Below are 56,438 nucleotides of genomic sequence, written 5' to 3' on the forward strand. Positions count from 1 at the left end.
AGCAGATCATCCGCGATCTGGTCGAGATCGCCATCGGGCTGGTGCGCGAGAAGATGCGTGAGGACGTCGAGGCGCGTGCCCACATCAACGCCGAGGAAAGGGTGCTTGAAGCGCTCGTCGGCAAGACGGCGAGTCCGGCCACCCGTGACAGTTTCCGCAAGAAGCTGCGCGACGGCGAGCTTGACGACAAGGAGATCGAGATCGAAGTGGCCGATACCGGCAATGGCGGCATGCCCGGCTTCGAGATCCCCGGCATGCCGGGCGCCAATATCGGCGTGCTCAACATCAACGACATGCTGTCGAAAGCGATGGGCGGCAAGAAAACCAAGATGCGCAAGACGACCGTTAAAGAGTCCTACGGGCTGTTGATCAGCGACGAGTCCGACAAGTTGCTCGACCAGGACGAGGTGGTGCGCAGGGCACTCGAATCGACCGAGAATGACGGCATTGTCTTCCTCGACGAGATCGACAAGATCGCCTCGCGCGAAGGCGGCATCGGTGCCGGTGTTTCGCGCGAGGGCGTGCAGCGCGACCTGCTGCCGCTGGTCGAAGGCACCACGGTTGCGACCAAATACGGACCGGTGAAGACCGACCACATCCTGTTCATCGCTTCAGGTGCGTTCCACGTCGCCAAGCCATCCGACTTGCTGCCGGAATTGCAGGGCCGCCTGCCGATCCGTGTCGAGCTGCGGGCGCTGGAGAAGGACGATTTCGTCCGCATCCTCACCGAGACCGAAGCCAGCCTGATCAAGCAGTATATCGCACTGATGAAGACCGAGGGAGTCGACCTGGTCTTCACCGATGACGCGATCGACTCGTTGGCCGGCATCGCTGTTGACCTCAACGCCAGCGTCGAGAACATCGGCGCCAGGCGGCTGCAGACGGTGATGGAACGGGTGCTGGACGAGATCTCCTATGACGCACCGGACCGCAACGGCACCTCCGTGACCGTCGATGCCGCCTATGTGGAGAAGCATGTCGGCGACCTCTCCAGAAACACGGATTTGTCGCGTTTCATCCTGTAGGAGACGCTTCATCCTCAAAGAGGCCGGGGAATTGCTCCCGGTCTCCGCCAAATTCAGCCCGGCATTTCCGATGTGTGGCCAAATGGAAGCATCCGGCGAGCTTTCGTCCCGTCGGGTGCAGGCGTCTCTCGACTCCCGTTGGAGCATTACCTAGTTTGCCCGGCGACTATTTGGGCGGCGGCGCATGAAAAAACTGATCCTCGTCCTTCTCGGGCTGACGCTGGCGGCAGCCATGTTCGCCGCGCAAGCGGCAACCATGGTGCCGCCCGGCAACCGCAACACCGAGCAGCCCGACATACCGGGCGCATCCAGCCGGCGCACCCAGGCGACCAACACCACCTTCCAGGCGAAATACCGCAAAGTGTTTGCGCTGCTCCAGAACGATGCCGAGCTGCGTGGCAAGATCATGCAGGCAGCCGCGGCCTATGGCATCGACCCGATGCATATCGTCGGCGCCATCGTCGGCGAGCACACCTACAATGTCGATGCCTACGACCGGCTGCAGACCTACTACGTCAAGGCGATCTCGTATCTGTCGAGCAAACTCTCCTTCGCCTATGAAGGCGAAGACATCACCGATTTCGTGCAACGGCCGCAATTTGCCAAGTGCGCGGGCAAATCGGACAGTTACGAACTCTGGGAATGCCGCGAGCAGGTGTGGAACCGGTCGTTCCGCGGCAAGACCGTCAACGGCGAGAGCTTTCCCAACGACCGCTTCGGCGCGACTTTCTTCCAGCCCTATTATGCCGGCCAGACTTTTGGTCTTGGCCAGCTCAATCCGCTGACGGCACTGCAGATGAGCGATCTCGTGCACAAGGTTTCCGGCCTGCCGGAGCTCGACGTCGGCGACCCGAACGCGGTCTACAAGACCATCATGGATCCTGACCTGACCCTGCCTTATGTCGCGGCAACGATCCGGAAGTCGATCGACGCCTATAAAAGCATTGCCGGCTTCGACATCTCAGGCAATCCCGGCATCACGTCGACGCTCTACAATGTCGGCAATCCGGAACAGCGTGCCTATGCGCTGAAGGCCGAGAACGACAAGCGCCGCGCTGCGGGCGAGCCGGAAAAGCTGCCTGAGGAAAATTACTATGGCTGGCTAGTCAACGACAAGCTGCCGGAGCTGAAGGCGCTGTTTTAGCGGTGAAGGTCTGCGGTGGAGCCTGCGCCAGGAAATCGCCTATCTGCTTGAACTCTGTGGCTTCGAACCCGTCGATCCTTTCAAGGGATCGCCCCCGGCTGGGGAACAGCTTTGTCGCGCGCGCGATCTGATGGGCAGCAAGGGGTGGATATTGTTGAAAAAAGTCCGGCGCATCCCTAAGCGAACGCCGCCAGCAGAATCCCATTTCCATTGTCAGATCTCTTGCGGAATCTGGATCCGTAATAGGTCTCCGTTCGGTTGCCTACTAAGAGAGGTAACGGGATGCATAAGCGTATGCGAAGTTGGGGCAAAGGAGTGCAGATGAGTGATCCGCTTAGGTCCATTGATCGGCCCGGTTTAGGGCGTGCAACGATGGGCTACCAGCCGGCCGAGAATGATTTGTTGAGCGAGGTGCTGCGCGATCTACGCCTTGCCCATGCGAGATATGGCCGCAGCGAGTTGACGGCGCCCTGGGGCATCGCCGTGCCGTTCAGGGAGGGTGTACGTTTTCATGCGATGCTCGAGGGTCATTGCTGGATACAAGCCAAGGGCTTGCCGCCGCTGCTGCTCGAAAACGGCGATGTGCTTCTTCTTCCCCACGGAACAGAGCACACTATGTCCGATCGGCCAAAACGGCGAACCTTGCCGCTCGCCGATGTCAAACCAGCGTTGATCGGGAACGGAACTTACGAGTTGAAGTCTGGCGGCGGCGGCGCGCGATCGTTGATCGCATGCTGTACGATCGGCTTTGAGGGCCCGACAGCAAATCCGCTGCTGGAACTGCTACCTTCTGTGATGCACATCCGGCATGCCGAGCATGGCGATACTGACCTACCAAGCCTCATTGCGATGATGGCGCGCGAGGCTGAAGGGCAAAGAATCGGCTCGGCAACGATAATGGCGCGCCTTGCCGATATTGTCATGACGCAAGTAATCAGAACCTGGGTCGAGACATGTTCCGACGATCTGACTGGTTGGCTGGCGGCCGTGCAGGATCCACAAATCGGGTCGGCGCTTGCAAGAATCCATCGCTCCCCTGGGGAAGACTGGCCAGTCGATCGCCTGGCTGCATTGTCCGGGCTGTCGCGATCGAGGTTCTCGCAGCGGTTCAAGAGCCTGTTGTCGGTATCCCCCGCCCGCTATCTCCTGCAATGGAGGCTTCGGCTGGCGGCATCCTGGTTGCGTAACGGATATATGTCGCAGTCACAGATCGCATCGGAGTTGGGATATGAGTCCGATGCGTCCTTCAGCAGGGCGTTCAAACGCTTCATGGGTGTCTCACCCGGCGCTATCCGAGATTCAGGGCTGCGTGTGAGCGGAACAGAATCCTGATCGGGTTCATGCGAGGCTGTTTCGACCAGCCGCAGATACGCTCCTGTTGCGACCGCGTGTAATACGGAAAATACGCGCGACAAACGGTCAAATATTCAGTCGTTTCTGCCATAGCAACGCCATACCAGCATCTGCCAATTTCAATGGCCGCAACCACTTCGGTCGGCCGTTCCGGCAGGAGTACCACATGGCGCTGACGTTGCCTGATCTTCCTCGACCAACCGCTGGCGAAGACACGCCCTATTGCGTTATCGCTAAGCATCGCGCCACCCCCGGCCAAGGCTCCGCGCTTGTCGCCCGTATGCTCAAAGATCTCCAAGCGACGAGATCGGAAGCCAGCTGTCTTCAATTCCACATCCATCGAGATCGGACCGACCCCGATCTCATCGTTATCTACGAGGTCTGGCGCAGTATCGATGCACTCAAGAGCCACTTCGGCGAAGCCTATGTCCAGAGCTTCGTCGTAGATGCTGGTGAGCTCGAACCGGGCGACATGGAGACGCAGTGGCTGGAGATGCTGAGTCCGTATGCCAGCGGCAGAGATCCAGGATGAACGGTGACGAGCAGTCTCTTTCGAATCAGCGTGTCGTGATCGTCGGCGGGACAAGCGGCATGGGCATGGGTGCGGCCCGCGCAGCCTGTCAAGCAGGCGCCGACGTCATTGCGCTCGGGCGGCGCCCTTCAGCGAGAATGGTTGCAGAGCAAAGGGTCCACGGTTCGATCACGTTCCAGTCGCTGGACATGACCGATGATACAGCGGTCGAGCAAATGTTCGAAACACTAGGGACGCTCGACCACCTTCTCATCACCGCGACCCCGCCGAGTCCGGGAGGTCCCTTCCTCTCCCAGACGATGGCCAACGCGCAGGCCGTTCTGCACGGCAAGCTCTTGGGCAGTTGGTCTTGCGCGCGGCACGCAGCGCCTAGGATGCCGAAAGGTGGTTCGATCACATTCACGACCGGTGGCTTGGTGACCAAGCCTCGCATGGGCGCATCGATGATGATGGTCGCCTTTGCTGGTCTGGAGGCGCTGACGCGAGCCCTTGCGCTCGAACTCGGTCCGATCCGCGTCAACACAATCCGACCAGGCGTCATAGACAGCGAAATGTGGGCCGGCATGCCGCAGGCGAAGCGCGCGGCGTTTTTCGCGCTGGTGCGTCAGCGCTTCCCGGCAGGACGCGTCGGAAAAATCGACGATATCGGCAAGGCCGCACTTTTCCTGATGGCCAATGACTTCGTGACCGGCGCCGTTATCGAAGTTTCCGGTGGTGAAACGCTGGTCAGCATCGAATGACGGAGAGGTATGAGATGAGTATCCACGAGTTCACCCGACAAAATTCGCAACGATTGCCCCAACTGAGCGCGTCATAGCAATTCCCGGGCGAGCGATGAGCTGGAGATAAAGTATGATCAAGACACTACACGTTGCCCTATTCGTCGTTGCGTTCGTCCTCCCCATTCCTTTCGGCGCATTGGCTCAAGGCAGCTCGGCTGCAGCCGAGCCCCCGACCCAGTCGGAGTTGCCGAATTGGCTTCGCCGTGGATTGCCGGGCCCGGGGCATGAGGTCCTGGCGCCAATGATCGGCACCTGGCGCGTCCAGATGAGCTTCTACGGCACACTCGGCCGTAGCCCCGATCAGCCGCCGCTCGTGACGGACGATCTCATTAGCCATCGTCAGTGGTTGGCGGGCGGCCGTTACATCGAAGACATAATGGAGGGAACGCTGGATGGAGCGCCGGTCTGGCGCAAAGGATGGCTCGGCTACAGCATCATGGACGGACGTTACGAGTGGGTCACGATCGATCCTGTCAACACAACCATGATGTATTTTAAAGGCGTCCCTAATTCGGGGGATCAAAGGCCGATCAGCATGTCCGGCACCTTTACCGACCAGGGCGTGGCGGGCGAAGAAACAGTCGGCAAGCAGGTCGGCATGCGCACTGTAATCAAAATCGAGAACAACGATCGCCACATCATTGAGCTCTATTTCACGCGTCCCGGACAGCAAGAAACACTGGCAACGCGCGCCGTCTATACGCGACTGAAGGCGTGAGCGATCGCTCAAGGGTGGCTCGGACGTTGTAAGTAGCTTGCGCGGGTTCCATCGCTCGGCCGGGATATGCCGGGAAGGTCGAGTTCAGTTCCGACGATCTCAAAGCGTCCAGTTCGGCGCCTGGAACTGCTTTGAAAGACGACCGGACGCTGAGCGCCCGGCAAGTCAGAGATCGGACTCTGAACGAAGCGCGTTCTCGGAGCTGAGATGAGGATCAGTCCAGCGAACATTGCCCCGAGCAGGCACACCTCTCCGACTTCTGCGCCGATCGCGGTGGAGAGACCGGCCATCGCTAGCTCCTCTATCAACTCGCTCAGCCGGACGACAGGGTCGGCAGTCGAAGCAGGCTGGTTCTATCGACGGCGGCCGCCTTGCCACGGCCTGCCAATGCGGGATCGATTCCGGCATCGCGTAGCTGGCGGTCGCTAAGTTGAGCCAGCTCACGCCGTTGCGCTGCGGCCCTAAGGGATCGGGCGATGACCAGGTGCATAACACGGAGAACACACTGGACTGGAGGCGTCATGATAGCCTCTTTTCACAGAGCCCCGGCCGTCTACGGGCAGGGCGGCGGGCTGTGGTCAGCCCGTCTACTGAGGAGAGAGGGTCGCGCTGCGATTTCAGAAGGAGGAAATTCGGTTACATCTGAAACTCGGTTGGCTGGAAGGGGTCGTCTCGGCCGTGACGGCAAGCGCTTAGCTGACATCTGGGATCGAGATCGGATCATTCGCCTCATGGCAACCTTTCGGCGCAAAGTCGCGCGAACGACCCCGTTCCAACCCTCATGAGACGTTTCCATCGCGGGCAGGAACGACCGCTCAGGGTCGTCTCCCGCCATCAGGTGCAGGATTGTCACCACCAGAACGGCAAGCGCTCCGCAAGTTCTTTCAAATGGCTCTGGAACCCGCGCTGGCTCATGTCGCCAGCAGCGACTTCAGCTTGATCGTTTGCGAGCCTAGCGCTTCCGGCGCCGGCTTTGCCCTTTTCGCGATCAGCATCTCGGCCAGCCTTATGTCGCGGGCGACCGCGTTGCCGGGGCCGATGCCACTTGCCGCAACCAGCCTGCCGTCCTCGGCGAGATGGAACAGGATGAAGGCGCCGTCGCCGAGCTCGCGACGCACAATGCTGCGGCCTTCGTCCGACAGGCCGGCGATCTGCAAGGTCAGGCCGTACTGATCCGACCAGAACCATGGCACCGCCGCGTGGGCCTCGCCGGCGCCAAGCATGTTCCTGGCCGCAAGCGCGCCCTGCTCCTGCGCATTGCGCCAGGCTTCCAGCCGCACTCGCCGGCCGCCATAGATGGCGAGCGGAAACGAGCAGCAATCGCCGGCGGCAAAGATGTCGGGGTCGCTGGTGCGAAGCTCGGCGTCGACGGCGATACCATTGTCAATCGTCAGCCCTGCCTCCGCGGCAAGTCCGGTCACCGGCACGGCGCCGATGCCGATCACGGCAAGATCGGCGACAATGTCGTGTCCACCGGCAAGCACGATGCGCACTTCGGCGCCGTCATCGGCAATGGCGTCGATGCCCTCGCCGCACAGGATTTTTACGCCTTCGGCTTCATGCGCCTGATGGATAACCTGCGCGATCTCGGCCGGCACGCCGCGCATCAGAATGCGCGGCTGCGCCTCGATAACGGCAACAGTGGCGCCGAGCCTGCGTGCCGCCGTGGCGAGCTCGAGACCGATGAAGCCGCCGCCGATGATGGCGACGCGATTTCCGGCGCTGAGATGAGCGCGAATGGCCAGTGCGTCGTTGAAGGTCCGCAGATAGACGCAGCGCCCGCCAAGGCCCGGAATCGGCAGCTTGCGCGGCAGCGACCCTGTCGCCAGCAGGAGCTTGTCGTAGGCCAGGACCGAGCCGTCCGACAGGCGCACGACATGCGCCACGCGGTCGATCGCCATCGCCTGAACCGAATGGATATGCCTGATCGATCTTTCGGCCAGGACCGCCTCACTGGCGATCGCCTTGATCAGGGGCGCGTCGGCGACCATCGCGTCTTTCGACAGCGGTGGCCGCTCATAGGGCAGATGCGGCTCGTCGCCGACCAACGTCACCGGGCCATCATAGCCGAGCTCGCGCAGCGCAAGGGCGGCGCGCCCGCCGCATTCGCCGGCGCCAATGATGACCATTCCCTTCGTCATCATCAACCGATCCGGACAAGGACTTTGCCGGCGTCGACTTTGACCGGATAGGTCCTGAGATCGACGCAGACCGGCGCGCCCCTGGCAGCCCCAGTCTTGTAATTGAAGCGGCCATTATGCTTCGGGCATTCGATGATATCGTCCATCACCAGCCCGTCGGCCAGATGCACCTTCTCATGCGTGCAAAGCCCGTCGGTGGCGAAATACCCGTCCTCGGGGCTGCGGTAGATGGCGAAGGTGCGACCGCCATGGTCGAACCGCATCACATCCTCCTCGTCGATGTCCTCGGCGTCACAAGCCTCGACCCAGTCGCTCATTTGCGCCTTCCCCGATTCTTGGTGCCCCGGCGTAGGCTTGTCATTCAGCAGCCACCGCAACAGCAGCGTTATCGTTGTGGAAATCCTCGCGATAGGGCCTCGCCGTCGGCGGCAGTTCGCGCTTGATGAAATAATCCTCATTGCGCAGCTGGCGCAGGAAAGCCGGTATCATCTCGCGATAGCCGGCCAGGATGGACGGTGTCGGCGCCGGCAGATCGTGCTTGATCAGCTCATGCAGCCTGGGCAGCGCATGGTAGGGCACCATGGGGAACATGTGATGCTCGACGTGGTAGTTCATGTTCCAGTAGATGAAACGGCTTATCGGGTTCATGTAGACGGTGCGGCTGTTCAGCCGGTGATCGGTGACGTTTTCAGCCAGGCCGCCATGCTGCAGCAGGCCGACCATGACATGATGCCAGGCACCGTAAAGCCTGGGCAGCCCGACCAGCATCAGCGGCAGGAACGAGCCGGTAAGAAGCGCCAGCGCGACCGTCGCGGCATAGATCGCCGTCCAGATGCGAGCAATGCGGATTGCCTTCGGCTGCTCCTGGTCGGGAATGAAGGTTCTTTCGGCCGGACTGATGATGCCGGCCGCATTGCGCAGCATGTCGCTCATCGCATGCCAGGCATCGAGAATGCCGACGAAATTGAGCACGACGCGCAGCAGATCGGGCGGGCGCATGACCGAGATCTCCGGATCGCGGCCGACGATGATGGTATCGGTATGGTGGCGCGTGTGGCTCCAGCGCCAGGTCACCGGGTTGCGCATGATCATGAAGCAGGCGATCTGATAGACCACGTCGTTCATCCACTGCGTCCTGAAGGCGGTGCCGTGGCCGCATTCGTGCCAGCGTGAATCGGTGGAGGAACCGTAGAGGACGCCATAGACGAAGAAGAACGGCACGCACCACCAGCTGCCCCAGAACAAGGCGGCGCCCGCGCCGCTGAGGATCATGGCGCCGAGCCAGATGATGGTATCGCGGATCGCCGGGCCGTCGGAGCGCTGCATCAGCTCCTTCATCTGCTTGCGCGGCACGTCGGTGTGATACCACTCGGCCGCCGCCAGCCCGCTCTCGACGGCAAGCTTCGCGTCGCGGCCGACCAGGCTGTAGTCGCGTTGGGACGCTGCTGCTGAGGTTGTGTTCCCGGTTTGGAGTCCAATATCCACCATGGCGGAGGCCTCGATCATATTCGGTCAGTGTTCAAAATAACGCCGAGCGCTGATAGACTCAATATCACAAAGATAGTTTCTATCATTTTCCATCAGAATGGTTTAAAAGAGTCGGATAGTTGGAGCGAGGCAGCGATGGCGAAACGGCCGACGATCACCGACCTGGCACGCATTTCGGGGGTCAGCGTTGCCACCGTCGACCGGGTGCTGAACAACCGCTTGCCGGTGCGCGAGGAAACCGCGCGCCGCGTCTATGACGCCGCGACCAGCATCGGCTATCACGCGGCCGGATTGATCAAGCAGCGGATGCGCCATGAATTGCCGGAGTATCGCCTCGGATTTCTGCTGTTGCGGCGGGAAGACGTCTTCTACAGCGAATTTGCCCGCGAACTTGAACTGGCAGTATCGCAGTCGCCGCGCTTTCGAGGCGTGGCGACCATCGACTTCGCCGATTCGCTGGCGCCGGATGAGATCGTCGAGCGGATGCGCAAGCTGGCAGCCAAATCCAGGGCCGTCGCCTTGGTCGGGCCTGATCACCCGACGCTGACGGTGGCCGTCGAGGCGCTCAAAGCCAACGGCGTACCGGTGTTCTCCCTGCTTTCCGACTTTGCGTCCGGCATTCGCGAGGGCTATGTCGGCCTCGACAATCGCAAGGTTGGCCGCACCGCTGCCTGGATGATCTCGAAGGCCGCGAAGAGACCTGGCAAGGTCGCCCTCTTCGTCGGCAGCCATCGCTTCCACGGCCACGAGCTTCGCGAGATCGGTTTTCGCTCCTTTTTTCGCGAGCAAGCGCCGGAATTCACTCTCCTTGAGACGTTGGTCAATCTGGAAGCGAACCAGATCACGCATGATGCAATGATCGAGCTTCTGGCCCGCCACCCCGATCTTGCCGGCTGCTATGTCGCCGGTGGCGGCATGGAAGGCGCGATCTCGGCGCTGAGGGAGGCAAAGCCGGCAGAGATGCCAGCGGTCGTCTGCAACGAGATCACGCCTGACTCCCGCGCGGCGCTGGCGGATAATTTCCTGACGATGGTGATCTCGACGCCTCTGGCAGCGCTTTGCCGCGAGCTTGTCGGGCTGATGGCGCATGCCATCGAGACCGGCGCCGCGAATGCGCCGGGTCAGACCTTTCTGCCCTTCGACATTTATCTGCCGGAAAACATCTGACGTCGCGGTCATTGGCGGCAGACATGATGTAATCTATCAGAACGCTTTCAGGCCTGGCTTGCCTGAGCGTTCGTCTAAAAGAGCTCGAAATGCCGAAAATCCATTCCTCATGGCGAAATCTCGCTTGACGCCCACGCGAAATGGAATAAATATTTCACCAACTGAGCATTTTGGTTCTTTCGTTCCGGAAGATCTGTTTCAGGCAAATGCCTTCCGGAACTAAAATGGCAATCGGGAGAGAATTCCCTGCGAGATCGGGGATTCCGGGTAGATCGGTGCAGCCGGACACCAATGTGGAGGAGAAATAAAATGAAAAAACTGCTTTTGGGCGTCGCGTTCGCGGCGCTAATGAGTTCGTCCGCCTTTGCTGCCAAGATCGGCGTGTCGATGGCGTTGTTCGACGACAATTTTCTCACCGTGCTGCGCAACGGCATGATCGAGCAGGCCAAGGGCATGGACGGCGTCGAGCTGCAGGTGGAAGACGCGCAGAACGACGTCGCCAAGCAGCTCGACCAGATCAAGAACTTCGCCGCCTCGGGCGTCGACGCAATCATCGTCAACCCGGTCGACACCTCGGCCACCCAAGCGATGTCGGACGCAGCCGCCGCTGCCAAAATTCCGCTGGTCTATGTCAATCGCGAGCCGGTCAACGTCGACACGCTGCCGGAAAACCAGGCTTTCGTCGCCTCGAACGAAGCCGATTCTGGCACGCTCGAGACCAAGGAGGTCTGCCGCCTGTTCAAGGAAGCCGGCAAGAAAGAGGCCAATGTCTATGTGATCATGGGCGAGCTGTCGAACCAGGCCGCGGTGCAGCGCACCAAGGACATCGATGATGTGATTGCCACGCCGGATTGCAGCTTCATCAAGATCATCGACAAGCAGACGTCGAACTGGAAGCGCGAAGAAGCGCAGAACCTGATGACCAACTGGCTGTCGACCGGCAAGCCGTTCGACGGCGTCATCGCCAACAATGACGAGAGCGCCATCGGCGCTATCCAGGCGATGAAGGCCGCCAATATCGACATGAAGTCGGTTGTCGTCGGCGGCGTCGACGCTACCCAGGACGCGCTAGCGGCGATGCAGGCGGGCGACCTCGATGCGACGGTGTTCCAGGACGCAGCCGGCCAGGGCGCTGGCGCGCTTGATGCTGCGCTCAAGCTAGCGAAGGGCGAGAAGGTCGAGCACAAGGTCTACATCCCGTTCCAGCTGGTCACGCCGGCAAATATCGACAAGTTCCTGAAGAAGAACTGAGGCGGACCTGTCCGATACGGAGCGGCGCGCCAAAGTAAGACAGCGCCGCTCCGCTTTTTCCCCCTCGGCCTGAACAGCGCCGGGTGGAGACCGTGGCTGACGGAGGAAGCACGATTGGCACAGACATCTCACGGCGTCGGCGGGCTCAGCTATGATGCGAAGCGGCGCGCATGGCCGGCCGAATTCAACGTCTTCCTGGCGCTCGTCATCCTGGTCGGCGCTTTCGAGCTGATCGGCCGGGTTTTCCTGGGCGACAGCTTCCTGTTCAATACCCGCGACAATATCGATGCGATCTTCAACGAAGCGCGCCTGCAGATCATCATCCTGCAGGTGTCGATCGTCGGTATCATTGCCATCGGCGTGACGCAGGTGATCATTACCGGCGGCATCGACCTGTCCTCGGGTTCGATCGTCGGCGCCACGGCGATGATAGCCATGAGCTTCGCCCAAGTGGCGACGGTCAACGGCAACCCGAACCCCAAGGCGATGTTCATTGCCCAGGGCTGGACCGACCTGCCGGTGATCGTGCCGGTGCTCGTCGCAATCGGCTGCGGCCTGCTGGCCGGCCTGGTCAACGGTGCCTTGATCGCCTACACGCGCATCCCGCCGTTCATCGCCACGCTTGGCATGATGGTCACCGCGCGCGGCATCGCCAAATGGTGGTCGAAGGGGCAGCCGATCTCGTTTCCGACCGAGAGTTTCGCCGCCATCGGCAAGGGGCTGATGCCGGTCATCATTTTCATTTCGCTGGCGGTGCTGTTCCAGCTGATCCTGAGCTACACCAAATATGGCAAGCACTGTTATGCAATCGGCTCCAATGAGGATGCCGCGCGCATGTCCGGCATCAACATCGCCAACCACAAGATCCTCGTCTACGTCATTGCCGGCATCCTTGCCGCGCTCGCCGCCGTGGTGTTGAGCTCGAAGAATCTCACTGCCCAGGCCGGCATGGGTGTGATGTACGAGCTCGATGCGATCGCCATGGCGGTCATCGGTGGCGTGTCGCTGTCGGGCGGCCGCGGCTCGATTATCGGGACGGTGATCGGCTCGCTGATCTTCGGCGTCATCATCTCCGGCTTCACCTTTTTGCGCCTCGACGCCTATTATCAGGAGATGGTCAAGGGCGTGATCATCGTCGGCGCAGTCGTTCTCGACCAGTGGCGCCAACGCCTGCGGGCAATGAGGGCTTGATCATGTCGGACATCGTCCTGAAAACCGAAAACCTGACCAAGTATTATGGCGGCGTCCATGCGCTGGAGGGTGCCAACTTCGAGCTGCGCAAGGGCGAGCATGTCGCCATCATGGGCGACAACGGTGCCGGCAAATCGACCTTCGTGCGCCAGATCACCGGCGTCGAGCAGCGAACCAGCGGCAGGATGTCGTTCGACGGCAAGGAAGTGAATTTCGCCGGGCCGATCGAAGCCCGCGAGGCGGGCATCGAGACGGTGTTCCAGAACCTGGCGCTCGCCGACGACCTCGACGTGCCGTCGAACCTGTTCCTCGGCCGTGAAAGAGTGCTGTTCAATCTTGGGCCCTTCTCGATCCTCGACCGCAAGTTCATGCGCAAGGCGACCGAAGCAGCCCTGGTCCGCACAGCGGTCAAGATCCCCAACCTTTCCAACACCATCCGCCACATGTCGGGCGGCCAGCGCCAGTGCGTGGCGATTGCCAGAACCGCGACCTTTGCTTCCAAGCTCATCATCATGGATGAGCCGACGGCGGCGCTCGGCGTGCAGGAGACGATGCAGGTCGAAAACATCATCCGCACGCTGAAGGAAAATGGCGAGCCGCTGATCCTGATCTCTCACAACATGCGTCAGGTGTTCGATCTGGTCGACCGCATCGTCGTTTTCCGGCGCGGCCGCATCGTCGCCAATTTGCGCAAGCAAGATACCGATGGCAACGATATCGTCTCCTACATCACCGGCGCCAAGACCGGGCAGGCGGAACTTGCGGCGTAAGGCCAACGTCGTGTTACGGGGGCTGACACGCCTTCTCTTTCCAACCATTCTCAAAGGAAATTCTTCATGCTTCGCTTTGCTCTTCTCGGTGCCGGCCGTATCGGCAAGGTCCACGCCCGTGCGGTGGGCTCCAACCCGCAGGCCAGGCTGGTTGCGGTTGCCGACGCCTTCGAGAAGGCGGCGACCGATTTGGCCTCTGCCTATGGCGCCGAAGTGCGCAGCATCGATGCCATCGAAACTGCCAGCGATATCGATGCGGTCGTCATCTGCACGCCGACCGACACCCATGCCGATCTGATCGAACGCTTCGCCAGGGCGGGCAAGGCGATCTTCTGCGAGAAGCCGATCGATCTCGACGCCGGCAGGGTGGAACAATGCCTGGCCGTCGTCGACAAGGCCGGCGCCACCCTGATGGTCGGCTTCAACCGCCGCTTCGATCCGCATTTTGCCGCCGTGCGCAAGGCGATCGACGACGGTGCGATTGGCACAGTCGAAATGGTGACCATCACCTCGCGCGATCCCGGTCCACCGCCGCTCGACTATATCGGCCGCTCGGGCGGCATCTTCCGCGACATGACCATCCATGATTTCGACATGGCGCGCTTCCTGCTCGGCGAGGAGCCGGTGGCGGTCAGCGCGCACGCTTCGGTGCTGGTCGACAAAAAGATCGGCGAGGCCGGCGACTTCGACAGCGTCAGCGTCATCCTCGAAACTGCCTCCGGCAAGCAATGCGTCATCTCCAACTCGCGCCGAGCCACCTATGGCTACGACCAACGCATCGAGGTGCATGGCTCGAAAGGCATGATTGCGGCCGAGAACCAGCGGCCGGTGTCGATCGAACTCGCCAATGAGAAAGGCTATACGCGGCCGCCGCTGCACGATTTCTTCATGACTCGTTATCTCGACGCTTATGCCAACGAGATCGCTGCCTTCATCGCGGCAGCGACGTCAGGCAAGAAGGCGGCGCCGAGCGGCAAGGACGGGCTGGTGGCGCTCAGGCTGGCAGATGCGGCGCTGAAATCGGCCAAGGAAGGCAAGACCGTCCGCCTCGACAAAACAATCTGACTATCAAGCACAGGAGCAAGGCGATGAACGGTTCAGCCGGTCGCAATTCCGAAACACGCGCCATCGTCACCGGCGGCGCACAAGGCATCGGCTTTGCCGTCGCCGAAGCGCTGGCCGATGAGGGCTGCCGGGCGCTAGCGCTGATCGGCCGCTCGAAGGAGAAGGGCGACAAGGCTGTCGCCATCCTCAAGGGGGCAGGCGTCGATGCCATCTTCATCAGCGCCGATGTCGCCAAAGTCGCCGACTGCAAGCGTGCGGTCGAAACGGCGATTGGCCATTGCGGCACCGTCAACGCGCTGGTCAACGCCGCCGCCACCTCGGCTCGCGGCTCACTGGTCGAGACCTCAGAGGATCTATTCGACCAGATATTCCAGACCAATGTGCGCGGCCCGTTTTTTCTGATGCAGGGCGTGGTGGCGCATCTGCTGGCGCGCCAGGCACCGGGCTCGATCGTCAACGTACTGTCGATGTCGGCGCATTGCGGCCAGTCGTTCCTGGCGCCCTATTCATCGAGCAAGGGAGCGCTGGCGACGCTGACCAAGAATGTCGCCAATGCCCATCGCGGCAATCGCATCCGCTGCAACGCGGTGCTGCCCGGCTGGATGGACACCGAGGGCGAGGCAATCGTGCAGAAGAAATGGCATGACGCGCCGGACGACTGGCTTGAAAAAGCCGAGGCCGCGCAGCCGATGGGCCAATTGGTGAAGCCGGCGCAACTTGCCCGATTGATCAGCTATATGATCAGCCCGCAGTCCGGCGTCATGACCGGGTCGCTGGTCGACTACGACCAGAGCATCGCGGGGGCGTCACCGGAATAGGATCAGCCGTGTAGCCTTGCGTCAGAAGCAGTTTGCCATGAGTGGCCGAGATGCCCCAAAATATCAAAGCCGGCATAATCGGTTCCGATCGACCTCACTCAGGCACACGGGCTCTGAAACCCTCTCCTTCCCTGTTGCCGCCGTATCGCCATTCCCATATAGTCAAGATAGTCAGAATGGTCATGGGAGGTCGAAATGCCGTCTGCGCCCAGAGAGGATACTAACTGGACGGTCGCTGGGGCAAAGGCCCGGCTCTCGGAGGTTATCGAGCGCGCGCAATCTTCGCCGCAGACGATCACCAGAAACGGTAAGCCAAGCGTGGTTGTCGTCTCGGCCGAGGAATGGCAGCGGAAGACCGCGCGCAAGGGTACGCTTGCGGAGTTCCTGCTGGAGTCGCCGCTGCGCGGCGCCGATCTCAACCTTGAGCGCCAGCGCGACGAACCGCGTGATCTGCCGCTGTGAGGCTTCTGCTCGATACGAATGTCCTGTCCGAGGTGACAAGGCCGGCGCCGGATGTGCGCGTTCTGGACTGGCTGGGCGGGCTTGATGAGGACCGCTCATTCATTAGCGTCGTGTCGATCGCGGAGATCCAGCGCGGCGTTGCCCTCATGGACGAGGGCCGGAAACGCGAGGCACTGGCCGAATGGCTCGCACGGGACCTGCCGCAGCGCTTCGAGCAGAGAGTTCTTCCGGTGGACGAACCGGTTGCCTTGGCGTGGGGCGACCTGATGGGCCTTGCGAAGCGCCGCGGTCGCGGTCTGTCGTCGATGGACGGCCTGATTGCAGCCACGGCGATTGCGCAGGAACTCACCTTGGCAACGCGTAACACGAAGGATTTCGAAGACTTCGGAATTGAACTCGTCGATCCCTGGACTGCATGAACCCGCTCGGCGCTGCATGCTGGGCCACTACGTCAGTAGCATCATCAGACACGTGACAATCGCCTCGGCTTCGACTATATGAGCCTCATGATCAACCTGACCGCCACCTATTGGTACTTTAGCAGCTCGCTGGCGGCGGGAGGATTGCGCTCGATCTGAAGATTGCAGCAGCAAGATCCGAACAGCCGCCAGACCTGGCGGCTTTTTTGTTTCAGCCGGCAGGTCTCCCAATCAGGAGCAGAAAGCCGTGTTGACCACCACAGACGATCTTCGGGTCAAGGAAATAAGGGAATTGAGTACGCCGGACGAGGTGATGCGGGAGATACCGCGCACACTGACGGCGACGCGGACCGTTGCCGCGTCACGCAATGCTATCCATGCCGTGCTGACCGGCACCGACGACCGGCTGGTGGTCGTCGTCGGCCCCTGTTCGATCCACGACCCGGCCGCTGCCGTAGACTATGCCAGCCGCTTGGCATCGCTGCGAGAGAGCCTGTCGGACCGGCTGGAGATCGTGATGCGGGTGTATTTCGAGAAGCCGCGCACGACGGTCGGCTGGAAGGGCCTGATCAACGATCCCGACCTGGACGGCAGCTTCAACATCGACAAGGGGCTGCGGATGGCCCGCAACGTGCTCGCCGCCGTCAACAATCTCGGCCTGCCGGCGGCGACCGAATTCCTCGACATGGCCACCCCGCAATATATCGCCGACCTCGTCGCCTGGGGCGCGATCGGCGCGCGCACGACCGAGAGCCAGATCCATCGCGAACTGGCATCGGGCCTGTCCTGCCCGGTCGGCTTCAAGAACGGCACTGACGGCAATCTGCGGATCGCCGCCGAGGCGGTGAAATCGGCCGCCCAACCGCATCATTTCATGGCGGTGACGAAGGGCGGACGCAGCGCCATCGCGACGACTACCGGCAACGAGGACTGCCACGTCATCCTGCGCGGCGGCATTCAGCCCAATTATGACGCAACAAGCGTCGCGGCTGCCTGCGCGGAACTCGGCCGGATCGGCGTGGCGCCGCGGCTGATGATCGATGTCAGCCACGCCAACAGCAGCAAGAAGCCGGAAAACCAGCCAGGGGTGGCGGCTGACGTGGCTGGCCAGGTCGCGGCAGGCGACGAGCGCATCATCGGCGTCATGATCGAGAGCAACCTCGTCGCCGGCCGGCAGGACGTCGTGCCGGGCAAGCCGCTCGTCTATGGCCAGAGCATCACCGATGGCTGCATCGACTGGGCAGCCACCGAGACGGTGCTTCACGGCCTTGCCGACGCCGTCGAGCGGCGCCGGTCGGTGCGCCGAAGCATGATATCAAGCCGTTCAGGCGCCGCCTGAGCACTTCTCCTTCTCCCCTTGTGGGAGAAGGTGGATCGGCACGCAGCGCCGAGCCGGATGAGGGTGCTGGAAGAAACTCGGCGTAAAATATTGAGGGATTTTAAGCGCTTATTTCTTCGCTGTAGCGATCCGTCCAACACCCCTCATCCGACCGAGCTTCGCTCGGCCACCTTCACCCTCAAGGGGAGAAGGGGAAGCCAGCGCCGGGCTTACTACCGCACAGCGATCCAGCGCTGTTCCGCGAACGAGCGCGCCATCGCGTGCACCGTGCGCTCGATCTCCAGGCCTTCGTCGAAGTCGATGATCCGCGCCGGCTTGCCGGCAAGCCGCGTCAACAGTTCCCGGCATTCGATGATCTTGAGGTCATTAAAGCCAAGGCCGTGGCCGGGCGCCGGCAGGAAGGCGTCGTAAGGCCTGTGGTGCGGGGCAACCAGGACTGTCCGATAGCCTTGCTCCGTCGGTCGGTCGGCTGTCAGATAGAGCTGGAACTCGTTCATCCGCTCCTGGTCGTACAGGATCGAGCCCTTCGAACCAAAAATCTGGATGGCGATCCGGCCCTTGCGGCCCCAGGCCGAACGGTTGACCAGCAACGTGCCGGCAATGCCGTTTTCGAGATGCATCAGGATGCTGGCGATGTCATAGGTCTCGACGGCGCGGCGCCCGCCCGAGGCGACGCGGCGTTCGGCATAGGGCCTGGCCATGTCGCACATGACTCGGGCGACGCGGCCGAACAGTACCGCTATGAGCGACAGCGGATGCACGGCGAAATCGTCGAGCGCGCCGTAACCGGACGCCGCCTCGTGCTTCCAGAAGAACAGCGCCTCCGGATCGGCCATGAAGTCCTCGTCCATCTCGATACGCAGATGGTTGACCTCGCCGATGATCTTCTCGTCGAGCAGCGCGCCGATATGGCGGATCGCCGGGTTCTGAATATAGTTATAGCCCAGCGCGGCAACCTTGCCGGATTTCCGCGCGGCCGCAGCCATCGCTTGCGCCTCCGCAAAACTTGGCGCCATCGGTTTTTCACACCACAGATGCTTGCCGGCTTCGAGGATGGCGATGGCCATTTCCGGGTGGAACTGGTTCGGCGTAGTCAACGAGATGACATCGACGTCGGGATCGTCGACGACTGCGCGCCAGTCGCCGGAGGCCTTGGCGAAGCCGAATTCGCTGGCACGGCGTTTGGCAAGGTCCTCGTTGACCTCGCCCAGATGGACCAGCCTTGGCTTGTCGACATCGGGGAAGACGGTGCCGACCGCGTTCCAGGCAATGGCGTGGCACTTGCCCATGAAGCCCGTGCCGATAAGACCTACCCCGACCATCCGCTTGCCTCCCTGTGTGCAAAATTTTGTGTGGATGAATTAGTCCATTTTGTTTGCAAATGGAACGCTTGTCTCATTTTTTATGGTGTTCTTGCACAGGTCCGCTATGATGGGGCACAGAGGGAACCGACGATGAGCCTGGGCGGAGCGACGATGGACGAACGGGTGCCGCGCGATTTCGAAACGCTGCGGGCGACGATCCTGGAGCGGCGTCAGAGCCTGCCGAAACGTATCGCCCAGATCGCCGCCTATGCGCTCGACAACCCCGACGATATCGCCTTCGGCACCGCTGCCAGCATCGCCGCCTCCGCCGGTGTTCAGCCTTCGACCCTGATCCGCTTTGCCCAGCAGCTTGGCTTTGACGGTTTCACCAGCCTGCAGCTGGTGTTTCGCGAGCGCCTGCGCGAGCGCAACTCGTCCTACGATGAAAGGCTGGCGGCATTGCGCGCCAAGGCCGAGGAAGGCGCCGGGCACCGGGCGATTTTCGACGGTTTCGTCGCCGCAGCCAGCACCTCGCTCAACGACATTTCGCGCACGCTGAATGAAGACCATTTCGAAGACGCAATCGCCGTTCTGGCCAAGGCGGAAACCATTTATGTGCTGGCCAAGCGGCGCTCCTACCCGGTCGCCTCCTATATCGCCTATGCGTTGGGCAAGCTCAAGATCCGCAACCAGCTGATCGAATCGGCCGCCGGCCTGAACGCGGAGATGATCGGCTTTGCCTCTCCAAGGGATGCCGTCATCGCCATCAGCTTTTCGCCCTATGCCCCTGCCACCATCGAGGAGGCGCGCGTCATTTCGGAGCAAGGCGTGCCGATCGTGGCGATCACCGACAGCTCTTTTTCGCCGCTCGCCCAATTCGCCAGGGTCTGGTTCGAGGTCGCCGAGGCCGATTTCGCCGGCTTCCGCTCGCTGTCGGCGACGATGGCTTTGGCCATGGCGCTGACCGTTGCCGTCGGCGAGAAGCGGCGCGATAGCGGCCGCAAGCGCAAGGCCTAGATCACCTCTATTGCCGTTTCGCCTTCTGCCAAAAGCCGCGCTGCGTCGCGGGCAGGCGGCGACCCGAACTGGCGGGCATACTCCCGGCTGAACTGGGAAGCACTCTCATAGCCGACAGCGAAGGCGACACGCGCCACGTTGCCCGGCTGAGCAATCAGCAGATGGCGGGCTTCCAGCAAGCGGATTTGCTTTTGATACTGGATTGGGCTCATGGCCGTCGCCGCCTTGAAGTGACGATAAAACGCAGCACTGCTCATATGGGCGATCTCGGCCAGATCGCCGACCCGGACCGGCTGATGGGGGTGCGAACGGATCCAGGCGATCGCCCTGCCGATCCGGGACAGATGGCCATCGGCGCGCGCAAGTTCACGAAGCTTTCCGCCCTGGGGGCCTTGCAGGAGCCGAAACAGCATCTCCCGCTCGAGCATGGTCGCGAGCACGGGAATCTCCGCTGGCCGGTCAAGCAACCGCATCATTCGACGCAACGCGTCGAGCAGATCGTCATCAACGGGAGTGGTGGAGAAGAAACTGTCGCCACCGAGGGCTGGCGCGTGCTCGACGAGGAGCGCGGCGACGGCTTGCAGGTCAAGGGTCAAGCCAATGGCCAGATAAGGACGCGCCGCGCTCGCTTCGACTATCTGGCTGATAGTGGGCGTCTCGACAGTGTAGATGAAATAGCTGGCCGGCTTGTAACGAAGAGCCCGGGAGCCGATCAGGACCGTCTTTGCGCCCTGCAATACGAATAAGATCCCCGACCCCCACACACCCGGCAATGGTGCCGTGGCGACTTCGCTGCAGCCGATCGAAACGCGGGGAACCGCCGTTCTTGTTCGTCGCCCGCGCGCATGGCGGCCGGCGATCTCGATCAACTCCTGCAGCGCCTCGTTCATTGCGCCAGCATCGCGCATTCACGCTGGCCGCGCAACAGCGTGAGAGGATTAGGCAAGAGCCTGAGAATTTCCGGCGCGCGGCGCCCGCTGCCTCGCGCCATTTGTGGGTCTTCCACAAGAAAAATGGAGAGACCGAAATGACGACTTCGAAGACCGCGCTGGTGACCGGCGCCAACAAGGGTATAGGCCGCGAAATCGCCCGGCGACTGGCGACCATGGGCTTCAAGGTCTGGCTCGGCGCCAGGAGCGCCGAACGCGGCATGGCGGCGGCGCAGGCATTGTGCGCGGAAGGCCTCGACGCAGAGTGGCTTGAGCTGGACGTCACGAGGGATGACAGTGTGAAGGCGGCAGCCAAGGCGCTCGGGCAGGCCAGCCCCTGCCTCGACGTGCTGGTGAACAACGCCGGCGTCGCCATCAATTACGACCTGCCGCCGAGCCAGCAGCGGATCGCCGACATCCAGGCCACCTACGACGTCAATGTCTTCGGCCCGATCCGCGTGACACAGGCATTCCTGCCGCTGCTGCTGGCAGCACCTGCTGCCCGTATCGTGATGGTGAGCAGCTCCACCGGGTCCATCGGCCGGGCGCTCGATCCCGCCACCGCGAATCACGCCGTCAATATGATGGGCTACGGCAGCTCCAAGACAGCCTTGAACGCCATCACCGTGGGCTTCGCCAGGGAGCTCGCGCTCCAGGGCATCAAGGTCAACGCCGCGGCGCCCGGCTATACCGCCACCGATCTCAATGGGTATAAAGGTCAGCGCACGGTGCAGCAGGCAGCCGAGATCGTCATTCACCTGGCGACCCTGGACGCCAATGGCCCGACCGCCGGGTACTTCAACGATGACGGCCCGCTTCCTTGGTAAATCAGCTGGTTTCAGCGGCAGACGCTTGACGTTCGTCTGACTTCAAAGTTTCTCACCGCGCCGGCCTTTGCAGAGCACTTTTCGGCCTTGGGAATGCTCGTTCCATATTGACTATGGATTGGAATTATTATTTCATATTACCGGCGCCACGCTGCCGCTCGCGCGTGTTACCCAAGACAACAAAGCCGATGGGAGGTTCGAATGGGCGAAGCCGTGGAAGCGAGACATGCGCCGCTCGACATCATCACGATCGGCCGTGCGTCCGTCGATCTCTACGGCCAGCAGATCGGCTCGCGCCTGGAAGATATCACCTCCTTTGCCAAGTCGGTCGGCGGCTGTCCAGCCAATATCGCGGTCGGCACTGCCAGGCTCGGCCTGCGCTCGGCGTTGCTCACCCGCGTCGGCAATGAGCAGATGGGCCGCTTCATCCGCGAGCAGCTGACCCGCGAGGGCGTTTCGGTCCAAGGCCTCAAGACCGATCCGGAGCGGCTGACCGCCCTGGTGCTGCTGTCGGTCGAGGATGAGGGCGTCTCGCCGATGATCTTCTATCGCAGCGATTGCGCCGACATGGCGCTTTCGGAAGACGATATCGATGAGGCCTTCATTGCTTCAGCACGCGCGGTCGTCGTCACCGGCACGCATTTTTCACGGCCCAACAGCGACGCCGCGCAACGCAAGGCGATCCGTGTCATGAAGGCCAAGGGCGGCAAGGTGGTGTTCGACATCGACTACCGCCCTAACCTGTGGGGCCTCGCCGGCCATGCCGAAGGCTTCGAGCGCTATGTGAAATCCGACCGCGTCTCGGCGCAGTTGAAGACGGTGCTGCCCGACTGCGATCTCATCGTCGGCACCGAAGAGGAGATCATGATCGCCTCCGGCGCAGACGATTGCCTGAGCGCGCTGAAAACCATCCGCTCGCTGTCGACGGCGACCATAGTGCTGAAGCGCGGTGCCATGGGCTGCATCGTCTATGACGGGCCGATCAGCGACGATCTCGAGGACGGTATCGTCGGCAAGGGGTTTCCGATCGAGGTCTACAATGTGCTCGGCGCCGGCGACGCTTTCATGTCGGGCTTCCTGCGCGGCTGGCTCGGCGAGGAAAGCCTGGCGACGGCCGCGACCTGGGCCAATGCCTGCGGCGCCTTTGCCGTATCGCGGCTGCTCTGCGCACCTGAATACCCGACTTTCGAGGAATTGCAGTTCTTCCTGAAAAACGGCAGCAAGCATCTGGCGCTGCGCAAGGACGAGGCGATCAACCACATCCATTGGGCGACCACGCGCCGGCGCGACATCCCCTCTCTGATGGCGTTCGCCTGCGACCACCGCGTCCAGCTGGAGGACGTCGCGGCAAAGGCCGGCGCCGATCCGTCGCGAATCCCGGCTTTCAAGGTGCTGACGGTCAAGGCTGCGGCAAAGGTCGCGGCTGGCCGCGGCGGCTATGGCATGCTGCTCGACGAAAAATACGGGCGCGAGGCGATGTTCGAATTCGCCCACCATTCCTTCGCCTGGCTCGGCCGGCCGGTCGAGTTGCCGGGTTCGCGGCCGCTTCGCTTCGAGTTCTCGCAAGACATAGGCTCGCAACTGACCGAATGGCCGGTCGACCACTGCATCAAATGCCTGTGCTTCTATCATCCCGACGATCCCGCGGCGCTGAAGAGCGAACAGCAGCAGAAACTGCGCGCTTTGTTCGAGGCCGCGCGGAAAGTGGGGAGAGAACTTCTGGTCGAGATCATCGCCGGCAAGCACGGCAAGCTCGACGACATGACCATCCCGCGGGCGCTTGAGGAACTCTACGCACTCGGCATCAAGCCCGACTGGTGGAAGCTCGAACCGCAGGCATCGACCGGCGCATGGGCAAAGATCGAGGCGGTGATCCTGAAGAACGATCCGTGGTGCCGCGGGATTGTACTGCTGGGTTTGGAAGCACCGCAGGACGAATTGGAAGCGGCCTTCGCCGCCACCGCCAAGGCGCCCATCGTCAAGGGTTTCGCTGTCGGCCGTACCATCTTCATCAACGCGGCCGAACAATGGCTTGCCGGCAAGATGTCGGACGATGAGGCGGTTGCCGACATGGCGTCGCGCTTCGAGAGGCTGACCGAGGCATGGCTTGCCGTGCGCGGCCGCAAAGCAGCATAAGAAGGCGCGGCATAAGGACTGCGGAGGAAAACGACATGACCAAGACAATCCGCCTGACGATGGCGCAGGCGCTGACCCGCTTTCTTGCCCAACAGATGGCCGAGATCGACGGCAAGAAAGTGCCGATCTTCGGCGGCGTCTGGGCAATCTTCGGCCACGGCAATGTCGCCGGCGTCGGCGAGGCGCTCTACCAGGTCCGCGACGAATTGCCGACGTTCCGTGCCCATAACGAGCAAGCGATGGCGCATGCGGCGATCGCCTATGCCAAGGCCAATTTCCGCCGCCGCTTCATGGCGGCGACCAGTTCGATCGGCCCTGGCGCGCTGAATATGGTGACGGCGGCAGCACTTGCGCATGTAAACAGGTTGCCTGTCCTGTTTCTGCCCGGCGACGTCTTCGCCCATCGCATTCCCGATCCCGTCCTGCAGCAAGCCGAGGATTTTTCCGACGGTACGGCGACGGTCAATGACTGCCTCCGGCCGGTGTCGCGCTATTTCGACCGCATCACCCGGCCGGAGCAGATCATGCCGGCGCTCAACCGCGCCATGCAGGTGCTGACCGATCCGGCTGAGTGTGGCCCGGTAACGCTGGCGCTGTGCCAGGACGTGCAGGCCGAGGCCTATGATTATCCCGAGAGTTTCTTTGCCGAGCGGCTCTGGACCCAGCGGCGAGCGCGCCCGGACCGCCAAGAGTTAGCAGCTGCAGTGGCGGCGCTGAAGAGCGCGAAGAAGCCATTGGTGATTGCCGGCGGTGGCGTGCTCTATTCGCAAGCGTCGGATGAATTGGCGAAGCTGGCGCAAGACGCTGGCATTCCGGTGTGCGAGACGCAAGGCGGCAAATCCTCGCTGCCCGACGATCATCCGCTGAACATGGCGGCGGTCGGCGTTACCGGCACTTCGGCTGCCAACAGGCTGGCCGAAGAGGCCGACGTCGTGCTTGCCGTCGGCACCAGGCTGCAGGATTTCACCACTGGCTCCTGGGCGTTGTTCAAGAATTCCGGCAAGACCATGATCGGGCTCAACGTCCAGCCTTTCGATGCCGGAAAGCACCAGGCGCTGCCGCTGGTCGCCGATGCGGCTGAAGGGCTCGCCGAACTCGGTGCGGCGCTGAAAGGCTGGAAAGCTCCTTCTGGCTGGACCGACAATGCGATCAGCGGCAAGAAGGACTGGCAGGCGGATGCCGGCAAGGTGACGGCGTCGACCAATGCCGCCTATCCGTCCGACGCGCAGGTGATCGGCGCCGTACAGCGCGCCATGGGCTCCGGCGTGGTACTGCTCCATGCCGCCGGCGGCTTGCCCGGCGAATTGCACAAGCTATGGCAGGCGGGCGCGCCCGGCTCCTATCATGCCGAATACGGCTTCTCGACCATGGGCTACGAAATCGCCGGCGGGCGTGGCGTCCAGGTGGGCCAGCCCGACGAGGTGGTTGTGGTGCTGATAGGCGCCGGCTCCGTCCGGATGGGCAATTCCGAGGTCGCTACGTCGGTGATGCTCGGCCTCAAGCTGACCATCGTGCTGCTCGACAACCGCGGCTATGGCTGCATCAACCGGCTGCAGATGGCGACCGGCGGCGCCAACTTCAACAATTTGCTGAAGGACGCTCGTCACGAGACCTTGCCCGAGATCGACTTCGCCGCGCATGCTGCAAGCATGGGTGCGATTGCCGAAAAAGTGGCGTCGATCGCCGGGCTGGAAACGGCCCTGGCGCAAGCGAAGAAGAATACGCGAACGACCGTGCTGGTCATCGACACCGACCCGCTGGCTTCGACCGAGGCCGGTGGAAGCTGGTGGGATGTCGCAGTGCCGGAAGTCTCGGCACGGCCGCAAGTGAACGCGGCGCGCAAGAAATATGAGGAAGCGCTGAGCGGGCGGCGGTTTTAACGCGCCCGCCAACGCCGCCTCGAATGTCAGAAATTGGAGTGACGACTTGAAAGCCAAACTGGGCATGTCCCCGATTGCATGGTGGAACGACGATCTTGCCGAACTCAGCGATGATGTGTCGCTGGAGGAGTGCCTGCGCCAGTCGCGCTCGGCTGGCTTTACCGGCATGGAAATGGGCCGCCGCTTTCCCAACGATCCGGAGATCATGCTGCCGATCCTGAAAGAGGCCGACGTGACGCTGTGCGGCGGCTGGTTCTCCGGGACGCTGGTCGACGAAGACATGGCGAAGAACAAGGTTCGTATCCAGCCGATGATCGACCTGTTCAAGGCGGTGAATGCGCCCTGCATCGTCTATGGTGAAGTCGGCCGTTCCATCCAGGGCGACCGCTCGAAACCGCTTGCCATCAAGCCGAGGCTGTCGGACGATGAGATGAAAGCCTACGCTAGGCGGCTAACCGAGTTCGGCGAATGGTGTGCCGGGCAAGGCATGCCGCTCTCCTACCATCATCATATGGCGGCGGTGATCGAGACCGAGCCGGAGCTCGACGCTTTCATGCGCTATTCGGGAGAGGGCATTCCGCTGCTGCTCGATGCCGGTCACCTGGCCTTTGCCGGCGGCGATGTGCTGCGCGCGATAGACAACCACCACCGGCGCATCAACCACGTGCATGTCAAGGACGTACGCATGCAGGTGATCCAAAAGCTGGATCGCAACAAGCAATCCTTCCTCGACGCGGTAGCACTTGGTGCCTTCACCGTGCCGGGAGATGGATCGCTGGATTTTGGCGCCATCGTCCAGAGGCTCGCCAACCACGGCTATGAAGGCTGGTTCGTGGTCGAGGCCGAGCAGGATCCGAAGAAGAACCCGCCACTCAAGATGGCACAGGTCGGCTACAAGGAATTGATGCGGGTGATGACGGCGGCCGGCTATACGGTTGAGACACTGGGCTTTCCCAATGCTTGAGAGTTCGCGAGGAAGGGCTGACCCGATGCCGGCGTTTATCCGATGAAAGACTCCGAGCACCCGTTTTTCCGGCCTTTGTGGCGGCGCGTCGCCATTGTCGCGGTCTGCCTGGTCTGGTCGGTGATCGAATTCGCTACCGGCACGCCGTTCTGGGGCGTGATCGCGCTCGGCTTCGCCGGCTATGCGGTCTGGCAGTTTTTCTACCTCTACAAACCGGCCGACGAAGACAAGCCATCGGCAAACGCCAAACCGAAGGAATGACCATGTCGAAGCTGCTCGTCAAAGCCAATAAGGGCCACGGCCGCATAGCCCATGTGACGCCGCAAAACGCCGGCTGGACCTATGTCGGCTTCGATCTGCATCGGCTGAGGCCCGGCGACACCGCTTCCGGGCAAACCGCGGATCGTGAGGTCTGTCTGGTATTCGTCACCGGCAAGGGCAAGGTCAAGGCCGGCGGCAAGGATCTCGGGCTCCTGGGCGAACGCATGTCGCCGTTCGAGGGCAAGCCGTGGTCGGTCTATGTGCCGCAGGGCTCGGAGTGGTCGGTGAGCGCCGATACCGATCTCGAACTCGCCGTGTGCTCGGCGCCGGCGCTTGGCGGCGGTCTGCCGGTCCGCATCATTGCGCCGAAGGATCTCGGCCAGGAGACCCGCGGCAAAGGCACCAACACGCGCTACGTCACCAACGTCCTGCCGGAGGGCGAGCCGGCCGATTCCCTGCTGGTGGTCGAGGTCATCACGCCCGGCGGCCACACATCGAGCTATCCGCCGCACAAGCACGACCAGGACAATCTGCCGGCCGAATCCTATCTCGAAGAGACCTATTACCACCGCCTCAATCCGCCGCAGGGCTTTGCTTTCCAGCGCGTCTACACCGATGCCGACCAGAACGGCTCTCGTTCGCTCGACGAGGCGATGGCGATCGAGGACGGCGACGTCGTGCTGGTACCCAAGGGTTATCACCCCTGCGCCGCCTGCCACGGCTATGATCTCTATTATCTCAACGTCATGGCCGGACCGAAGCGGACGTGGAAATTCCACAACGCGCCCGAGCACGAATGGCTGATGGCCTGACCGTTTCCCCTTCGCTTCTCAACCGCTGGTCCAAGCCGAAAAAATCGTCGGCTAATGACCAGGCTGTGTCGTTTGTTACCGAAAACGCTGCAAAGCTTCGTCATTTCGTCATGCAAATCGCCTATGGCAGCGGGGCTGACGAGGAACTTCGATGCGCTACGCGATCTATTTCACCCCCCTGCAGGACGAACCGCTGGCGCGGATCGCCGCCAATTGGCTCGGCCGTGATCCCTTCGGTGCCGCCACGAGGCCGGTCGAGGCGGTGGGCGAGTTGTCGGCAGCGGAAGTTGCCTTCCATACCGCCTCGGCGCGCCGCTACGGCTTTCATGCGACGCTGAAGGCGCCCTTCCGGCTGGCTTCAAACGAGACGGAGGCCTCGCTTCGCGCCGCACTCGACGATTTTGCCGAGGCGACGCCGGTGGTGACGGTCCCGCGTCTCGTCGTCAGCCAAATCGACAGCTTTTTCGCGCTCGTGCCGGAAGCACCGCTGCCGGGGCTCAACCGTTTCGCCGATGATGTGGTGCGCGGCTTCGACCGCTTTCGCGCGCCGCTGACAGACGCGCAGATTGAACGCCGCAGCCCCGACTCGCTGAAGCCCGATGAGTTCCGCAATCTCTGCCAATGGGGCTACCCCTATGTCTTCGAGACGTTTCGTTTCCATATGACCCTGTCCGGCCGGGTGTCGTCACAGGAAAGCCCTCGTCTTCGCCGAGCAATCGACAGCCTGTTTGCGGACGTGCTGCAACGGCCGGTGCCGGTGGACGCGCTGACGCTGTTTGTCGAAACTGAGCCGGGTGCGCCGTTCATGGTGCTGTCCCATCACGCGCTCGGGCGCCCGGCCAGAAGAACTGCCTGAGATGACTATTTGCTTTAACCGCATTGTGCGACGCCAATCCATTTTCAGTTGGCTGCAAAATGCTCCGAGGACTGCCTGAAATGACCGCCGAGACCGTTCTTGACAACGCCCGCATCGTGCTTGCCGACCAGATCGTCGAAGGGTCGATCGTGCTGCGCGACGGCGTGATCGCCGACATTGCTCCCGGCGCTGGCCGCAGCGGCAAGGACATGGGCGGCGACTTCATCATCCCTGGGCTGGTCGAGCTCCACACCGACCATCTCGAAGGCCATTACGCGCCACGGCCGAAAGTGCGCTGGAACCCGATCGCCGCGGTGCTCGCCCATGACGCGCAGGTGGCAACCGCCGGCATCACCACCGTGCTCGACGCCTTGCGCGTCGGCATGGACGAGGACGCCGACCTGACAGCGGCCGACATACGCAAGCTGGCCGAGGCGATTGAGGACAGCGTCCAGCAGGACCGGCTCAGGGCCGACCATTTCATCCATCTGCGCTGCGAGGTTTCGGCGCCGGACTGCCTCACAGCCTTCGCCAATTTCGACGGCGACGAGCGGGTCAGGCTGGCGTCGCTGATGGACCACGCGCCGGGACAGCGGCAATTCGTCGATCTCGAAACCTATGCGTATTACTACCAGCGCAAGCTGAAGCTGACCGATCGCGATTTCCAGAAATTCTGCGAAAAGCGGATGGCGGAATCGGCGAAGAACTCGAGCCCGAACCGCAGCTTCATCGCCGCTGCCTGCAAAGAGCGCGGTATCGTGCTCGCCAGCCATGACGACGCAACCGTCAGCCATGTCGATGAAGCGATCGAGCAAGGCGTCCGTGTCGCCGAGTTCCCGACCACCGAGGAGGCGGCTCGGGCTTCGAAAGAGGCAGGGCTCGGCGTTTTGATGGGCGCGCCGAACGTCATGCGCGGCGCTTCGCATTCGGGCAATGTCTCGGCCCGCACACTGGCCGGCGACGGCCTGCTCGATATCCTGTCATCGGACTACATTCCGTTCAGCCTGATCCAGTCGGCCTTTTTCCTCGGCGACGTGGTCGAGGGCATCTCGTTGCCTCAGGCAGTGGCGATGGTGTCGAAGAACCCGGCCGAGGCTGTCGGCCTCACCGATCGCGGTGTCATCGAGCCCGGCCGGCGCGCCGATCTGGTTCGCGTGCGCGTCGACGATCACGTCCCGGTTGTCCGCACGGTGTGGCGGCAGGGACGGCGGGTCGCATGATGGTGTCGGCATCGGTCGAGCGTGAATTGTCCGCCGCGGGATTTCCAATCCGCGACGGCGTCTTCGTCGCCGTCGTCGGACCGAGCGGTGCCGGCAAGGACACGGTGATCGGCTATGCGCGCGCCATGTTTGCCGACGAGAGCCGACTGGAGTTCGTTCGCCGGGTGATCACCCGGCCGAGCGATGCGGCCACCGAGGATCACGATACGCTAGCCGACGCTGCCTTCGTCGAGGCCGAAGCGGATGGCGCCTTCGCGATTTCCTGGGAGGCGCATGGCCTGCGCTATGGCATCCCGGCCGAAGTCGACTGGTCAGTCTCCAACGGCCGTGTCGCGATCGCCAACGTCTCGCGCGCGATCATCCCGACGCTGCGGGACCGCTACGCCAATCTGGCTATCGTCGAGATCACGGCTGCACCGGAGATCCTGGCCGAGCGGCTGGCCTTGCGCGGGCGCGAGTCGCGCGGCGAAGTGCTGGCACGGCTGGCGCGCAGCGCCAATGTGGCGCTGTCCGGACCGGGCGTCACCTCCATCGACAATAGCGGCCCTCGTGAAGCCGCCGGCGAGCGCTTCACCGAGGTGCTGCGCAAGGCCATGGCCTTCTCCGACATGTCGGGCCTCATCTAAGGCGCGCCCATCCGATGCATTCGGGATGGGCGCTACTTGTCTAACCCATATCTTTTTGGAAACCGGTATCCACTGTTCGGGATCATGGCCTCATGCGGCGTGCCGATCCCGACCAGCGTGATGAGTATCCGTGCTAGTGGTTGTCGAAGGCTTCGCTGGTGCATCCGCCGGTGTATCCAGAACTGCAACGTGATGCCGATAGACCATCTCCCAGCCCTTCCAGCCGGTGAACAGCAGTATGCAGACCACTATGAACGACAACAGCGCGCCCCACGGTCGGACCGCGGCCTCGGCGCCTTGAGCATAGCGAAGGTAGAAATTGATCAGAGCCACAACGACCGCGGTCAAGTTGCCCAGCATGTGGTACCAGGCGTCGGACAAGGCGCGAATGCGCGGCTCGTTGAGGAAGTCGATAAAACCAGCTGTCGCAGCGAGAAGCGCCATTACGATAGCTGCCCCGATCAGCCACATCGATGCCCGTGCCCAGAAGGCGTCGGCAGTCCCCCAGAAAACCAGGTCGGTGACAAAGGCACCGACAAGAAACGCGACAGGAAAAGGTATCAGCATCGGGTGGAGGGGGTGAGTTCCTATCTTTGCGGTACTTACTGGATTCATGGGCATGGGACGCCTCCGCGTAGCAAAGCTTAAATAAACGCTCAGATACGGGTTTCGTTCCAAATAGAGATTAACCTGAACTGCTGTCGCGAAGCTCAGGCTGACCTTTTCATGCCTGCCAATGGCAGTCGGCGTATTTCATCCAGCTATTTTTGCGTCATTCCGCGGCAGCACCCGCCACGCCCTTGCGGGTGGCTTCCAGCATCCGCCGCCGCGCCCTGAACACGCCCCATTGCTGGTCGACCAGAACGCCGATGAGGATCACCCCGCCCATCACGGCGAAGTTGAGCGAGGACGGGATACCGAGCAGGTTGACGAGGTTCTGCAACTCCTGCAGCAGCACCGTGCCGAGCAGGACGCCGATCAGCGAGCCTTCGCCGCCGCGCAGCGAGAAGCCGCCGAGCACCGCTGCCGCGATGGCGTAGAGCTCGTAGAACTGGCCGTGGCTCGCCGGCGAGATCGAGCGTGTGTACATGGCGAAATAGATAGCCGACAGCGCCGTCAGCACGCCGCAGATGACATAGGCGGCCATGACGATGCGGCCGGTGCGGATGCCGGAATATTTCGCCGCTTCCTCGTTCTTGCCGATGGCGTAGAGATATCGCCCGAACACCGAACGGTGCAGCACCACCCACATGACGACGGCGATGACGATCAGCGCGATGAAACTGTTCGGCACGCCCCAGGACCGCCCCGCCGTCAGGAACTCGAGTTCCGGGAAGTTCTGTCCGAAGGCAAAGCCGGCGGTGCCGTCGGCGGTATAGAAGCGCGCCACGCCGCGATAGATCAGCAGGCCGCACAAGGTCACCACGAAAGGCTGCAATTTGAGCCGGGTGATCAGCCAGCCATGCGCCAGCCCGATGATGCCGCCGAGCACCAGGATCAGCGGCAGGGCGACCGGCCAGGCCATGCCGCGCGTGGCGATGAAATCGATGAACAGCACACCGAGCAGCGCAACCACCGAGCCGACCGACAATTCGATGCCGCCGGTGATGATGACGAAAGCCTGGCCGATCGACAGGATGCCGAACAGCCCGATCAGGTTCGAGGTGTTGGCGAGATTGATCGGCAGCAGGAAGCGCGGGTTGATGATCGCTACCACCGCGCCGACCACCAGGATCAGGATCAGCAGGCCGAGATCTTTCTTGCTCATCGTCGTCTCCCAATGCCGGCGAACTATTTCGGCTGCTTGCCGACCGCCAGCAGCAGCACGTTTTCCTGGCTGAACCGTTCCTTGTCGAGAATGCCGGAGATCTGGCCTTCATGCATGACGGCGATGCGGTCGGAAACACCGATCACCTCCTCCATGTCGCTGGAGATCATCAGCACGGCGACGCCGGCATCGGCCAGCGCCCGCATCAGCCCGTAGATCTCGGCCTTGGCGCCAATGTCGATGCCGCGTGTCGGCTCGTCGAGGATCATCACCTTCGGCTTCATCGCCAGCCATTTGGCCAGCACGACCTTTTGCTGGTTGCCGCCCGACAGCGTGCCGGTACGCGTCTGCACGGAGGGCGCCCTGATGCCCAGATCGGTCTTCTGTTTCTCGGCGGTGGCGGCCTCGGCGCTGGCCGAGACCAGCGAGCGCCGCGAATGCGCCGGCAGATTGGGCAGCGAGATGTTCTGGGCAATCGACAGATCGAGCAGGATGCCGGTCAGCTTGCGGTCTTCCGGGACGAGGAAAATACCGTTGGCCACTGCGTCCGCGGCCGAACCAAGAACCAGATCTTTTCCGTCAAGCTGGAACGAGCCGCCAAAGCTCTTGTCGATGCCGAACAGCACGCGCGCCAGCTCCGTCCGACCGGAGCCGACGAGACCGGCAAGGCCGAGGATCTCGCCATGCCTGACGTCGAGGTCGACGGGCCGGTCGGGATAGGCGGCGGTGCGAATGGCCTTGACCGACAGCGCGACAGAGCCCGGCGGGCGCGCCGATTCTGCGGCCTTCTCCCTCTCCTTGAGCATGCGGCCGATCATCAGCTTGACCATCTGGTCGTGATTGATGGCGCTCTTCGGCAAAGTTCCGGCGAGCATGCCGTCCCTGAGCACGACGACGCGGTCGGCGACGCGCTCGACCTCGTGCAGGCGGTGTGAGATGAAAATGACGCTGATGCCGTCTGCCTTCAGCGCCTTGATGACACCAAGCAGCTTGTCGGTTTCGGCGATCGGCAGGCTCGAGGTCGGCTCGTCGAGGATAACCAGCCTTGCCTTGATCGACAGCGCCTTGGCGATCTCGACCATTTGCTGCTGGGCCAGCGACAGCGCCGATACCGGCGTATCGGCCGAGAAATTGGCGCCCACGCGTTTGAGCAGCGGCGCCGCCAGCGCTCGCAGCCTGGCGCGGTCGACCAGCTTGAGCGGGCCGGCGCGCAGCGGTTCGCGGCCGAAGAAGATATTGGCGGCGACGTCGAGGTTTTCGAACAGGTTGAGTTCCTGGTGGACGAAGGCGATGCCCGAACCGATGCTGGCCTCGACAGTCAGCCCGTCATGGGCGGCGCCATCGACAATGATGGTGCCGGTGTCCGGCCTGGTGACGCCGCCGAGGATCTTCATCAGCGTCGATTTGCCGGCGCCGTTTTCGCCGACCAGGCCGATGACCTCGCCGGGCCTGACCTCGATCGAGAACCCGTCCAGCGCGACAACGCCGGGATAGGTCTTGCGCACACCGTTGAGGCTCAGGAACGGAGCGTCCGTGGATGCAACGATGGATGGGTCGGAATAATTCATCACGCCTGACAGCAGCCGGTGAGCCGTTTTGGACTCAGACTGACGGGCCTCGCGAGGCCCGTCAATAGAACGCCGGCTCAAGGCGAACCTTGAGCCGGCGCAACCTAGTTTGCTCAGTTTCCAGACATCGCCTTGAGGCTGGCGGCGTAGGCGTCGACATCGTCCTTGCCGATGATCTTGGTCGGGATGATGATCAGTCCATCGGCGGGAACGCCCGACTTGTTGCCTTCGAGATAGGCGGCCATCAGCTTCATGCCCTGATAGGCCCATTCGAAGGGCTGCTGTACGACGGTGGCGGCGACGGTGCCTTCCTTGACGCCGCCCAGCGTGATCGGATCGTCGTCGAAGCCAACGACGGTGATCTGGCCGAGCTTGCCGGCATCGCGCAGCGCCTCATAAATACGCGGCGTGTTGTAGGAATAGAAGCCGACCATGCAGGTGACGTCGGGGCTGGCGACCAGCGCGTCCTCGACGTTCTTCTTGGCGCGGGCCTGGTCGATGTCATCGCCACGCACGTCGACCAGTTCGATCTTGGTGCCGGCGAGGCCGTCCTTCATGCCCTGGATGCGTTCCTTGGCATTGTCGGCGCCGAGCAGGCCGACGAAGCCGAGGCATTTGCCGCCATCTGGCATCGCCTTCTTGGCAATCTCTGCCGCCTGCTTGCCGGCATCGACATTGGACGAGCCGATATAGGCGACACGCTTGGTCTGCGGTGCGTCGCTGTCGGTGGTGAACAACGCCGTTTCCGAGGCGATCTTGTTCAGCCCGTCGGTCGACGTCTTGGGGTCGACGGCCGAGACCATGATCGCCTTAACACCGGCCGTCACCAGATCGTCCATCAGGCGCTGCTGGATGGCGACCGAGGACTGCTCCGGATATTTGAGTTCTAGATTGTAATTGGGCAATTCGCCTTGAGCCTTCTTGACCCCGGCTTCGGCAGCCTTCCAGAAATCGGAAGCGCCGTTGACGACGAAGGCCAGTGTCGGCTTGTCGTCGGCACGCGCAATTGCGCTGACGGACAGGCCGAGCAGCAGGGCCGCAGCGGCGACGGACGCATTTCGTATCGCAGATTTCATATTCAACCTCCCATTTGACTCAGTAATTTTCGCTGATGATGAACGTGCCGGCGCGGCTTGGACGCCCTCCTCCTCAGGGTTCCGGCAGCGAAGAACGACGCCATTCCAGCCGCGATCGTCGACTTTAGAGACTCATTCGTCGTTCGTAAATAGTCCGATTTGTCTGACATTTCCTCGAAACGGCAGGCGAGCTTCGGTTGACGGGAACTGTCCGCCACTAGGCTGGCTTACGTTCCGAACATGCGCGGGTCCGATGTTCGTCCGAGCATGATGGATTGACGTTATAGGGCCGCCGGATATTAGTAAAGAGTATTAGTTTAATCGGGATTCTCACAAGAAAGGAGCCTCCCAATGCGCTGTCACGTCGGATTCGCGACTAAATCACTTAAGACGGCACTTATATCTATTAGCATCGCTTTACCTTACAAATGCGAGATTTGAGGGACGAATGACATGAACGAACCACTGCGCGATCCCGTCCTTGAGGGTACAAGGCGGCGCAAGCCGTCCGGGAAAAACCCCAGAGGCCGCGTTACCATGACCGACATCGCCAGGGCCGCCGGTTGTTCGCAGGCGACGGTTTCGTTCGTCCTCAACAACACGCCGGGCATCAGGCTATCGCAGCAAACTCGTGAGCGGGTGATAGAGGCGGCGCGGGCCCTCAGTTATGCGCCGCCGGTGTTTTCCGCCCTGCGAGCCCCGGTTGCCGCTTTTGACGGGCTGGATGGCGTGATCGGCTTCGCCGTCGACCAATTGGCGACCAGCCCGGAGGCGGTCGTCGCCATTGAAGGGGCGCGGCAAGCCTCGTGGAACGCTGGCAATGTACTTTTGGTGGCGCAGACCATGGGCGACGAGGTGATGGAGCCCCGGGCCATCGCGGCGCTGACCAAGCAGGGCATTTCGGCGCTGATCTACATGACCATCTTCACCCGCGAGATCGTCGCGCCGGAGTATCTCTACGGCCTCGACATTCCGGTCATCCTGCTCAACTGCTACACCGCCGACTATGCCTTCCCCGCCGTGGTGCCGAGCGAGATCGCCGGCGGCCAGAGCTCGACCCGGCACCTGATCAGCCATGGCCATCGCCGTATCGCCACCATCACCGGCGAGCCATGGATGCAGGCGGCGCAGGACCGGCTGAAGGGCTACCGCCGGGCGCTGGCGACAGCCGACATCCCGTTCGACCCGGCCTTGGTCGTCGAAGGCGATTGGTCGGCGAGCGCCGGCTATGCCGCGACCATCAAGCTACTGGCGCTGAAAGACCGGCCGACCGCCATCTTCTGCCAGAACGACCGCACCGCGATCGGCTGCTACGAGGCGCTGAAGGAGGCCAGCCTGCACATCCCCCAGGATATTTCGGTGGTCGGCTATGACGACGAGGAGATCGCGCGCCATCTGTTCCCGCCGCTGACGACGTCGATCCTGCCGCATATGGCGATGGGGCAATGGGCGATCGAGCAGCTGGAAGTCCCCGCCCCTCCCGGTCGTGGCCGCCATCCCATCACCAAGCTCGAATGCCCGCTGGTGGAGCGGGAGTCGGTTGGCGCGGTGGCGGGCTGACGCGAGGCGGCGGAATAGTCGGCGATCGACAATTGCATAGGCTTGACATCGCGCCCCGCATAGATCCGATTGAGCCCTATGAGGTTGCAAAGCTGCTATAATTTTCAGGACTTTCGCAGGCTGGCCAGACAGCGCCTGCCAGGACCGATCTTCGACTATATCGATGGCGGCGCGGACGACGAGACGACGCTGCGGCGCAACACGGCTGCGTTCGAGGACTGCGACCTCGTCCCAAACGTGCTTGCCGGTGTCGGGCAGATCGACATGTCGGTCACCGTCATGGGCCAGAAACTGGCGATGCCGGTCTATTGTTCGCCGACGGCTCTCCAGCGGCTGTTTCACCATAGCGGCGAGCGCGCCGTCGCCGCGGCGGCGGAGAAGTTCGGGACGATGTTCGGCGTCTCGTCGCTTGGGACGGTCAGCCTGGAGGAAGTCCGCAAGCACAGGACGCCGCAGGTCTATCAGTTCTATTTCCACAGGGATCGCGGCCTGAACCGCGCCATGATGGAGCGCGCCAAGGCGTCCGGCGTCGAGGTGATGATGCTGACGGTCGACAGCGTCACCGGCGGAAACCGCGAGCGTGACCTGCGGACCGGCTTTTCCATCCCCTTTCGGCTTACGCTCGGCGGCATGATGCAGTTTGCGATCAAGCCGAGATGGGCCATCGACTATTTGACGCACGAAAAGTTCAGCCTGCCGCAGTTGGACGGCCATATCGATCTCGGTGGCGGAGCGCTTTCCATCAGCCGCTATTTCACGGAGATCCTCGACCCGTCGCTGGATTGGAAGGACGTCGAAGACATGGTCCGCTTCTGGAACGGCCAGTTTTGCCTGAAGGGGATCATGAGCGTTGCCGATGCCAGAAAGGCCGTCGACATCGGCTGCACCGGCATCGTTCTGTCAAATCATGGCGGCAGGCAGTTGGACGGCTCGCGCAGTCCCTTCGACCAGCTGTCAGAGATCGTCGACGCGGTGGGCGACAGGATCGACGTGATCATCGACAGCGGCGTCCAGCGCGGCACGCATGTCCTGAAAGCTCTGTCGCTGGGCGCCAAGGCCGTCGGCCTCGGGCGCTACTACCTCTTCCCGCTCGCAGCGGCCGGACAGGCCGGCGTCGAACGGGCGCTCGGCCTGATGCGAACCGAGATCGAACGCGACATGCGGCTGATGGGATGCAGGTCGGTGGCAGAGCTTTCCAGGGGGAATGTGCGGTTTAGGTGAGGCAGCCGGAAGTGGCGCACGGCATAAGCTTTTCGAAGTGCGAACACTATACCGACCGGCCGCCGCTCCTGCCGTCCGTGTCGAAGACGGCCTCGCCGGAAACAGCATCCGTATATCCGCCTTCAAGCTGCTGCAACGTATGCCGGAACCGATCAAGATTGCCGAGCATTGTGGGCCTGGCATCGACCATGTGCTGGAAAGTGTCCCACTCTCCAATCGAGAAGAAGGCGCCATCTCCCGATTTGATGAGAGCCATTTTTCGCAATCCCTCGAAGTTGCGCGGAGCGCTGCTGAACAGTTCGACGAATTCGTCTTCACTGCCCGGCTTGACCTGGAAGCGGACGCTATTGAACGCCGTCATGTACGTTCCCCCGTGAAAGACCTGAAGAAGCTCGAATATGCGAAAGCCCTAAGGCACTCAAACCCTTCGAACACGTGTACAGGAAAATCGGAAGGTTGGCTTCAGTCACCTCCTGCCGAATGCCCCGTTTCTGGCGCTATTTTGCCAGGTAGAGGACGACGCTCGATCTCAATCGGTACGTCCTTCCGACCGGCAATGAAACGCGCTGTTAACGCCGTTCGCGGGTGACAGGATGTTGGCCGCAGTTCGAAGGTATAATCTGCGTCTCGCTGTCAGTTGCGGAGGCGAAAATGAACGTGCTTCGGATTGCGCTCTTGTGCACGGCCATGATCGACCTTGGAATGCCGGCTGTTCGCGCTGAGGATCGGCCTGTGCCGCCGAACAACAAAGCCGCAACAGTGCAGCCGCCCGTTCATTGTGAAGGCCAAAACTGTCTCCCGCCGGCGAAAGATCCCGTGCAGGAATGCACCGGCCAGGATTGCACGCCAGCGCCGCCGACTGAACCGGGTCCGGAGACCAAGCAGGCCGACTGAGTCGGCATCAGCAGACCATCCCCTCTTTTGGCAGGGATGGCGCTCAGCCCTCGCGACCCTCCGACCACCGGCGCCGGTCACGGTCATAGTCGGGCGGCTATGAGCTCACCGCGCCCGAGAGGCCCCATGAGGCGGGCCGTGCATTGGATTGATGGCGCGCCCGAAGAGGATGAAACTGGGAACTCGTATGTTATTGCTGCGCCTATCGATTTCTCAGATCACCGCTCGGAGCCGAAGGTCCGCCTTGCGCGCCATAAACTGTCCCTTGCCACCCCTGAACAGCCAAAATCGGATCCAACCGGTCATTCGTCAAGGGGAAGCGAAGTGACCTCCATGCAGAATTCGAGCGCTCATCGGCGTTGGGCGCAATCCGGCCGCGGCCCTCCTGGGGCTAACGTTCAGGGCAGCGGGATCGGCTTGTCGCTGAGTGTGCGCAAGTAGGCGATCAGGTCGACCCGTTCGGTCTCGTCCGGAACACCAGGCGTCTCCATGTAAACGCCCGGCGTGGTGAACATGGGTCCGAAGAGATATCTGTTCAGATCCTCGTACGTCCACACGCCTTCCCAGCCGAGCAAAGCGTCGGAGTAATGCATTTTTGCCACGGACGCCTTGTCGCGGCCGACGACGCTCCACAAGTTGGGTCCCGCTTTGATCGCTCCCTGTGGCGCGGCATTGTGGCAACCGGCACACACGCTGGTGAAGTAGGTTCGGCCTTTCTCGACATCGGCAGTAGCCAACTTCATCGAGATCGGAGCTGGTGTTGGCAAGACGACGCCGTGCGACATGAGATAGTCAGCGACTTCGCGTTGCCTCTTGAATTTTGCCAGATGGAGCGGCGTCTTGCCGTCCTTTGTCTTCGCATTCACGTCCGCGCCGGCCTCGACGAGTGCCTTCACGCAGTCGAAACAACCGAGATTCACCGCGATGTGGATAGCGTTTTCGCGGCTGCGCTTCGAATTTGGATTTGCGCCCCCATCCAGCAACAGATTGATCAAATCGATCCTGCGTTTTGCCAAAGCCGGCATGAGGGCAGGACCCAAAGCCGGTGTTGGGGCGGCGTTGACGTCGGCACCGCGTTCAATGAGCATTTTTGCCGCCGCAAAATGCCCGCCCCTAACCGCAAGATAGAGTGGTGTCGCGCGCCCCCGTCGCTCTCATCGAAGCCGGCACCAGCGTCGAGCGCTGCCGTGATCCCGGCGACATCGCCCTTCATGGCGGCGTCGTGGATGGAGGCGGCATGCGATACAATCGGAATGTGTAGAAGCACCAACAGAATGAAAGGCAAGAACCCGCGCATTAGCATCTCCCAAGGCAAGCCTGAGAACCCGGCACGATTTCAAGAAGGGCAGAGGTTAGTACGAATGCTCGATAGCGGCAACGCACGTGTGATCGAGTTCGCCGCCGCCGTGGCGGGCGGCGGCAGCGCATGCAGTCGCCTGCATGCAAGGCGGTCCTAAACATCAGCCGACCAGCCGTGGCTCATCCCCCAGGAGAAGTCGTTTCTCAGCGCCGGGAATCCCGCAGATTTGCCGGTAACCGCTAAAGCGCCACCACGATGGCAATGATGAGCGGCTAAGCGGTCCATCGATGCCGGTGGATTGGGATGTACATTACAAATGGCGCGCCCGAAGAGATTCGAACTCCTGACCCCCAGATTCGTAGTCTGGTGCTCTATCCAGCTGAGCTACGGGCGCGCAACAGGCCATGCTTTGCATAGCCCCGCGATCCGATCCTGGCGACCGGCCGCGAATGTGAGCTGTTCCCTAGCGACTGAATTTGCGAAAAGCAAGCCGATCCTGGCCAAAAGTTTTGCCGTCACGTTTTGCCGTCATGCGCCGGCCGGCGAAGGTAAGATCGCGTCACGCGGCGGCCGAGCCGATAGGTCGTCGTCTTGGATCGGTCATTTGCCAATCGGAACGGTCCGTAACGAAACAAGCCGTTGCACGGCGGCCGAGCCGATGACTCTTAGTCCCGGACCAACCATTTGCGAATTGAAACGGTCCGTAACGAAACGGTTCGTTACGCCGGGCGGCGCAGGCCGTTGCGGGCTTGGTCGAGCCGGACCGGCTGGTCGGGAATGGTGACGGCGAATGTGGTGCGGCCGCCGATGCTTTCGACCAGCTCCACCGTGCCGCCATGGGCGCGGATCAATTCATGGGCGATCGCCAGGCCAAGGCCGGTGCCGCCGCTGCGGGCCGAGCCGCGAAACGCCGCGAACAGGTTTTCGCGCGCCTTCGGCGGCAGGCCGGGGCCGGTGTCGGTGACGACGATGCGGCTGACGCTGCCGATGCGCTCGGCCGATATGGTCAGGCGGCGCACTACGGCGCTCTCGGTGTCCGCCGCCATCGCCTGCACGGCGTTGCGGCTAAGATTGGTGAGCACGCGGAACAGCTGATCGGAATCGGCGTCGACCTCGAGCACCGGATCGACGGCGTTGACGAATTCGATGCCGCATTCGATGTCGAGCAGGCCCTGGACGTCCTCGACCAACTGGCGCAGCCGCAGCCTGCGACGCGACGGCGGCGGCTCCTGGGTGCGGCCATAGGACAGCACGCCTTCCGAATAGGACACGGCGCGATCGAGCGCGCGCAGCAGTTTTGGCGCGAAGGCCTGAACAGTCGGGTCCTTTACCTGGCGCAGGCGGTCCGACATCAGCTGCGCCGAGGCAAGGATGTTGCGCATGTCGTGGTTGATCTTCGACACGGCCAGGCCGAGATCGGCCAGGTGCTTCTGCTCGGTCAGCATCTTTTGCAGCCGCTCCTGCATCTGCGACAGCTCGCGTTCGGCGACGCCGATCTCGTCGGCCCGGGCGGCGGGGTGAATGATGCGACCGGGATCGTCGGGCGCCTCGGAAAAGGACAGCATCGAGCGCGTCATCGTCCTGATCGGGCCGATCATGATCAGGTCTATCGCGGCGTAGACCAGCATGGCGGTGAACAGCGAAATCAGCAGCGAGACGAAGGCGACGTTGCGCGAATAGATCAGCATGGCATTGCGCAGGCGGTGGTCGGGCATGATCAGCTCGAACTCCTTGTCGCTGTCGCCGACCGGTCCGAAAACGCGCAGCATCCTCTTGCCGCCGAAAAACAGCGTGTCCAGCGCGCCGGTCATGCCCTTGATCATGCCGACATTGGCGATATCGATATGCTCGTCCACCTGCGGCGGCATTTCGGCCACGACCAGCAGCCGCGAGACGCCGCCGTCGCGCACGGCGATCGCCTTGGCGCCGATCGCCATCAGTACGTCGTTCTGGGCGGCACGCGACAGCGAGGCAGGTTCGCCCTGCACCAGGACGATGGAAACCGCGGCGGCGGTGCTCAGCCTCTCCTTCAGCCAGCTCAGCCTGTAGCTGGCGATCCAGGGCACGAAGATGAGGATTTCGGCCAAGAGCACGAAGACGATGGTGAGCAGCAGCAGCTTCGTCGACAGGCCGCGCGCCAGCGGCACCCTGCGGGTGGCCGCCTTCGCCCGGGCGATGCTTTCGTCGGTTGGTGGGACTTCACTCATGCTCGTCGTCACGGCTGCCTGTCATCACGGCTGCTTGTCTTAAGGACTGCTCGTCTTCACGATCGCTTGATCGGGCAAGATTAGGCGATTGCGGCTTTTTTGCCAAATTCATCCTTGATCGAAGCCGGACAAAGGGCCGCAAGGACTTCCCTGCCAGTCCGACAACGCCGGCCCGACAGGCTGGATTGACTTCCAAAACCCTTCTTTCTATAAGCCCGCTCACGCTCGGGCCATTCGTCCCGGCGCGGTTTCGATCGCGCCAAAACCGGCCCGGCAAAGCTCCTGTTACAAAGTGACAGAATCAAGAAGGGCCGCACCCCGCGGTATTTAAACAAATGAAGCGTACTTACCAGCCGTCCAAACTCGTCCGCAAACGCAGGCACGGTTTCCGCGCCCGCATGGCAACCAAAGGTGGCCGCGGCGTCGTCGCAGCCCGCCGCAACCGCGGCCGCAAGCGTCTCAGCGCCTGAGCACCAAGCGAGAGACAAGATCGTTGCCCGCAACCGGCAAGCCAACGGGTGCCCATCCCAAGCGGCTTCTGAAGCGCGCGGAATTCCTGGCCGTCCGCCGTGGCGAAAAGCGCCGCGGGCGGCTTGTCCTCGTCGAGGTTCTGGATCGCGGCGACGGCGAGGCGCCGCGCGTCGGTTATACGGTCACCAAGAAGGTCGGCAATGCCGTCGTTCGCAACCGCATCCGGCGGCGGCTGAGAGAGGCCGTGCGCACGCATGCCGCGGATGACATGGCGCCCGGCAATGATTATGTCATCGTCGGGCGCGAAGACGTGCTTACCACTCCGTTTGGCCAGTTGAAGGCCGAACTCTCCCGCAGATTGCGTGGAACACGATAGGCCAAGGGCTTCGATGGAAAACAACCGCAACTTCTTTATCACCATCGCACTGTCGGTGCTGATCCTGGCGCTTTGGCAATATTTCTATGTGATGCCGCGCAGCGAGATGCAGCGTGAGGCCGCCCGCATCGAAGAACAGCGCGTGGCGGAGCAGAAGAAGGCCGCCCAAGGCACCAGTCCGGGCGCCAGCGAAACACCGGTGCAGCCGGGCGCCATTCCGAGCGCGCCTGGCGGCGACGCGGTGACGCCGGCCGGCCGCGACCAGGCGATTGCCTCGACCAGCCGCGTCAAGATCGACACGCCGAGCCTCGAAGGTTCGATCAACCTCACCGGTGCGCGCCTCGATGACCTCCGGCTCAAGCATTACAGGGAGACGGTGGACAAGACCTCGCCCGAGATCGCGTTGCTCAACCCGGCGTCCCTGCCGAACGGCTATTTCGCCGAGATCGGCTTTTCTGGCGCGCCGGATGTGGGCACGCTGCCCGGCCCCGACACGGTCTGGCAGACCGACGGCAAGGCGACGCTCACACCGGCGACGCCGGTCACGCTGACCTTTACCAACGACAAGGGCCTGACCTTCAAGCGCACCTTCTCCGTCGACGCCCAATATATGTTCACCGTATCCGACACGGTTCAGAACGGCGGCTCGGCGCCGGCGACGTTGTCGAACTATGGCCGCGTTACGCGTTTCGACAAGCCGGCCATCGCCAGCACCTATGTGCTGCACGAGGGCCTGATCGGCGTTACCGGAAGCGAGGGCCTGCAGGAATACAAATACTCCAGCGTCGAATCGGAAAAGGAATACAAGCCAGGCAAGTCGACCGACGGCTGGCTGGGCATCACCGATAAGTATTGGGCGGTGACCCTGGTGCCGCCTAGCGGCCGCGAATTTCAGCCCAAATTCTCTTATTTCGAGTTCAAAAGCGGGCCCCATCCGCACAGCTACCAGTCCGATTTCCTGTCCGATCCCGTCACGGTCGCTCCCGGGCAATCGACGACCGTGGAGTCGGAGATATTCGCCGGCGCCAAGGAAGTTTCGACGATCAACGCTTATGAAAAGGACCGTCATATTCGCCAGTTCGACCTGCTGATCGACTGGGGCTGGTTCTATTTCATCACCAAGCCGATGTTCTGGCTGATCGACACGCTTTACAAATTCTTCGGCAATTTCGGCCTGGCGATCCTCGCCACCACCGTGATCGTCAAAGCGCTGTTCTTCCCGCTCGCCAACAAGTCCTATGCGTCGATGGCGAACATGAAGAAGGTGCAGCCCAAGATGCTCGAGATCCGCGAGAAATACGCGGACGACAAGATGAAGCAGCAGCAGGCGATGATGGAGCTGTACAAGACCGAGAAGATCAATCCGCTCGCCGGTTGCTGGCCGGTGGCGTTGCAGATCCCGGTGTTCTTCTCGCTCTACAAGGTGCTCTACATCACCATCGAGATGCGGCACGCGCCGTTCTTCGGCTGGATCCAGGATCTGGCGGCGCCGGATCCGACATCGATCTTCAACCTGTTCGGGCTGATCCCGATCACCTTGCCGCACATGCTGATGATCGGCGTCTGGCCTCTGATCATGGGCGTGACGATGTTCCTGCAGATGCGCATGAACCCGACGCCGCCGGACCCGACGCAGGCGGCAATCTTCACCTGGATGCCTGTGATCTTCACCTTCATGATGGCGGGTTTTCCGGCCGGCCTCGTCATCTACTGGGCCTGGAACAACACGTTGTCGATCCTGCAGCAGGGCGTGATCATGAAGCGGCAGGGCGCCAAGATCGAATTGTGGGACAATCTGGTCGCGCTGTTCCGCAAGAAACCGTCGCCGGCGGAATAGCCGGCGCTCCGATAATGCGAAACCAGAAAGCCCCGGTTCGTCCGGGGCTTTTTGCACAAGCTGCCGGCCTGGATTAAGCGATTGGTACTGCGGGACAGATCGCGCTATTTTGACCTGCCTGGCAGGTGCTCGACGGAGCTCGATATGACCGGACCCAATCCATCGATCAAGCATCCGATCCCGTTGCACACGCGCGTCGGCTTTCTGAAACCGCTGGTGACGGCGCCGAATATCGAGATCGGCGACTTCACCTATTATGACGATCCGGACGGACCCGACAAATTCGCCGAAAAATGCGTGCTGCATCATTATCCATTCATCGGCGACAGGCTGGTCATCGGCAAGTTCTGCGCCATCGCCGAGGGCGCACGCTTCATCATGAACGGCGCCAATCACGCCATGTCCGGCTTTTCGACCTATCCGTTCAACATCTTTGGCCACGGCTGGGAGGAAGGCTTCGACCCGGCGACATGGTCGAAGGAGGTGCGTGGCGACACAATCGTCGGCAACGACGTCTGGATCGGCATGGAAGCGGTGATGCTGCCGGGCGTCAAGATCGGCGACGGCGCCATTGTGGCGGCAAAGTCGGTGGTGACGCACGATGTGCCGGCCTATGCGATCGTCGCCGGCAATCCGGCCAAGGTGGTGAAGATGCGCTTCGATGACAGGACCATCCGGCGGCTGCTGGCGCTGGCGTGGTGGCACTGGCCGGTGGAAAAGATCAGCCGCAATCTCGATGCCATTCGTGGCAGCAACATTTTTCTTCTGGAGGCAGCGGTTTGAACACGTTGAACAAGACCATGATCGGCATCGAATTGTTCACGCGAGCCTGGATTTTCATCCGCGGCGTGCCGGCGATGAAATTCCTGCCGCCGGAGGGTCCACCCGAGATCGCCTTTGCCGGTCGCTCCAATGTCGGCAAATCGTCGCTGATCAATGCGCTGGTCAACCAGAAGGGGCTGGCGCGCACCTCCAACACGCCGGGCCGGACGCAAGAGCTCAACTATTTCGTGCCGGGCGGATTTTCGGGAGAAGGCGCCGATCTGCCGCCGATGGCACTGGTCGATATGCCGGGCTATGGCTACGCCACGGCGCCGAAGGAAAAGGTCGACGAGTGGACGAAGCTCGTGTTCGACTACCTGAAGGGCCGGGTGACGCTGAAGCGCGTCTACGTGCTGATCGACGCCCGCCATGGCATCAAGGCCAAGGACGACGAGGTGCTGTCGCTGCTCGACAAGGCGGCGGTGTCGTATCAGATCGTGCTGACCAAGACCGACAAGATCAAGGCGGCGGGGGTACCACGGCTGATCGAGGAAACGCTGCAGAAGATCAAGAAACGCCCGGCGGCCTTTCCCTTCGTGCTCGCCACGTCGTCGGAAAAGAGCGAAGGCCTCGAAGAATTGCGTGCGGCGATCGTGCTCGCCGCCAACGGCGGATAGGCAACGGAATCCGACGGCTGGTCAGGCGGGGCTGGAGGTCCGTTCCTGCTCTGCAAGCTGTTCGGTGCCGTAGGCCTTCAGGAACACATCGACGCCCGACCTGACGATATGTTCGATCTCGGCCGCACTTGGCGCTTTGGTGCGATAGGCGAATATGCACTGGCGGAAAAGACCGGCCAGGCACAGCTCGGTGAACTGATAGGCGGCAAGCTCGACATCGTCGATCTTCAGCAGGCCGCGTTCGATAGCCATGTTGAGGAAAACGACAACCCGGTCATGGCCGCGCTTCGGGCCGCGTTCGTAGAACCGGGCGCCAAGCTCCGGGATCCGTTCCGACGCGCCGATCACCGTCCGCTGCGCCAGGATGACCCTGGCCGAGGTGATCTTCATGGACAGCACGATGCCGAACTTCACCAGCGTCTGGCGAAGGTCGCCAATCTGGTCGAGCACCTCGTACATGTTCTTGAAGATCGTGCCGCGCTCTTCCTCGATCAGCGCTTCGAACAGCTCTTCCTTGTTGGCGAAGTAGACATAGATGGTGCCCTTGGACACGCCGGCCTCGCGGGTGATGTCGTTCATCGACGCGGCTTCGAAGCCCTTGTCGATGAAGACACGGCGCGCACCGTCGATGATCTGGCTGCGCTTGACCGGGTCTTGTCCCGCGGCCGGACGGCCGCGGGGCAGACTGTCCAGCAGATCGCACTCGTCCTTGCCAGTGCTGGGCAATGGGTCTGAATCAGGCAAAGGAGCGGCCTTGGGGGCTTCGGCCATAATGTCACACCTCGTAAAATAATTCGAACCATCCGGTTCGATTGCTCTTGATATGGTCCTCTTTAAGCGCTAAGTCAATGTCGAGATCGAACCGAACGGTTCAGTCTGACAAAATTCAGCGCCAGTTAATTTAGAGAGATATCATGTCCTCGAACGCGCCCACCAGTGCCGAAGTCCGCCCTTTCCCCAGTGCCAAGGTCCAGCCTGCGATCGAAGCGCCGGAAGCCCCTGTCAAACCCGCCGACGTCACCCCGCTGGCTCCCGCCAAAAAGAAGCGCTCGATGCGCTCGATGTTGTTGCCCATCATCGGCCTGGCCCTGCTGGGCGCCGGCGCCTGGTATGGCTATGATTACTGGACCGACGGGCGCTTTATGATCACGACCGACGACGCCTATGTCCAGGCCGACACGGCGTTCATCTCGCCAAAAATCTCGGGCTATGTCGATCAGGTCAAAGTGACCGAGAACCAGCAAGTGAAGGCCGGCGACCCGCTGCTGATCGTCGATGACGGCGACTACAAGATAGCCGTTGCCCAGGCCGAGGCGCAGATCGCCACGTTGAGCAAGACGCTCGACCGCATCGATGCCCAGACTGAGGCGGCGCGCGCCTCGCTCAAGCAGGCGCAGGCGCAGAAGACCGCCGACCAGGCCGCGGCCGATAATGCCAAGCGCGTCCAAGCGCGGGCCGCCCAGCTGCTCAAGACCCGCGTCGGCACCCAGGCCCAGTTGGACGATGCCCAGACGGCGGTCGAGCAAGCCAATGCCGCACTTGCCGGCGCCGACGCGCAGATCGCGGCGGCTCAGGCCAATATCGGCGTGCTCCAGGCGCAGCGTACGGAATCGGCCAGCACGCTGGCCTCGCTGCAGCTTGCCCACGACAAGGCGGTGCGGGACCTGTCCTTCACCGTGCTGCGCGCACCCTATGACGGCGTGGTCGGCAACCGCTCGGTCGAGCAGGGTGACCTGATCAGCCCTGGACAGAAGCTCGCCGTCATCGTGCCAATGGACAAGCTCTACATCGTCGCCAATTTCAAGGAGACGCAGCTTGCCCGGCTGGTGCCTGGTGAAAAGGTCAGAGTGTCGGTCGACGCGATCGACGGCCAGGACATCGAGGGTACCGTGTCGTCGCTGGCGCCGGCTTCAGGAGCAGTGTTCTCGCTGCTGCCGCCGGAGAACGCCACAGGCAATTTCACCAAGGTGGTGCAGCGCGTTCCGGTTCGCATCGACGTGCCAGCGGATGTGCTGAAGACGGGCAAGCTGCGAGCTGGCCTGAGCGTCGTCGTCGCCGTCGACAGCCGCACGGCGCCTTCGGCATCGAAGTAAAGCGGAACCGGGAGCAAAGGTCATGGCGACCGCAACCCTAACTGCAGGATCGGCGCCGGCGCCAGCCATGCCGGTGCCGGTCGACCACATCTCGACACGCCGCGTCATCGCCTTCCTGGCAATGGTGTTCGGCATGTTCATGGCGATCCTGGACATCCAGATCGTCTCGGCCTCGCTGGCTGAGATCCAGGCGGGCCTGAGCGCCAGTTCGGACGAGATTCCGTGGGTGCAGACGGCCTATCTGATTGCCGAGGTGGTGATGATCCCGCTGTCGGGCTTCCTCAGCCGGATGCTGTCGACGCGCGTGCTGTTCACGATCTCGGCGGCAGGGTTCACCGCGGCCAGCGCGCTGGCGGCGACCGCAACCAATATCGACCAGATGATCGTCTACCGCGCCGTGCAGGGCTTCATCGGCGGCGGCATGATCCCGAGCGTCTTTGCAGCCGCCTTCACCATCTTCCCACCGTCGCGTCGCGCCATCGTCTCGCCGATGATCGGCCTGGTGGCGACGCTGGCGCCAACCATCGGCCCGACAGTCGGCGGCTATATCAGCCATGCCATGTCCTGGCACTGGCTGTTCCTGGTCAACGTCGTGCCCGGCATTCTGGTGACGACGGCCGCCTGGTCGCTGATCGACTTCGACAAACCCAATCTCAAGCTGTTCAGCAAGTTCGACTGGTGGGGGCTTGCCGGTATGGCCGCCTTCCTGGGCTGCATGGAATATGTGCTGGAGGAAGGTCCCAATAACGACTGGCTGCAGGATCAGGCGGTGTTCGTCTGCGCCGTCATCATGACCTTCGGCGCGGTGCTGTTCTTCTGGCGCGTGTTCACCGCCGAGGAGCCGATTGTCGATCTGAGGGCTTTCAGCAATATCAATTTCGCCTTCGGCTCGCTGTTCTCCTTCGTCGTCGGCATCGGCCTCTACGGTCTGACCTATCTTTATCCGGTGTTCCTGGGGCGCATCCGCGGCTACGATTCGATGATGATCGGCGAGGCGCTGTTCGTCAGCGGCCTGGCCATGTTCTTCACCGCGCCGATCTCCGGCATCCTGTCGAACAAGATGGACCCGCGCATCATGATGATGATCGGCTTCTTCGGCTTCGCCACGGGGACCTGGTGGATGACGCATCTCACCGCCGACTGGGATTTCTATGAACTGCTGATCCCGCAGATCCTGCGCGGCTGCTCGATGATGCTTTGCATGGTGCCGATCAACAACATTGCGCTCGGAACCTTGCCGCCGGAGCGGCTGAAGAATGCGTCTGGCCTGTTCAACCTGACCCGCAATCTCGGCGGCGCCGTCGGCCTGGCAGTCATCAACACCGTGCTGATCGACCGCAATGCCTTCCATTACGCCAGGCTCTCCGAGCACGTGCAATGGGGAAGTGCCGCTGCGCAGCAGAAGCTGCAGAACATGACGCTCAACTTCGAGCAGACCGCCGGGCTCGACGCCTCCAAGGCGGCCATCTCCAAACTGTCAGGCATGGTCCAGCAGCAGGCGTCGCTGCTGTCGTTCATGGACGTATTCTTCATGCTGACGGTTTTGTTCGCGACGCTTGGGCTCTTCACCCTGGTGATCCGCAAGCCAGCCGCTCAGGGCGGCGGTGGCGGAGGCCATTGAGGCGCGCTGGATCCCCCGCCTGGCGCCCTCGCGCATGACCCCGAAAAGCGATTTCGGGGTCATGCGCAAAATCAACCATTACGAAGTCTTGGAGCGGCGGACACTCCACCGCTCCAACTTTTTGTTTGAGCATCGGATTTTCCCAAAACCGCTTCGCACTTTTGGGTCCGATGCTCTAGCGCTCTCCGACAAAGTCAGGGGCGCAGCCATCCTCAGGCCGTCGCCGGCTTGAAGGTCAAGGCGACACCGTTGATGCAATGCCGCAACCCGGTCGGCGGCGGACCGTCGTCGAAGACGTGGCCGAGATGGCCACCGCAGCGGCGACAATGGACCTCGGTGCGGGTCATGCCCAACGACCTGTCCACGGTCTTGCCGATCGCGTTGGGGATTTCCTGCCAGAAGCTCGGCCAGCCGGTGCCGGAATCGAACTTGGTCTCTGACGAATAGACCGGCAGGTCGCAGCCGGCGCAAGCGAAGATGCCTTTGCGGTGCTCGTTGAGCAGCGGACTGGTGCCCGGGTATTCCGTGCCCTCCTTGCGCAGCACATTGAAGGCCGCGTCGGACAGGATGGCGCGCCACTCGGCCTCGGTCTTGGTAACCTCGAAAGTCTCGGCCGCGCGTGCATCCTGGGCTCCGCCCATGCGCAGCGCGGTGGCGCCTGCGACAACGCCAATGGCTGCCGCACCACTCAAAAGAAGCTCGCGACGGTTCATGCCCATTCCTCCTGTTACTGCTTGTGCCAAATTCGACCGCCAGACGGAAATCAAAAGCCGGTGACGATCGCTGTCCTCAAAGCGGGACTCCGCGCCTATCCACTTGCGTGAACGGCGCGGAGTGTGCGCAGGGAGGCCCTTAGCGATATCTTCGCCGGCAGCGTGCGTTTGTTACATCTTCGGCAGGAGAACCTTGTCGACGACGTGGATGACGCCGTTGGACTGCTCGACATCGGCGATCGTCACATTAGCGACATTGCCGTTCTCGTCGGTCACGGTGACCTTGCCGCCGTCGGTCTTGAGCGACAGTTCGCAACCACCGACCGTCTTGACCTTGTGGGTGCCACCGTCATCCTTGACCATCTTGGCGACGTCGGCGGCCATCGCCTTGGCGCCGATGACATGGCAAGTCAGGATCTTGACGAGCTTGTCCTTGTTTTCAGGCTTGAGCAGCGTCTCCACCGTGCCGGCTGGAAGTGCCGCAAAGGCCTCGTTGGTCGGCGCGAACACGGTGAAGGGGCCAGCGCTTTGCAGCGTATCGACCAGGCCGCCTGCCTTGACGGCAGCGACCAGCGTCGTGTGGTCCTTCGAGTTGACAGCATTTTCGACGATGTTTTTCTGGGCATACATGGCGGCGCCGCCGACCATCGGATTTTGGGCATAGGCAATGGTGGCGATCGCAGAAATCGCAACCTTGCCGGCAAGCAAAAGGGTGGCGAATTTAGGAATGATTTCAATCTCCTTGGGTTATCGTTCCCCTCGTTCGGGAACGCAAGAAGATACGCAACAGAAATGCCGGAGTTTCGTCCTCACGTAAGAAATATTGTGTCGCTTCAATTTTCCATGTGCTAATCGGTCACCACCGCCGACAAGCTTTGCATGATTTTGGTTCGTGAGAGATAGATTTCAGGTCTTCTTCCGAAGCAAGAATCGGTCAGATGCTCTTCAGATCGCCCGCTGCGACCACCGGTCCAGTCGGCTGGCCGGTCGGCGAACCGCCGGCAGGCTCGACGCTGACCGCAAGCACGGCGCCTTGCGCCAATTTCTCCCGGACGGCGGGCGGGATGGCCAGATGCGCGGTCGCACCGGCCGGGATGACGCCCATCGACACCGGCGCGTTCTTGCCTTCGATCATCCACAGCTCGAAGTCCTTGCCGGCGGTCCGCTCGCCGGAGACGTGGGAAAGGCCGACATCGTGACGGACGGCGTCGTAGACGACGAGATATTTGACATCGCTGCCTTCGGCTGCCAACGAGGCGACAAGCCGGGTTTGCGGCTCGACGACCGGTGGATTGACGTAAGGCAAGGCAATATAGATTGCCAGCGCCGCAATGGCGGCGGCGGCAAGACCGCGCCAGAAGCCAAGGCTCGACCAGAGGCCGGCGCGCGGCTCTGCAGCGAACAGCCGGCGGTCCAATGCTTCCTTGACCCTGATCGGAGGCTCTGTCTCCGGATAGGCGGCGGCCATCGGGGAAAGATGCGCCTCCCAGGCATCGACAAGGCGCGCGAAGGCGGCGTCCGCATCGATGCGGCGCGACGCAATCTCGCGTTCATCGGCGGCCAGAACGCCAAGAACGTATTCGGCGGCGAACAGGTCGTCGCCCCCACGTTCCGGTCCATTGTCGTCAGCCAGCGTCATCTTTCCAGGCATTCTCTCAGTTTCAACAGGCTGCGCCGCAGCCAGGTCCGCATCGTGTTCAGCGGCACGCCATAGCGCTCCGCCAGTTCGGCATAGCTTTTGCCATCCAGATAGGCGCCCCGGACGGCCGCCGCCCGGTCCTTCTCCAATTCCTTGAGACAATGGTAGATGCGTCCGGACTCACCGCCCGCCACGGCCATGGCCTCCGGCCCCGGCGCCGGATCGGCCACGTCGAGCGCGGCATCGATATAGGCGGCAGGCTCTCGCCGCGCCCTGATCCTATCGATCGAATGATTGCGCGCAATGGCCACCAGCCAGGAGATCGGGCTCAGATCCGAAACGGCGAAACGGTCCGCCTTCGTCCATATTTTGACGAAGACCTCCTGAAGCGCCTCTTCTGCATCTCCCCGGTCCTTCAATACACGAAGGCAGACGCCGAAAAGTTTCGCGCTGGTCTGCCGGTAGAGCAGATCGAACGCGGCCCGGTCCTTCATCGAGGTCCGGACAATCAGGTTGCTGATGTCCTGCGGCGTCATCGGCCGCCAAATTAGGCGATTGCAATGTATTTGCAACGACTGAAATGGTCTGGCCGCACCGGCAGCGCCAGCGTCGATTGCCAAGGAAATCGCCGCCCGCTAGCTTGCCATGAGCGGGAGGGCGACCATGTCGATCGAGCGGGTTCTGTGGGAGCATGACGCAACCGGCCAGGCCGCACTCGTGCACAAGGGAGAGATCACACCGCAAGATCTCGTCGATGCGGCGATCGCTCGGGCCGAGGCCACCCGGCCGGAGATCAACGCCATCGCCGAACCGCTTTATGAGGCGGCGCGGGCGCGGGCGAAAACCGTCGACCACAAGCTGCCGCTTGCCGGAGTGCCCTTTGCGCTGAAGGACCTCGGTATTGCTATGAAGGGCGTGCCGACGCATGGCGGCAGCCGCATCCCAGCCTACACCCCCGATTTTAACTCGGTCATGACGGAACGCTATCTGGCCGCCGGCCTGGTCCCGATCGCCACCAGCACCGCACCCGAACACGGGCTGAGGCTGGTGACCGAGTCGGTGGCTTACGGCGTCACCCGCAATCCATGGGACACCGCTCACACGACCGGCGGTTCCTCGGGCGGCGCGGCTGCGCTGGTCGCGGCCGGCGTCGTGCCGGTGGCGCACGCCTCGGATGGCGGCGGCTCGATCAGGGTGCCTGCGGCCTGTACCGGGCTGGTCGGGTTGAAAACCTCGCGCGGCCGCGTGCCCTTGACGCCGCTCGTCACTGAAAGCTGGTACGGCTTTGTCGTCGACCATGCGTTGGCCCGCTCGGTGCGCGATACGGCCCTGCTGCTCGACCTGACCCACGGGCCCGAACCGCTGTCGCCCTACGCGGCACCCTCGCCGAACGGCAGTTTCACTGCGGCCGCCGGGCGCGATCCGGGCAAGCTCAAGCTCGCCTTCTACCGAAAATCGCCGCTCGGCCTGCCGATTTCGGGAGAAACCTTGAAAGCTCTGGATGCGGCGATTGGGCTGGCGCGCGAAGGCGGGCACAGCGTCGAGGAGATCGACCTGCCCTATATCGACCGCGATTTCATCGCCGATTTCGCCAGAACCGTCGCCGCGGCGGTGGCCGGCACGATGCGTGGCGAGGCCTTGCGCGTCGGCCGCTCCATCTCAGGCGATATCGAACGCGCCACGCGCGTGATGAGCCGGTTCGGTGAAATCCTCTCGGCCGGCGAAATCTATGCCGGCCTGCAGCGGCTGCACGCAACCTCGCGCCGCCTTATCACCGAAACCGCGCACTATGATGCAGTGCTGATGCCTGTCATCGCGCACCCGCCGCTCGCCTGCGGCACCATGGACCCGAAAGGCGCCGACGAATTCATCGAGAATGTCCTGGACAGACTGCGCCTCGCCGGCCTGCTGAAGTTCAAGCCGCTATTCGGCCAGCTGATGGACAAGAGCCTTTGGTTCACCCACTGGCCGGCGATCCAGAACGTCAGCGGGCAACCGTCGATCACGCTTCCGGTTTACGTGACCGATGCCGGCCTGCCGCTCGGCGTCCAGGCCGCCGGCCGCCCCGGTGACGAGGAGACGCTTTTGTCGTTCGCCGCGCAGATGGAAAAGATCTCTGGATGGCTGGGACGGCGGGCGCCGCTGCGGGTGCCGGCATAGAGGCGGGATGATTTGATCGATCATGACAGCAAAGCCGTTTGCGGCCTGCTGCAATTCCCGCTAAGACGCCGCCGTTCATGCCAAGCCGGGAACCAAGCCGATGACGGATGTCGCCGCCACCGCCGAAATGCAGGCCGCGCTGCTTTCAAGGGCGCTGCCCTATATGCAGCGCTACGAGAACAAGACGGTCGTGGTGAAATATGGCGGCCACGCGATGGGCGACATCGCGCTCGGCAAAGCCTTCGCCCGCGACATCGCACTGCTCAAGCAATCCGGCGTCAACCCGATCGTCGTGCATGGCGGCGGGCCGCAGATCGGCGCCATGCTCAGCAAGATGGGCATCGAATCCAAATTCGAGGGCGGCTTGCGTGTCACCGACCAGAAGACCGTCGAGATTGTCGAGATGGTGCTGGCCGGGTCGATCAACAAGGAAATCGTCGCGCTGATCAATGCCGAGGGCGAGTGGGCAATCGGCCTGTGCGGCAAGGACGGCAACATGGTGTTTGCCGAAAAGGCGCGCAAGACCATGATCGATCCTGATTCCAACATCGAGCGGGTGCTCGACCTGGGCTTCGTCGGTGAACCGGTCGAGGTCGACCGCACATTGCTCGACCTCCTGGCGCGATCCGAAATGATCCCGGTGCTGGCGCCGGTGGCGCCCGGCCGCGACGGCCATACCTACAACATCAATGCCGACACTTTTGCCGGCGCCATCGCCGGCGCCTGCCAGGCGACGCGCCTGCTGTTTCTCACCGACGTGCCCGGCGTGCTCGACAAGGACAAGAAGCTGATCGACGAGTTGACCGTGGCCGAGGCCAAGGCCCTGATCAAGGACGGAACGGTCTCGGGCGGCATGATCCCCAAGGTTGAAACCTGCATCGAGGCAATCGAGCGCGGCGTCGCTGGCGTCGTCATCCTCAACGGCAAGACGCCGCATGCGGTGCTGCTCGAGCTGTTCACCGAACACGGCGCCGGCACGCTGATCGTGCCGTGAGTGGCCTCAGTCTGTTCAACGCCGCGACAGACCGGAAGACCATCCGATCACCATCGCAGCGCTTGTCGAGACAGGCGGGCGGGCGAACGGTCGACTAGGTAGTCTCCGCCTTCGTCGCTCGCCGCCAATCGATCATCCGGGCTGAGGAAGGCGCGCGATGACCTTTATCTCAAAATCGAAGCCCGCCAGCCAATTCACCCCCACCGCGGTCCAGTTCGGGTAGGGCGGTTCACCGATCGCCCTAAGTCGAACGGCGTCAATCGCCTCCCACTGTTTGGCCGGGTCGGTGTGGAACGTGGTCACGTCAACAATGTCGTCAAACGTGCAACCGGCGGCCTTCAGCACCGCCGCGAGATTGTCAAAGGCAAGCTGGACCTGCTTTTCGAAGGCTGGCTCCGGCGATCCGTCCTCGCGGCTGCCGACTTGGCCCGAGACGAACAGAAAGCCGCCTGAGCGGATCGCCGCCGAATAGCGATTGACTTCGTAGAGGGCCTGCCGACCGGCAGGGAAGATCGCATCGCGTTTGGTCATTGTTTCACTCCAATCAGACAAGGCAGGCCGGTCCCGACCATCGCGATGTGGCTTCTCCGAGAAGGTGAGAGCCGCCCGCAAGACTTCGGGGTTTTGGATCGCTGCGTTCCATTTTCCGGGGCGGTCGCTGATATCCGTCCCGTATCCCGAAGTGGGTACATACATTCCGTATGTCAATATACATACGTTGCGTATGCTTGTTAAAAGATTGCCCGAGCCGGTCAGGCGCGCGACGAAATCGTGGTCGCAGGCGGTGTCAGCCTGCGCGCCGGGTGCGCGACCACCATCGATTCCTCTTCCTCGTCCTGCGGCGCGCCCCAGAATTCGGCGAGCGTCGGGCCATTCTTCAGGCGGCGGTCGCGAACCAGAAAGCCCCAGACTTCGCGGAACCAGACGCGGCGGCCCATTTTGGTGTACCAGCGCATCGAATGCCGTTGCTCCGGATCCTTGTGGAACAGGATGCGCGCCAAGGC

Annotated in this window: 56 protein-coding genes and 1 tRNA gene (2 of these 57 running past the window's edge); 36 read left to right on the plus strand and 21 right to left on the minus strand. The window is 62.3% G+C overall.

Annotation, left to right across the window (positions count from 1 at the left end; genetic code table 11):
• The 6 genes from hslU to NKJ09_RS09795 form a co-directional block, all read left to right on the plus strand.
• Positions 1-1,025, plus strand: the 3' portion of a protein-coding gene (gene hslU, locus NKJ09_RS09770; RefSeq protein WP_023718257.1) for an ATP-dependent protease ATPase subunit HslU. The gene continues 289 nt to the left of window position 1, outside the view; 1,025 of the gene's 1,314 nt are visible here — the last part of the coding sequence; its start codon lies beyond the left edge, outside the window; the stop codon is at positions 1,023-1,025.
• Positions 1,026-1,209: 184 nt separating this feature from the next.
• Positions 1,210-2,169 (plus strand): DUF1402 family protein, encoded by a 960-nt coding sequence (locus tag NKJ09_RS09775; RefSeq protein ID WP_352495255.1) that lies wholly within the window; start codon positions 1,210-1,212, stop codon positions 2,167-2,169.
• Positions 2,170-2,490: 321 nt separating this feature from the next.
• Positions 2,491-3,501 carry an AraC family transcriptional regulator gene (locus tag NKJ09_RS09780; RefSeq protein ID WP_352495256.1) on the plus strand — a complete coding sequence of 337 codons (1,011 nt, stop codon included), beginning with the start codon at positions 2,491-2,493 and terminating at the stop codon, positions 3,499-3,501.
• A gap of 187 nt (positions 3,502-3,688) precedes the next feature.
• Entirely contained in the window at positions 3,689-4,054 is a 366-nt protein-coding gene (locus tag NKJ09_RS09785) for a putative quinol monooxygenase (RefSeq protein WP_023718254.1), read from the plus strand.
• Positions 4,051-4,794, plus strand: coding sequence for an SDR family oxidoreductase (locus NKJ09_RS09790; protein ID WP_352495257.1), 744 nt, complete (start codon positions 4,051-4,053; stop codon positions 4,792-4,794). Before NKJ09_RS09785 ends, NKJ09_RS09790 begins: the two co-directional genes overlap by 4 nt.
• 112 nt (positions 4,795-4,906) lie before the next feature.
• Complete coding sequence (locus NKJ09_RS09795) at positions 4,907-5,554, plus strand: DUF1579 family protein (protein WP_352495258.1); 648 nt, start codon at positions 4,907-4,909, stop codon at positions 5,552-5,554.
• Positions 5,555-5,867: 313 nt separating this feature from the next.
• Here NKJ09_RS09795 and NKJ09_RS09800 read toward each other — a convergent pair whose 3' ends face one another.
• The 4 genes from NKJ09_RS09800 to NKJ09_RS09815 all read right to left on the minus strand — a co-directional run bounded on the left by NKJ09_RS09800 (position 5,868) and on the right by NKJ09_RS09815 (position 9,183).
• Positions 5,868-6,077: a YjiS-like domain-containing protein gene (locus NKJ09_RS09800; protein ID WP_352495259.1), complete on the minus strand. Its 210-nt coding sequence runs from the start codon at positions 6,075-6,077 to the stop codon at positions 5,868-5,870.
• Positions 6,078-6,465: 388 nt separating this feature from the next.
• The gene (locus tag NKJ09_RS09805) at positions 6,466-7,695 is read right to left on the minus strand and encodes an NAD(P)/FAD-dependent oxidoreductase (protein WP_023718251.1); all 1,230 of its coding nucleotides are present in this window, start codon (positions 7,693-7,695) and stop codon (positions 6,466-6,468) included.
• 2 nt (positions 7,696-7,697) lie between these two features.
• Positions 7,698-8,012, minus strand: coding sequence for a MocE family 2Fe-2S type ferredoxin (locus tag NKJ09_RS09810; protein ID WP_023718250.1), 315 nt, complete (start codon positions 8,010-8,012; stop codon positions 7,698-7,700).
• 40 nt (positions 8,013-8,052) lie between these two features.
• Positions 8,053-9,183, minus strand: coding sequence for a fatty acid desaturase family protein (locus NKJ09_RS09815; RefSeq protein WP_051409640.1), 1,131 nt, complete (start codon positions 9,181-9,183; stop codon positions 8,053-8,055).
• A gap of 135 nt (positions 9,184-9,318) precedes the next feature.
• Between NKJ09_RS09815 and NKJ09_RS09820 the strand changes: the two genes are divergently transcribed.
• The 9 genes from NKJ09_RS09820 to NKJ09_RS09860 all read left to right on the plus strand — a co-directional run bounded on the left by NKJ09_RS09820 (position 9,319) and on the right by NKJ09_RS09860 (position 17,665).
• Positions 9,319-10,350, plus strand: a complete 1,032-nt coding sequence (locus tag NKJ09_RS09820; RefSeq protein ID WP_023718248.1) for a LacI family DNA-binding transcriptional regulator — start codon at positions 9,319-9,321, stop codon at positions 10,348-10,350.
• A 309-nt stretch (positions 10,351-10,659) separates the two neighbouring features.
• Positions 10,660-11,601: a sugar ABC transporter substrate-binding protein gene (locus NKJ09_RS09825; protein ID WP_023718247.1), complete on the plus strand. Its 942-nt coding sequence runs from the start codon at positions 10,660-10,662 to the stop codon at positions 11,599-11,601.
• 114 nt (positions 11,602-11,715) lie between these two features.
• Positions 11,716-12,792 carry an ABC transporter permease gene (locus NKJ09_RS09830; protein ID WP_352495260.1) on the plus strand — a complete coding sequence of 359 codons (1,077 nt, stop codon included), beginning with the start codon at positions 11,716-11,718 and terminating at the stop codon, positions 12,790-12,792.
• Between the two features lie 2 nt (positions 12,793-12,794).
• Positions 12,795-13,562 carry an ATP-binding cassette domain-containing protein gene (locus NKJ09_RS09835; protein ID WP_023718245.1) on the plus strand — a complete coding sequence of 256 codons (768 nt, stop codon included), beginning with the start codon at positions 12,795-12,797 and terminating at the stop codon, positions 13,560-13,562.
• Between the two features lie 66 nt (positions 13,563-13,628).
• On the plus strand, positions 13,629-14,627 hold the full coding sequence (iolG, locus tag NKJ09_RS09840; RefSeq protein ID WP_023718244.1) for an inositol 2-dehydrogenase: 999 nt from the start codon (positions 13,629-13,631) through the stop codon (positions 14,625-14,627).
• A 23-nt stretch (positions 14,628-14,650) separates the two neighbouring features.
• Positions 14,651-15,445, plus strand: coding sequence for an SDR family oxidoreductase (locus tag NKJ09_RS09845; protein WP_023718243.1), 795 nt, complete (start codon positions 14,651-14,653; stop codon positions 15,443-15,445).
• 195 nt (positions 15,446-15,640) lie between these two features.
• Positions 15,641-15,907, plus strand: a complete 267-nt coding sequence (locus tag NKJ09_RS09850) for a type II toxin-antitoxin system Phd/YefM family antitoxin (protein WP_023718242.1) — start codon at positions 15,641-15,643, stop codon at positions 15,905-15,907.
• On the plus strand, positions 15,904-16,326 hold the full coding sequence (locus tag NKJ09_RS09855; RefSeq protein ID WP_023718241.1) for a type II toxin-antitoxin system VapC family toxin: 423 nt from the start codon (positions 15,904-15,906) through the stop codon (positions 16,324-16,326). The genes NKJ09_RS09850 and NKJ09_RS09855 overlap by 4 nt, the downstream gene beginning before the upstream one ends.
• A gap of 247 nt (positions 16,327-16,573) precedes the next feature.
• Positions 16,574-17,665 (plus strand): 3-deoxy-7-phosphoheptulonate synthase, encoded by a 1,092-nt coding sequence (locus NKJ09_RS09860; RefSeq protein ID WP_023718240.1) that lies wholly within the window; start codon positions 16,574-16,576, stop codon positions 17,663-17,665.
• Between the two features lie 212 nt (positions 17,666-17,877).
• Here the strand turns inward: NKJ09_RS09860 and NKJ09_RS09865 are convergent, their stop codons facing one another.
• Positions 17,878-18,987, minus strand: coding sequence for a Gfo/Idh/MocA family protein (locus NKJ09_RS09865; protein WP_023718239.1), 1,110 nt, complete (start codon positions 18,985-18,987; stop codon positions 17,878-17,880).
• Between the two features lie 153 nt (positions 18,988-19,140).
• On the opposite strand from NKJ09_RS09865, the gene NKJ09_RS09870 reads away from it, so the two are divergent.
• A complete protein-coding gene (locus tag NKJ09_RS09870; protein WP_352484502.1) occupies positions 19,141-19,986 on the plus strand; it encodes a MurR/RpiR family transcriptional regulator in 846 nt (281 codons plus the stop codon).
• Here NKJ09_RS09870 and NKJ09_RS09875 read toward each other — a convergent pair.
• Positions 19,983-20,876 carry an AraC family transcriptional regulator gene (locus NKJ09_RS09875; RefSeq protein ID WP_023718237.1) on the minus strand — a complete coding sequence of 298 codons (894 nt, stop codon included), beginning with the start codon at positions 20,874-20,876 and terminating at the stop codon, positions 19,983-19,985. The genes NKJ09_RS09870 and NKJ09_RS09875 overlap by 4 nt on opposite strands.
• Before the next feature lie 137 nt (positions 20,877-21,013).
• Here NKJ09_RS09875 and NKJ09_RS09880 point away from each other — a divergent pair, with 137 nt between their 5' ends.
• The 9 genes from NKJ09_RS09880 to phnN all read left to right on the plus strand — a co-directional run bounded on the left by NKJ09_RS09880 (position 21,014) and on the right by phnN (position 30,497).
• A complete protein-coding gene (locus NKJ09_RS09880; protein ID WP_023718236.1) occupies positions 21,014-21,742 on the plus strand; it encodes an SDR family NAD(P)-dependent oxidoreductase in 729 nt (242 codons plus the stop codon).
• 201 nt (positions 21,743-21,943) lie between these two features.
• On the plus strand, positions 21,944-23,878 hold the full coding sequence (locus tag NKJ09_RS09885; protein ID WP_023718235.1) for a bifunctional 5-dehydro-2-deoxygluconokinase/5-dehydro-2-deoxyphosphogluconate aldolase: 1,935 nt from the start codon (positions 21,944-21,946) through the stop codon (positions 23,876-23,878).
• 35 nt (positions 23,879-23,913) lie between these two features.
• Positions 23,914-25,758 carry a 3D-(3,5/4)-trihydroxycyclohexane-1,2-dione acylhydrolase (decyclizing) gene (gene iolD / locus NKJ09_RS09890; protein ID WP_352762674.1) on the plus strand — a complete coding sequence of 615 codons (1,845 nt, stop codon included), beginning with the start codon at positions 23,914-23,916 and terminating at the stop codon, positions 25,756-25,758.
• Between the two features lie 46 nt (positions 25,759-25,804).
• The gene (iolE, locus tag NKJ09_RS09895) at positions 25,805-26,722 is read left to right on the plus strand and encodes a myo-inosose-2 dehydratase (RefSeq protein WP_023718233.1); all 918 of its coding nucleotides are present in this window, start codon (positions 25,805-25,807) and stop codon (positions 26,720-26,722) included.
• 42 nt (positions 26,723-26,764) lie between these two features.
• Complete coding sequence (locus NKJ09_RS09900; protein ID WP_023718232.1) at positions 26,765-26,983, plus strand: DUF3329 domain-containing protein; 219 nt, start codon at positions 26,765-26,767, stop codon at positions 26,981-26,983.
• 2 nt (positions 26,984-26,985) lie between these two features.
• Entirely contained in the window at positions 26,986-27,795 is an 810-nt protein-coding gene (gene iolB / locus NKJ09_RS09905; RefSeq protein ID WP_352495021.1) for a 5-deoxy-glucuronate isomerase, read from the plus strand.
• 151 nt (positions 27,796-27,946) lie between these two features.
• Entirely contained in the window at positions 27,947-28,651 is a 705-nt protein-coding gene (locus NKJ09_RS09910; protein ID WP_352495022.1) for a DUF1045 domain-containing protein, read from the plus strand.
• Between the two features lie 80 nt (positions 28,652-28,731).
• A complete protein-coding gene (locus NKJ09_RS09915; protein WP_352495023.1) occupies positions 28,732-29,871 on the plus strand; it encodes an alpha-D-ribose 1-methylphosphonate 5-triphosphate diphosphatase in 1,140 nt (379 codons plus the stop codon).
• Positions 29,868-30,497, plus strand: a complete 630-nt coding sequence (gene phnN, locus NKJ09_RS09920; RefSeq protein ID WP_023718228.1) for a phosphonate metabolism protein/1,5-bisphosphokinase (PRPP-forming) PhnN — start codon at positions 29,868-29,870, stop codon at positions 30,495-30,497. The genes NKJ09_RS09915 and phnN overlap by 4 nt, the downstream gene beginning before the upstream one ends.
• Before the next feature lie 90 nt (positions 30,498-30,587).
• Here the strand turns inward: phnN and NKJ09_RS09925 are convergent, their stop codons facing one another.
• The 4 genes from NKJ09_RS09925 to NKJ09_RS09940 form a co-directional block, all read right to left on the minus strand.
• Positions 30,588-31,118 (minus strand): DUF2231 domain-containing protein, encoded by a 531-nt coding sequence (locus NKJ09_RS09925; protein WP_023718227.1) that lies wholly within the window; start codon positions 31,116-31,118, stop codon positions 30,588-30,590.
• Positions 31,119-31,269: 151 nt separating this feature from the next.
• Complete coding sequence (locus NKJ09_RS09930) at positions 31,270-32,265, minus strand: ABC transporter permease (RefSeq protein ID WP_023677502.1); 996 nt, start codon at positions 32,263-32,265, stop codon at positions 31,270-31,272.
• 23 nt (positions 32,266-32,288) lie between these two features.
• Entirely contained in the window at positions 32,289-33,833 is a 1,545-nt protein-coding gene (locus NKJ09_RS09935; RefSeq protein ID WP_023718225.1) for a sugar ABC transporter ATP-binding protein, read from the minus strand.
• Between the two features lie 113 nt (positions 33,834-33,946).
• Positions 33,947-34,909: a sugar-binding protein gene (locus tag NKJ09_RS09940; protein WP_352484310.1), complete on the minus strand. Its 963-nt coding sequence runs from the start codon at positions 34,907-34,909 to the stop codon at positions 33,947-33,949.
• Between the two features lie 453 nt (positions 34,910-35,362).
• Here NKJ09_RS09940 and NKJ09_RS09945 point away from each other — a divergent pair, with 453 nt between their 5' ends.
• On the plus strand, positions 35,363-36,469 hold the full coding sequence (locus NKJ09_RS09945; RefSeq protein WP_031193752.1) for a LacI family DNA-binding transcriptional regulator: 1,107 nt from the start codon (positions 35,363-35,365) through the stop codon (positions 36,467-36,469).
• A gap of 78 nt (positions 36,470-36,547) precedes the next feature.
• Positions 36,548-37,690, plus strand: coding sequence for an alpha-hydroxy acid oxidase (locus NKJ09_RS09950; protein WP_352495024.1), 1,143 nt, complete (start codon positions 36,548-36,550; stop codon positions 37,688-37,690).
• A gap of 46 nt (positions 37,691-37,736) precedes the next feature.
• Here NKJ09_RS09950 and NKJ09_RS09955 read toward each other — a convergent pair whose 3' ends face one another.
• From NKJ09_RS09955 to NKJ09_RS09970, 4 genes are all read right to left on the minus strand, one after another.
• Positions 37,737-38,051: an antibiotic biosynthesis monooxygenase family protein gene (locus NKJ09_RS09955; RefSeq protein WP_352484312.1), complete on the minus strand. Its 315-nt coding sequence runs from the start codon at positions 38,049-38,051 to the stop codon at positions 37,737-37,739.
• A gap of 931 nt (positions 38,052-38,982) precedes the next feature.
• Positions 38,983-39,672, minus strand: a complete 690-nt coding sequence (locus NKJ09_RS09960; RefSeq protein ID WP_352495025.1) for an ankyrin repeat domain-containing protein — start codon at positions 39,670-39,672, stop codon at positions 38,983-38,985.
• 529 nt (positions 39,673-40,201) lie between these two features.
• Positions 40,202-40,278 (minus strand) — tRNA-Arg (locus NKJ09_RS09965).
• A gap of 325 nt (positions 40,279-40,603) precedes the next feature.
• Positions 40,604-42,091, minus strand: a complete 1,488-nt coding sequence (locus NKJ09_RS09970) for an ATP-binding protein (protein WP_352495026.1) — start codon at positions 42,089-42,091, stop codon at positions 40,604-40,606.
• A gap of 335 nt (positions 42,092-42,426) precedes the next feature.
• Between NKJ09_RS09970 and rpmH the strand changes: the two genes are divergently transcribed.
• The 5 genes from rpmH (at position 42,427) to yihA (ending at position 46,214) form a co-directional block, all read left to right on the plus strand.
• A complete protein-coding gene (gene rpmH, locus NKJ09_RS09975) occupies positions 42,427-42,561 on the plus strand; it encodes a 50S ribosomal protein L34 (protein WP_008833937.1) in 135 nt (44 codons plus the stop codon).
• Between the two features lie 23 nt (positions 42,562-42,584).
• Positions 42,585-42,938: a ribonuclease P protein component gene (gene rnpA, locus NKJ09_RS09980; protein WP_352495027.1), complete on the plus strand. Its 354-nt coding sequence runs from the start codon at positions 42,585-42,587 to the stop codon at positions 42,936-42,938.
• A 13-nt stretch (positions 42,939-42,951) separates the two neighbouring features.
• Positions 42,952-44,775 carry a membrane protein insertase YidC gene (gene yidC, locus NKJ09_RS09985; protein WP_352495028.1) on the plus strand — a complete coding sequence of 608 codons (1,824 nt, stop codon included), beginning with the start codon at positions 42,952-42,954 and terminating at the stop codon, positions 44,773-44,775.
• 144 nt (positions 44,776-44,919) lie between these two features.
• On the plus strand, positions 44,920-45,558 hold the full coding sequence (locus NKJ09_RS09990) for a CatB-related O-acetyltransferase (RefSeq protein ID WP_352452996.1): 639 nt from the start codon (positions 44,920-44,922) through the stop codon (positions 45,556-45,558).
• 17 nt (positions 45,559-45,575) lie between these two features.
• Complete coding sequence (gene yihA, locus NKJ09_RS09995) at positions 45,576-46,214, plus strand: ribosome biogenesis GTP-binding protein YihA/YsxC (protein ID WP_352495110.1); 639 nt, start codon at positions 45,576-45,578, stop codon at positions 46,212-46,214.
• Between the two features lie 21 nt (positions 46,215-46,235).
• Here the strand turns inward: yihA and NKJ09_RS10000 are convergent, their stop codons facing one another.
• Entirely contained in the window at positions 46,236-46,985 is a 750-nt protein-coding gene (locus NKJ09_RS10000; protein ID WP_352762680.1) for a TetR/AcrR family transcriptional regulator, read from the minus strand.
• 143 nt (positions 46,986-47,128) lie between these two features.
• Between NKJ09_RS10000 and NKJ09_RS10005 the strand changes: the two genes are divergently transcribed.
• Complete coding sequence (locus NKJ09_RS10005; RefSeq protein ID WP_352484316.1) at positions 47,129-48,307, plus strand: HlyD family secretion protein; 1,179 nt, start codon at positions 47,129-47,131, stop codon at positions 48,305-48,307.
• 67 nt (positions 48,308-48,374) lie between these two features.
• On the plus strand, positions 48,375-49,928 hold the full coding sequence (locus tag NKJ09_RS10010) for a DHA2 family efflux MFS transporter permease subunit (protein ID WP_352484355.1): 1,554 nt from the start codon (positions 48,375-48,377) through the stop codon (positions 49,926-49,928).
• 212 nt (positions 49,929-50,140) lie between these two features.
• Here NKJ09_RS10010 and msrB read toward each other — a convergent pair whose 3' ends face one another.
• The 4 genes from msrB to NKJ09_RS10030 form a co-directional block, all read right to left on the minus strand.
• Positions 50,141-50,641 (minus strand): peptide-methionine (R)-S-oxide reductase MsrB, encoded by a 501-nt coding sequence (msrB, locus tag NKJ09_RS10015; protein WP_292655897.1) that lies wholly within the window; start codon positions 50,639-50,641, stop codon positions 50,141-50,143.
• 171 nt (positions 50,642-50,812) lie between these two features.
• Positions 50,813-51,370 (minus strand): fasciclin domain-containing protein, encoded by a 558-nt coding sequence (locus NKJ09_RS10020; RefSeq protein WP_352515757.1) that lies wholly within the window; start codon positions 51,368-51,370, stop codon positions 50,813-50,815.
• A gap of 205 nt (positions 51,371-51,575) precedes the next feature.
• A complete protein-coding gene (locus tag NKJ09_RS10025) occupies positions 51,576-52,280 on the minus strand; it encodes an anti-sigma factor (RefSeq protein WP_352484356.1) in 705 nt (234 codons plus the stop codon).
• Positions 52,277-52,816, minus strand: a complete 540-nt coding sequence (locus tag NKJ09_RS10030; RefSeq protein ID WP_352495030.1) for a sigma-70 family RNA polymerase sigma factor — start codon at positions 52,814-52,816, stop codon at positions 52,277-52,279. Before NKJ09_RS10030 ends, NKJ09_RS10025 begins: the two co-directional genes overlap by 4 nt.
• Before the next feature lie 127 nt (positions 52,817-52,943).
• On the opposite strand from NKJ09_RS10030, the gene NKJ09_RS10035 reads away from it, so the two are divergent.
• On the plus strand, positions 52,944-54,440 hold the full coding sequence (locus NKJ09_RS10035) for an amidase (protein WP_352495031.1): 1,497 nt from the start codon (positions 52,944-52,946) through the stop codon (positions 54,438-54,440).
• A gap of 100 nt (positions 54,441-54,540) precedes the next feature.
• A complete protein-coding gene (gene argB / locus NKJ09_RS10040; RefSeq protein ID WP_023677482.1) occupies positions 54,541-55,434 on the plus strand; it encodes an acetylglutamate kinase in 894 nt (297 codons plus the stop codon).
• Positions 55,435-55,566: 132 nt separating this feature from the next.
• Here the strand turns inward: argB and NKJ09_RS10045 are convergent, their stop codons facing one another.
• Positions 55,567-55,965 (minus strand): RidA family protein, encoded by a 399-nt coding sequence (locus NKJ09_RS10045; protein WP_352495032.1) that lies wholly within the window; start codon positions 55,963-55,965, stop codon positions 55,567-55,569.
• A gap of 221 nt (positions 55,966-56,186) precedes the next feature.
• Positions 56,187-56,438, minus strand: the final stretch of a protein-coding gene (bchE, locus tag NKJ09_RS10050; protein WP_352495033.1) for a magnesium-protoporphyrin IX monomethyl ester anaerobic oxidative cyclase. It continues 1,296 nt past the right edge of the window; 252 of the gene's 1,548 nt are visible here — the last part of the coding sequence; the start codon falls outside the window, past its right edge; the stop codon is at positions 56,187-56,189.

Origin of the sequence: Mesorhizobium sp. M0189 (genome assembly GCF_040322135.1) — a bacterium.
Taxonomy (GTDB): Bacteria; Pseudomonadota; Alphaproteobacteria; order Rhizobiales; family Rhizobiaceae; genus Mesorhizobium.

Coding starts and splice junctions, on each gene's coding strand:
- NKJ09_RS09775 (WP_352495255.1), top strand. CDS start 1,210: ATGAAAAAACTGATCCTCGTCCTTCTCGGGCTGACGCTGGCGGCAGCC.
- NKJ09_RS09780 (WP_352495256.1), top strand. CDS start 2,491: ATGAGTGATCCGCTTAGGTCCATTGATCGGCCCGGTTTAGGGCGTGCA.
- NKJ09_RS09785 (WP_023718254.1), top strand. CDS start 3,689: ATGGCGCTGACGTTGCCTGATCTTCCTCGACCAACCGCTGGCGAAGAC.
- NKJ09_RS09790 (WP_352495257.1), top strand. CDS start 4,051: ATGAACGGTGACGAGCAGTCTCTTTCGAATCAGCGTGTCGTGATCGTC.
- NKJ09_RS09795 (WP_352495258.1), top strand. CDS start 4,907: ATGATCAAGACACTACACGTTGCCCTATTCGTCGTTGCGTTCGTCCTC.
- NKJ09_RS09800 (WP_352495259.1), bottom strand. CDS start 6,077: ATGACGCCTCCAGTCCAGTGTGTTCTCCGTGTTATGCACCTGGTCATC.
- NKJ09_RS09805 (WP_023718251.1), bottom strand. CDS start 7,695: ATGACGAAGGGAATGGTCATCATTGGCGCCGGCGAATGCGGCGGGCGC.
- NKJ09_RS09810 (WP_023718250.1), bottom strand. CDS start 8,012: ATGAGCGACTGGGTCGAGGCTTGTGACGCCGAGGACATCGACGAGGAG.
- NKJ09_RS09815 (WP_051409640.1), bottom strand. CDS start 9,183: ATGGTGGATATTGGACTCCAAACCGGGAACACAACCTCAGCAGCAGCG.
- NKJ09_RS09820 (WP_023718248.1), top strand. CDS start 9,319: ATGGCGAAACGGCCGACGATCACCGACCTGGCACGCATTTCGGGGGTC.
- NKJ09_RS09825 (WP_023718247.1), top strand. CDS start 10,660: ATGAAAAAACTGCTTTTGGGCGTCGCGTTCGCGGCGCTAATGAGTTCG.
- NKJ09_RS09835 (WP_023718245.1), top strand. CDS start 12,795: ATGTCGGACATCGTCCTGAAAACCGAAAACCTGACCAAGTATTATGGC.
- iolG (WP_023718244.1), top strand. CDS start 13,629: ATGCTTCGCTTTGCTCTTCTCGGTGCCGGCCGTATCGGCAAGGTCCAC.
- NKJ09_RS09845 (WP_023718243.1), top strand. CDS start 14,651: ATGAACGGTTCAGCCGGTCGCAATTCCGAAACACGCGCCATCGTCACC.
- NKJ09_RS09850 (WP_023718242.1), top strand. CDS start 15,641: ATGCCGTCTGCGCCCAGAGAGGATACTAACTGGACGGTCGCTGGGGCA.
- NKJ09_RS09865 (WP_023718239.1), bottom strand. CDS start 18,987: ATGGTCGGGGTAGGTCTTATCGGCACGGGCTTCATGGGCAAGTGCCAC.
- NKJ09_RS09870 (WP_352484502.1), top strand. CDS start 19,141: ATGGACGAACGGGTGCCGCGCGATTTCGAAACGCTGCGGGCGACGATC.
- NKJ09_RS09875 (WP_023718237.1), bottom strand. CDS start 20,876: ATGAACGAGGCGCTGCAGGAGTTGATCGAGATCGCCGGCCGCCATGCG.
- NKJ09_RS09880 (WP_023718236.1), top strand. CDS start 21,014: ATGACGACTTCGAAGACCGCGCTGGTGACCGGCGCCAACAAGGGTATA.
- NKJ09_RS09885 (WP_023718235.1), top strand. CDS start 21,944: ATGGGCGAAGCCGTGGAAGCGAGACATGCGCCGCTCGACATCATCACG.
- iolD (WP_352762674.1), top strand. CDS start 23,914: ATGACCAAGACAATCCGCCTGACGATGGCGCAGGCGCTGACCCGCTTT.
- NKJ09_RS09900 (WP_023718232.1), top strand. CDS start 26,765: ATGAAAGACTCCGAGCACCCGTTTTTCCGGCCTTTGTGGCGGCGCGTC.
- iolB (WP_352495021.1), top strand. CDS start 26,986: ATGTCGAAGCTGCTCGTCAAAGCCAATAAGGGCCACGGCCGCATAGCC.
- NKJ09_RS09910 (WP_352495022.1), top strand. CDS start 27,947: ATGCGCTACGCGATCTATTTCACCCCCCTGCAGGACGAACCGCTGGCG.
- NKJ09_RS09915 (WP_352495023.1), top strand. CDS start 28,732: ATGACCGCCGAGACCGTTCTTGACAACGCCCGCATCGTGCTTGCCGAC.
- phnN (WP_023718228.1), top strand. CDS start 29,868: ATGATGGTGTCGGCATCGGTCGAGCGTGAATTGTCCGCCGCGGGATTT.
- NKJ09_RS09925 (WP_023718227.1), bottom strand. CDS start 31,118: ATGCCCATGAATCCAGTAAGTACCGCAAAGATAGGAACTCACCCCCTC.
- NKJ09_RS09930 (WP_023677502.1), bottom strand. CDS start 32,265: ATGAGCAAGAAAGATCTCGGCCTGCTGATCCTGATCCTGGTGGTCGGC.
- NKJ09_RS09935 (WP_023718225.1), bottom strand. CDS start 33,833: ATGAATTATTCCGACCCATCCATCGTTGCATCCACGGACGCTCCGTTC.
- NKJ09_RS09940 (WP_352484310.1), bottom strand. CDS start 34,909: ATGAAATCTGCGATACGAAATGCGTCCGTCGCCGCTGCGGCCCTGCTG.
- NKJ09_RS09945 (WP_031193752.1), top strand. CDS start 35,363: ATGAACGAACCACTGCGCGATCCCGTCCTTGAGGGTACAAGGCGGCGC.
- NKJ09_RS09950 (WP_352495024.1), top strand. CDS start 36,548: ATGAGGTTGCAAAGCTGCTATAATTTTCAGGACTTTCGCAGGCTGGCC.
- NKJ09_RS09955 (WP_352484312.1), bottom strand. CDS start 38,051: ATGACGGCGTTCAATAGCGTCCGCTTCCAGGTCAAGCCGGGCAGTGAA.
- NKJ09_RS09960 (WP_352495025.1), bottom strand. CDS start 39,672: ATGCTCATTGAACGCGGTGCCGACGTCAACGCCGCCCCAACACCGGCT.
- NKJ09_RS09970 (WP_352495026.1), bottom strand. CDS start 42,091: ATGAGTGAAGTCCCACCAACCGACGAAAGCATCGCCCGGGCGAAGGCG.
- rpmH (WP_008833937.1), top strand. CDS start 42,427: ATGAAGCGTACTTACCAGCCGTCCAAACTCGTCCGCAAACGCAGGCAC.
- yidC (WP_352495028.1), top strand. CDS start 42,952: ATGGAAAACAACCGCAACTTCTTTATCACCATCGCACTGTCGGTGCTG.
- NKJ09_RS09990 (WP_352452996.1), top strand. CDS start 44,920: ATGACCGGACCCAATCCATCGATCAAGCATCCGATCCCGTTGCACACG.
- yihA (WP_352495110.1), top strand. CDS start 45,576: ATGATCGGCATCGAATTGTTCACGCGAGCCTGGATTTTCATCCGCGGC.
- NKJ09_RS10000 (WP_352762680.1), bottom strand. CDS start 46,985: ATGGCCGAAGCCCCCAAGGCCGCTCCTTTGCCTGATTCAGACCCATTG.
- NKJ09_RS10005 (WP_352484316.1), top strand. CDS start 47,129: ATGTCCTCGAACGCGCCCACCAGTGCCGAAGTCCGCCCTTTCCCCAGT.
- NKJ09_RS10010 (WP_352484355.1), top strand. CDS start 48,375: ATGCCGGTGCCGGTCGACCACATCTCGACACGCCGCGTCATCGCCTTC.
- msrB (WP_292655897.1), bottom strand. CDS start 50,641: ATGAACCGTCGCGAGCTTCTTTTGAGTGGTGCGGCAGCCATTGGCGTT.
- NKJ09_RS10025 (WP_352484356.1), bottom strand. CDS start 52,280: ATGACGCTGGCTGACGACAATGGACCGGAACGTGGGGGCGACGACCTG.
- NKJ09_RS10030 (WP_352495030.1), bottom strand. CDS start 52,816: ATGACGCCGCAGGACATCAGCAACCTGATTGTCCGGACCTCGATGAAG.
- NKJ09_RS10035 (WP_352495031.1), top strand. CDS start 52,944: ATGTCGATCGAGCGGGTTCTGTGGGAGCATGACGCAACCGGCCAGGCC.
- argB (WP_023677482.1), top strand. CDS start 54,541: ATGACGGATGTCGCCGCCACCGCCGAAATGCAGGCCGCGCTGCTTTCA.
- NKJ09_RS10045 (WP_352495032.1), bottom strand. CDS start 55,965: ATGACCAAACGCGATGCGATCTTCCCTGCCGGTCGGCAGGCCCTCTAC.